This is a genomic window from Staphylococcus sp. 510 (genome assembly GCF_057219715.1).
In genome coordinates, this window is record NZ_JBXVVK010000005.1 from 115,344 (window position 1) to 173,014 (window position 57,671).

Here is a 57,671-nt window from a genome sequence, read left to right on the forward strand (position 1 = left end):
AGGTCGCGCGTAACATAAGCACGATTATAATCAATATAAGAATAAAACTAAGCGATTGCTTCGTTTTAGATAACATAAGATTTAAGAATTCTGCTATTGCTACATTCTGTACGACAACAGCTACAGCTAACGTAGCACATACTAAGAGCATTAAAATTGGATATCTTTTATATTTATATACTAGTTGCATTAATTTTTTCACAATTTAATCACCTAAATTTCGTTATAGACTCAATAATAAAGTCTAGTAGTTATATGCACAACGATAGTGCATTTGACAATATTATGACGTTTGATTTTCTCATACTTTGGTCTAGTGTTATTACTAACAGTAGCATGGGTTGAAATGAGTGTGCTATGATAATATGGTGAATTTATAGTAATCAAAAAACATTTATAAATGAAAGTAGGTACAATATGTTATTACTTGAATTGATCAAGGGTCTTATTTTAGGTATTGTAGAAGGCCTTACCGAATTTGCACCTGTTTCTTCTACAGGTCATATGATTCTTGTCGACGATATGTGGTTGAAATCCACAAAGTTCTTAGGTGAACAATCTGCATTTACTTTTAAAGTCGTGATTCAGTTAGGTTCAGTTTTCGCAGCAGCATGGGTGTTTAGAGAACGTTTCTTTGAATTATTACATATCGGGAAACATAAACCTGAACAACATGCTACAGCAGGACGCCGTTCTAAACCTCAACGTCTAAACTTATTACATGTATTAGTTGGTATGATTCCTGCAGGTATTTTAGGTTTCTTATTTGACGATGTCATAGAAAAATATTTATTCAGTGTTCCAACAGTTATGATTGGCCTTTTCCTAGGTGCTATTTATATGATTATCGCTGATAAATATTCTGAAAAAGTTACCAATCCTCAAACAGTGGATCAAATTAACTATTTCCAAGCATTTGTAATCGGTATTTCGCAAGCCATTGCAATGTGGCCAGGTTTTAGCCGTTCTGGGTCAACCATTTCCACAGGTGTTTTAATGAAAATGAATCACAAAGCAGCATCTGATTTTACATTTATTATGTCTGTTCCTATTATGCTTGCAGCAAGTGGTTTATCATTGTTAAAGCATTATGAATATATTCACTTAGCACATATACCATTCTATTTATTAGGATTCTTAGCAGCATTTATCGTAGGACTCATTGCTATCAAGACTTTCTTACACTTAATTAATAAAGTGAAATTAGTACCATTCGCCATTTATCGAATCATCTTAGTAGTTATTATTGCAATCCTATACTTTGGTTTCGGTATTGGTAAAGGAATTTAAAACAAACATTTAGTCATTAAGTGATTACACCGTCACTTAATGACTTTTTTGTGCCTATGTTGATCATAAATAATTTCATTTCATTAAAATTTAAAAATATTCTCCTATAATTTCACGCGATAATGTTAGCATCTCTAGTTTATTATCATGTATCATAGGGTATGGATAAAAATAGTAAAATTAATGGAGGCAACGAGTATGGACAAAAAGAAACTCATCAAAACAGCAATTAATGTGTTACCAATTATTATCGTTCCTTTAGTCGTAGAACGTAAAAAAATAAAAGAACATCCTGATGTAAAAAAAGCGACTGATGCAACATCAAGAGCTGCATCTAAAACAACATCTGCTATTTCTAATAAGTCATCTGACGTAAAAGCCTATGTTGGAGATAAGAAACAAGAATTTGATAATAAACGCGAATTGAAAAAAATCGCAAAAGAAAATGATCCTGCTTACATTGAGAAAAAAGGCGAAAAATTAGCTAAGCAAAACCGTAAAGAAGCTGAAAAAATGGATAAAAAGCTTCAAAAAAATATCGAAAAACGTCATAAAGAAGAAGACAAATTACGTGAAGACAACCAAAAGCAACGTATTAAAGATATGAAAAAAACTCAAAAATACGAAGAAAAAGTTGGCTTAACACCTGGTAAACTCGATGAAAAAACTGAGAAAAAAGGTGAAAAGTTAGAAAAAGAAAATCGCAAAGAAGCTAAGAAAATGGACAAAAAGCTTCAAAAAAATATTGAGAAGCGTCATAAAAAAGAAGACAAACTACGTGACGAAGCTGAAAAAGCTAGAAAAAAAGAATTCAAAAAATATAAAGATTATACAGATAAAAGTGTTGTTAAACAAAACAAAGAAGCCGACCAAGAGGCTTAATCATTAATGACACATATTATTATTGACGGAGATGCTTGTCCTGTTGTTAATTCAGTCATAGAATTAACGCAAGAGACAGGCATTTTTGTTACAATTATACGTAGTTTTAGTCACTTCTCAACACAAATCGATCCTGAACATGTTCGAACTGTGTATGTCGATGATGGACCCGAATCTGTCGATTATAAAATTGTACAACTTGCTTCTTCTGAAGATATTGTGATTACTCAAGATTATGGATTAGCAAGTTTATTACTAAATAAAGTTAGATTTGTGATGCATCATAAAGGATTCTTGTTTAATGATGATAATATCCAACAATTATTGGATCAACGTTATATCAATGCTCAAATACGAAAGCAAGGTGGAAGACATAAAGGTCCTCCCCCGTTTACTAAGCAAGATAGACAACATTTCGAACATCAATTTAAATTACTAATACAAACTTGTTAAAGGAGGATTATAATGAAGAAAATTGCAGTTTATTGTGGTGCGAGTAAAGGTAACGATGATATATACGTTAAAGAAGCCTATGAATTAGGAAAATATATGGCTGAAAAAGGCTATGAATTGGTCTTTGGTGCTGGCTCTGTAGGCATTATGGGAGCAATTCAGGATGGTGTATTAGACCATGGTGGTAAAGCTATTGGTGTTATGCCAAAAATGCTTGATGAAAGAGAAATAACAAGTCAAAAAGTCAGTGAACTCATACTTGTAGATTCGATGCATGAACGTAAAAATAAAATGACAGAACTTGCAGATGCATTTGTTATGGCGCCTGGTGGTGCCGGCTCATTAGAAGAATTCTTTGAAATGTATAGTTGGGCACAAATCGGTATTCATCAAAAACCAATTGGCGTTTATAACATTAATGGTTTCTTCGAACCGTTACAATCCCTTATCGATCATATGATTGCAGAAGGTTTTATTGATGAAAAATATCGTGAATTAGCACCGCTATTTGATACTAAAGAAGCTTTGCTAGAAGGTTTACTTAACTATCAACCTTTAGGCGTTCGTACATATGATTAATCTCTTAACTATTAAAAGCCAGTAAATGCATTAATTAAATTGTATTTACTGACTTTTTAGTTTGATAATTCTACTTAATTATATTGATAATTCATTAATTGTTACACTCGGATCATGATTAGCAAAAACACCTAGACAGTGTCTATCTTTTTCAATATTTTGTACCCATTGTAGTGAACGCTTTTCTTGTTTTTTACTACTTAAAATGCCAGGCAATCTAAGTTCCCTCCAATTTCCTGGGTAATATCCTACATCTGAAGCTAATAAAATATAATCATCATTTCGCAATGATTTAATTATGAAACTCGTTAATCCTACTGAATGCCCAGGTGTATGCACTAATGTAATAGCACCGTCATTAAATAAATCAAATGATTTATTTTGGGGACCAATATGTGTTGCCTTGAAATGGAATGGTCGCAAAGATGTCCCTTGCCATAAAGCTGTATTATATCTAATAGAATGTTTTTGATTTGCCTTTTGATACTCTTCATTACTAACTATCATTGCCTTTGCTTCTTTTAATAATTGAAGTCCTCCAGCATGATCTCCATCTAAATGGCTTAAGATGACATATTCAATATCTGACACATTAAATCCTAATTCTTTAATTTGGTCATCTATCAATTCTCCTACTTTCACATTCGGTATTGCCACTTTGTTCTTTCTAACTAAACCTGGTAATGGTGTTACTTTACCTTCAGTTTCTTTGCCCATCCCTGTATCAATCAGAACAAGTCCTTTAGGGTGTTCGATTAAATAACAGCTTACTGGAACTTCTACACGATAATTAATAGATCGAAATAAGCCTGTAAATGCAATAGGATTTCTAGAATCACCTTGACCTGTTAACGTTTCATCAACCAACACAGCCCCTGTTCTGATAAAGTGTACTTTAATTTGGTTGATATTATTGTTCTGTACGATGATTATCATTCCAATCTACAAGTTTATGTTTAAAATATTCATCTTCTAATAATTCCACTAGAGATAATTCGTCTAATTTTTCGTTAAACGCTTGAATTGCGTCATTAAGCTGTTGTTTCACTTTTATCTCACTATCTTTAATATGTTGGTCATTAAAAAATATCCTTCTTGATAAGTGAGAAATTTCAAATTCAATGACATCTCCATTACTTATAGCCTCTATAACATCTTTTAAAGTAATATCTTCAATTGATTGATTAAGTTGAAATCCACCATCTTTACTAGCATTTGAAGTGATTAAATTGGCAACAACTAATTTTCTCAAAATCTTCTTCAATGAAGAATCTGACACTTCCAATTTTTCACTTAACGTTTGACTCTTAACAGCACCTTGATTTTCTTGAGTTGCCAAAATAAGTAACACATAAATACCTTGTTCAAAATGTTTACTTATTTTCATGTAATTCCCCCTATTTCATAAGTTGTTTTAACAATGCTAGTGATACATCAGTCACATGTACAGGTTTCATATTTTTAATTATTTTACCTAAAATTTTAAATAACGGTATTAATTTACCAAGTGTATCCTGTCTTTCATCCCCATAAATTATTGTAGGATTTACAACACTAACATTCTTTTTGGTTTCTTTTAATTTTGAGATAATATCTTTTTTAATATTAATGAAAGCTTTAGGTCCTAATGATGCTCCTAAAAAACCAATGTTCTCCGCATGTAAATCATCGGCAAGTTGTATTGTTACTTCTGCTGGTACTAAGTTCAATGCTATTAGTTTTTGTGCATTTTTTTGTGGTCCACCAATCAAATCAACTACATAGTCTACTTGATTAGGTAACTGTGATTTAATTTGCTCAACATGTTGTATATCACCTTTAATATTATGCACATTTTTATGAGAAATAACATTATTTCCACTTCTTGATACAACATATATTTCTATGTCTTGATCTCTTTTTAACCATTGTCTTGTAAGTTCCCTACCAACTAATGCATTACCACCTATAATAATTGCTTTCATCACTTAATCCTTCTTTCTATTTCGTGGAATTTTAATATCTATGGATATTTTATATCTAAAGACCAGTGATTGCAATCCTTTTGCTTAACTTAATATTCATTTTACATTTTTCCAACTAAAAAACGCCAAGAAATAAATGTTTGTCATATATTTCTTGGCGTTTTGTTTTAAATTTTTATAAATCCATCTCGTATCTCACATGTCTTTTTAAAGGATGATATTTACTTAGATTAGGAAATTCAAAATGATCTAGGAACGTCATCCCAATTTTTTCCATTACTTTTCTTGAGGGTAAATTTGTTTCAGCGGTGAAACTATAAACTTTAGATATACCTTTTTCTTTAGCAAATCGGAGCACCGCTTCGGCCCCCTCTGTCGCAATACCATTTCCCCAAACTTCAGGTATCAGGCGCCAACCTATTTCATATAGTGGTAATTCTTTAAATGGATACTCACTATCCTCTGGAATGTAATTTAATCCTATAAATCCAAGCCATTCATTCGTTTCTTTAAGTTCCACGGAAAATAAACCGATACCATAATCTTTTATTATTTGGTCCATCTTCTTCATATCAAGTTCTGATCGACGATAACTTAATAAACTTGGAAAATATCTTCGTACTTGTGGATTGGCATTCATCTTTTGAAATGGTAGTAAATCACTGTCTTCCCAATCTCGTAACTTTAAACGCTCCGTCTCAATATAAACAACCATTTTTTAACACTCCATTACTCCATAAATACATCTTCACTTATATTTTAGTATAAAATTAACGCGCTATGAAACGTTTATGATTCATATCGCGCTATTGTTTAGATTGTATATTCTAATTATTAACTTTTAGTAATATAACTAATTAATTCAATATTGACAGGAATTTCTTTCAAATGATCACGTTGATTCTTAGGCGCAGTGAACGTTGCATCGATAAAATCATTCTGATGATTCAAACGATATGTTGCTACAAATGTATCTGTCTCAGATTCAAAGTTTGGTAAATGTGCAATCACACGTTTAATTTCTCCTGTTGAATCAATTAACTGTCTACCTGTAATGTTTTCTAATTCTCTACCTAATTCAGGTAATGTTAATGCTTTACCTTCTAAAATGCTAAAGTCTTGTTCATGCATGGCGTTTCTCTCCTCTTTACATCATTGTTCAAAATGATAAATTTTATATTAATAACATTGGTTTATTCTTTAGTATATACATTTATCAACTAAAATACCCTATTTTTTTATTAATCAAACCTGATAATATCGCCCAATAATATGATAGTAACTACATCATATCATACTCTATTGTGTTGAAGATGATTGCTTTTGGTTAGTTTGATTTGTATTAGCCTTATTACTGCCATTCTGTTGAGATGTTTGGTTCGATTGATTTTGGTTATTCTTTGACTGAGTTGGTGTGGATGACTGGTTTTGAGTTTGTTTACTAGCATCTTTTCCTTCAGTTGATTGTTGATCATTTTTTTGTGAGCTTGACTTAGATGCATCATTATCCTCTTGACTTTGGTTACCACTATCTTCATCACTTGAATCTGCACTACTTGCTGCACTTGAGGCACTATTATCTACTTCTTTTTGTAATTTATCCTGTTGGTCTTTTAAATCCTCTTTTTGTTTTTTTAATTTTTTCTTTTGTGCTTTCAATGATTTATTTTCTTTTTCTAGTTTGTCTACACTCTTTTCTAAAGAAGCTTTTTCCTCACTTTTACCACATGCAGACAACGTCAATGTTGCAGATAAAAACAATATAATCCACTTTTTCATGTTAAACTCCTTTAAAAACAGTTATAAATATAATTCATTTTATCATGAAATATTAAATTATTCATTTTTCTACATTAAATCTTTTCGCATCCTAATATGACTATCATCATAACCTAATTGATGATTCAAATTAAGCATCGCTTTATTTTTAATATGGATTGTACTCTGAATCGACTCTGCGCCTATGTCTTTGGCCCATTGTTCTATTGCCATTTTAAGCTGTTTGGCGAGTCCTTGACGACGAAAATGTGGGTATATATAATAATTCAATGATTACAGTTTTAGTTTGTAACTCATAGTGACCCCATACAAAGCCTTTTAACTCCTGATTATTCTCAAGAAGTAAGATAGTATCATTTGTATGACGCAATCTTGCATTAATCATTTCATATCGTAATGCGATAGATGTCTTAGTAACTTTGTAATTGTCTTCTTGATTTTCTAATAAATGTTCATGTATGATTGCTACTTCATTAATAATTGCTTGATTACTTAATGTTAACTTTCTCATATTTAACTCCTACACTTGATATGATAATTTCCCGATTTCTATGGTATGATTAAGCGTAATATAATACTGACATACCCTTGCATATCTGTGAATTAACACATATATTGGTATTAACTATCCAATAATGACGCATAATATCCGTAAAATATATTTACGCAATAGTTAGAATGTGTACATTAGTTATATTTGTGATTTAAAAAGTAGTATATTGCTCACATTATTGAGAGAAATCTCTCTTTTTTCATACTACTTAAACTATTTTAAAGGAGCGCTTAAGCACTCATGAAGTCTACTGCTCAATTAGCTAAAGAAAATAATGTAAAATCATTACGTTTAAATAATACAGATAGAGAAATATTTGAAAACTATATGACCTATATTCGGTCTGATTTAAGTGTGAATCCTCATGATTCAGAAGTTATGTTGAATCGTATATTAAAGCATTTAATTAGTGCTGAAGATAAAGGTATGCTGGCAATGGAATTCTTTAACCACAATCCTAAAATGCACGCTAAAAAACAATTGAAAGAGCTTCCAAACGAAACAGTAAAAAATATATTTAAATATATCTATCAACATTTTGTATTATTAATAGGCATCTTTTGTTTTTTAAAAGGATTTATCGGATTCTTTATTGGTGGAGATAGTAACTATCTTTACCTATACACATTTCCAATCACTGTCATTATTGGCTTATTTATTATCTTCTTGTTTATTTGGATGATATTTAAAACGATTCAGTTGCAGTGCTTTAACAACTCAAATTGGGTTTGGCTCTTAACCTATGCAGTGATTGCATTGTTAATCGTTGCGTTGTTTTATGTCTTTTTCATACCACAATCTTTTTTAGCATTCGGTCCTTATATTAATGTAAGTAATTGGTCATTTATAATAATTTCTATCATTATTACTCCGATTTCATTTTATATTGATCATCATTATTTCAATAAGGATGCAAATACAATTATGTGATAATATTGATTTTCTCATCATGAAAGTTAATTAAATATTTTTTAAGTCCAATAAAAACTTGATAAAACAGCGCATAAATAAGGCCCTAAATGACATTCAACATTCATTTAGGGCTTTATCGATTTTATATTCGTGTCTAATTAAGTAAAAAGATGTCTAGCATAAACCAAATAACCATAATAATCATAATGATAGCTTGTGCAATCGTGCTTGCTAAAAATGCAACAATAGAAGCACAACCCACTTTAAAGGCTTGTTTAAAATCATAACCTTGTATTAATTCGATTACTAGAACAAGTATGAAAGGTATAACGACAATTCCAAATGGAGGTAATACAAAACACCCTATAATCACACCTAGAATCGCACCATACTCTCCGAATTTAGAGCCACCATATTTTCCTACAAAATATTTATTCATAAGAAAATCAGCTAAAAAGATTAATAATGTTAAAACAATCATTGATATATAAAATATCCAAGATAATTTCCCATCTTGAAATCCAAATTGATAAATTAGAAATCCTATCCACATCACTAAAACGGAAGGAATCACAGGTTTAACTAATCCTATAAATGCTAATATGAACATCAATATAATTAAGCACCATAATATCACTGTCATTTTAAACTACTCCACATCTAATTTTGTAATTTTTTGATCTTTGGTTAAGAAAATTAATACAATTCCTAAGAATAGTGAGCCCGCTGAAACATAGAATACATTTTCCAAACCAACCCATCCACTCATCATACCACCTAATAAATTACCACATAGTTGACCAATCACCATTGCATTAGCAAATAATGTTGATGCATAACCTGGGAAATCAGGTAGTATATCTTGAAAATAACTAATACCTATACCTAATAGTATGGCTAAGAAAAACGCTAAAAATAATTGACCAAGTAACATCATATAAAAATTTTTAAATAAGCTAATACTAAAGTAAAATGCTCCTCCAAATATACCGCCGTATATAAGTAATGTTCGTGTTGGTAATTTCCTAGATAAGATACCTAAAATCACCATAAATGGTACTTCTAATCCAGCACATAAACTTGCCAAATAGCCCACATGCCCTTCCTTTTCATGAAGGTAATCTGTAACAAATAATGGCATATTCATTGTGTACATCCATTGTCCAATATGTAATAAAATAAACGCTAAAAACGGTATGAGTAATGTCTTATCTTTAAACATATTTGGCGCTACCTTTTCAACGTGTTGTTGTTGGGAAATGGGTTGCTTAACATTTAAATTTTTATAGAAGAAGACTTGCAATAGCAGTGTAAATAAAATAATAGAAACCGTACCACCAAATAATCCCGAATAACCATTCAGTTCAATCAATTGCGAACCGATAAATGGCCCAAATAAAAATCCTAGCGAGAACATTGATCTTAGTACTGTATTAGCAAATTTGGCGTTTTCACGTGAACTTGAAACATTAATTGATTCCCTAGCGGATGCATAAAGTTGAGGCATTGCAGGTGCAAACAAACCTTGAAAAAGTGCGTAAAGAATAATAAATAATAGAATGTCTTTCACAAAAAAGTAAATAGAAAAACTAATCGCACCCATAAACAATGCCGTTATAATTAAGAACTTTCTATTAATATTATGTGTGTCTGAGAATCTAGCAATAATAGAATTAACTGTGAATTGACTGATAGCTGCTAAAGCTAATAATAGGCCATATTGTTTCGTCGTCATGCCTAAATCTTTCGTTGCAAATAAAACAAGGTAGGGTACCGTTACTGCAATACCCATACCTAATAGCAACATATTCACAACAAATAACTTGTAGTTTTTGATATATAACAATTCTTTAAACATAAGAATAACCTCTATTCATTAAGCGAATCTGTCTACTGTATCTAACGAATAAAATTCAACATTAAATTAACAAACGAGTCTACTTGAGGTAGTTGTAACATACTTTGATCGTAACTCATATAAGTTGAACGAATCAGTGGATCATTATCGATAGTCACTTTTTCAAATTCAAACATATTCTTATCAATGTTTTTCATCATAATTTCGGGTAAAATCGTTACACCTACACCACTAATCAACATTTCTTTACACGTAGCAACTTGGTCAACAGTAATCGTCGCATGATAATCTTGTTCCAAATTATCATTATACCATTGTTTAATTTGATTAATGTAAATAGGGTCAGCTTGGAATTCAATAAATGGTAGTTTTGTAACTTCATCACGTCTATCTTTAGGATAGATAAAATAGTGGTCGTCATTAAACAAATGTGTGTTAGATAAATTCATGACCTTATTACCTCTTGTAATCATGACATGATAATCTCTATGATTTGCCTTAATCTGCTCTGTAGAACCTACTTGTACTTGAATTTCAACATTAGGAAATTGCGTATTATATAAACTTAATACTTCAGGTAGCAGTGTCTGCCCTATCAAAGAAGAACAACCAATAGAGATTGTTCCATTGACTTCCCCTATATGTGCCTGCATTTTATCAAAAAATAAACGTTCTCTTTTCAACATATCACGTGCATGTTCGATAATCATTGCGCCTTCGGTTGTTGTGATAAGTTGTTTTTTCGTTCTTATAAAAACATCTACTCCAAAAGCACTTTCAATCGCTTTTAAACGTTGCGTGACAGCTGGTTGTGAAATATATAATATTTCCGCTGCCTTTCTTAATGTTTTTGTTTCGTCTAACGTAATCAATAAACGATAATCATCTATTTTCATAGTGTCCCCCTAGAATGTAACGTTTCTTTTAAACGCTTCAATATTGTTATTTCTATTTATTATGTAAGCGTAATTAGCATTATTTTTTATCAGACGATTTTACTCGATGCACTTTCTTACTTTTAAATGGATGATTGTGTTTATTTTTCTTATATTTTTGATTAATTTTATGATAACATTTCATCACTTTACTCTGTATGTCATCAAAATTTTCTACAATTTCAATCATTAATTGATGCGCAATAATATATGCCTCGTGATATTGTTTTTGACTAATTTGCTCATTTTGTAATGCAAATAACAAATCATCTTCATCAACTAATTCGTATGATCCATCAGGCAATACCAAAACGTCTAAACATAAATCTAAAGTACGTGCATTTCCTTTTTGAGTAATATTTTTAATATTAATATCAAAATAATATTCTAGTGGATTCCCCTTATCATCAAACATAACGGTCAAACTATATCTCTTTTTTTCAGGTAATATTTGTAACCATTTATAATTATCATCTGCGACTATAATATTCTGACCAACTACCGTCACCTCTAAAGGTTCACGTACTTTCTTCATCGTGACCAAGCCTATAATACCCTTAAATCTATTATTATTAACTTTAACCTCTGTGTATTCTCTTTCAATCAGGCGACGCCAGTGACGTTTGTCTATATATTTTACTTTCACAGTCACCAACTCCTTGTTCTCATTATATATAAATGGTTCTGTAATGTCATCATATGCCGAACCTGGTTATATTCTGTCGTAAAATTGATTTATCTATATTCTACTACATATCAAGACATTTTACTTTAAAACGACTAAATTACTATGAATTTATTTAATTTTAATTCTAATCATTTTTTAAACACTGATAGACACTACGATATATTTTAAAACTCATTTAAACATTAACATAAAAAAGCATACCTACGAGTTAAGGTGCTCTCATAGGTATGCTGAAATTCAGTTATTTCTCTTTTAGGGCATATTGATCTATCAATGTTTGATGTTCTGGATATAATGCTAATAATTCATGTGCTTCAAATAATTCGAAATGCTTATATTCAAAGGCAGGTTGACACATACAACCTACTAAACAAAATCCTTCATCATGTTCAAAAGAAGAAGCGAAGATTGTACCTTTAGGCACAACATACTGCAGAACTTCTCCCGCTTCAATATTAGTACCTAATTGTACCGCTTCGTATTTACCGTCAGGCATAATCATATGAATAGTTAAGGATTCGCCTGCATGATAATACCACACTTCATCAGCATCGATGCGATGAAAATGTGAAATATCATTCGAGGTTAATAGAAAATATATACTACTGAATGCAGCTCTTGTTGAATTCGTAGAACCATGGCGTATACTTTCCTTAAAATAACCACCTTCCGGATGAGGTGTCATTTGCAGTTGATCAATCCAATATTGTGCGTTAGTCATTATTTTAAATCCACATTATGGAATACATTTTGAACATCTTCTAAATCTTCTAATGCATCTACTAATTTTTCAAAAGTCTCTTGATCTTCAGGTGATAACTCAATATCTGTTTGAGGTAACATTTCAAACTCTGCTACTTTGAAATCTTCAACACCTGCTTGTCGTAATGCATCTTGAACTTGTGCAAATTGATCTGGTTCTGCATAAACAATTGTTAAGCCGTCTGCATCAATCACATCTCTAACATCTACATCTTGTTCCATTAACTCTTCTAGTACATCATCTGCAGACTTACCTTCAATACCAAAAGTAGCTGTATGATCAAACATGTAAGCAACTGAACCTGAAACGCCCATGTTACCACCATTTTTACCGAAAGCCGCACGCACATCAGACGCTGTTCTATTCACATTATTTGTAAGTGCATCAACGATTAACATTGAGCCGCTAGGACCAAAACCTTCATATCTTAGATGGTCATAGTTTTCATCTCCAGCACCTTTAGCTTTATCGATAGCTTTATCAATAATATGGTTTGGCACAGAATATGTTTTGGCACGTTCTAATACTAATCGTAAGGCTTGGTTAGATTCAGGATTGGGTTCACCTGATTTTGCTGCTACATATATTTCTTTACCAAATTTAGCATAAATTCTACTTGTATTTTTATCTTTTTGAGCCTTTTTCTCTTTAATATTATTCCACTTACGTCCCATTATGGTCATCTCGCTTTCATTCTCTATAATTAACATTCTATATTATACATGATTTTGCATCGTTTATATACCACTAGTAACCTATCTCTTTGATAACGTTTGAACTCACTATTGTACCAACCTAGAAGATATATCATTAAACATAAAAAAATTAGCCCCTAAAACTAGGAACTAACTTATATGTAGATATTTAAATGTTTAAATATTCTTCAACATCATTGAATAAAGCATTAAATTCTTTCATGTTGTCTTGATTCATATATAGATATATCTTTCTTTCATCTTCTTTAGATCTTACTTTACTTAATTTATCTTTTTCAATCAATCTACGAATTGATACTAATAATTTAGTTCTACTCAATTCTAATTCTGAAATTGCAATTTTCAAAAATGTTTGCATTAACATTTGTTCTTCTTGGCAATTCTTTTCGGCCAAGTCTAAAACAGCTAAATCATTTAATGTTAATTTATATTTTTGATCTATATATTCAGATAATGCTTTATATTGTTTATAAAATTCTAATAACTTATCTAACTTCTCTTTGTTCAAAGACTTGCACCCCCAAATATAAAACAGACAACGTATAATAACATTATCCTAAATATCTGAAAATTTGTCTTTCCTGTTTGTTTTTAATCTATTGTCAAAATTACCGATAAATTTAAATTGAGTTGTGCCACGCCCTTTTGATTTTAGATTCATTTTTAAATATAGTAATCATATAAAAGGAATTATAACTAAGGTTAATGTCTAACGACTTTTCTGTAAAATCATGTTCAATCACTTCTACCATAGGCTTAAAGTAATAATCTATAGTATCTAGAAATTCACTCGTCCAGTCATATTTATTCCTTAAATCTTTAGATATTAAATGATTTAGGTTACCACTATAACTATTTATTTTTCCTATGAATATAAAGTAGCGCTTATTCGAAGGCGTTTGCTCAAAACTTACATACACATGACTATCTTCATAGTTCTCATTTGTAGCTTCGTTTTCGATGATTCTCCAATCAAATAAACATAAAACATATCTGTCATCGAGTTCGACTTTTTTGTAGTAACTTGCATCAATATACTCTTGGTTGAACAGCCAAGTTAACTCATTAAATATTAAGCCAAATGTTGTTTTAAAACCGTTCTTATCAAATAAGTGTAATGTATTAAAAAGGTGTGTATGGTCATATAAATTAAAACCTAATCCAGCAAATGTTTCTCTTAAAGTCGATATTGTTTCAATGATAAGTGGCGCACTATTGCTTAAATCATTATCTTTATCGTTAATTAATTGATGATTTTCTACATTTAGTAAAATCATCTTTTCTTTCACAAAGTCAATTTCATTCAGAATTGCTTTTAAGTTCTTTAATTGAATCTCATTTTTTAATAACAAATGTTCATTTTCATCTATTAAATAGGATGTTTTTAATTTGGCATTATCAATAAATAAATATTCGAATTTCAATCGCTTAATTTGTGATTCTATCGTTTTTAATAGTACAGGATCATCTAACAAACATGTCATATCTAAGCCGATAACATGATTAATATGCAAATCTTGAAACTTAATAATATCTCTATAAATTTCACGTATTTCCTTTTCATCTAAATTGAATACTGAAATCACTTCATATTCATAAGGAATGACTTTCATAGCATTTTTCAATTTTAACACTGCATCATTAAAACAAATTCCTAAATGATCAATAACTCTATAATTATCAATATTAAAAGCAACCCTTAACCCTTTTTCAATGATAACCTCCGCAATTTTTCGTTTGTCGTCATATGTCATCACATCACAAATTTCTGTGAGTGTTGGTACAATATAGAAAATGACATCAGTACGTGAAAAGTCATATTTTTCAAACTTGTCATATAAAAATAAATATCGAATTTCTTCTATTGTTTGAATTTGAATAGTGCTATAAAATGGTTTAACTTTATTAGGCGTACCAATATCTAGTTGGATATCTTCATATTTTTCAATATTATGTTGCTCTACTAAATCTTCAACATATGTTTTGAAAGCTTCAATATCTTGATCAGTTTCAATATTCACTTTAAACATCACATTCTTATCGTATTTTGAAAGTTTACGATAATCATTGGGCGTCACACCTAAATAGCCTTTGAACATTTTAGAAAATGTAGACATATTACTAAAACCTAATGCGTCACTAATATGACTAATTGTGGCACTAGTGGTTAGCATCATTTCTATTGACTTACTAATTTTTAAAGTATCTACATATCTCTTAAACCCCATACCTATTAATTGATGGAATTGGGAAGAAATATTTGATTTTGATATAAAAAGATCTGTTGATATATCTTTTAATGTCAATCTCGTTTCAATGTGATTATCGATATATTCTAATTCCTCTTTTAAATCATTATAATATGTATAGTTGTATTGATTAACTGCAATATCCTTATCTACAACTGCTTCTGTACCTATGATTTGAACAATTTCCCTTGTAAGTTGATCCAGCATCTCTTGATTATCTTGACTAATTCGTTTGAGTGCTAACTGTAAAATCAAGTCTTTAAGTAAATTAGAAGATTTAATCAGATTGGACGTATATTGAAATTCAAAAAATGAAAAACCTTGTTCTGTAAACCAATCACTTGTTAGATATAGCATGACATTCTACCTTTTGTGTTTACACTAAAAACATCAGCATTGTTGATGATATAGATGTCGTTATTAATCGTCATTTGTTTACGAAATTTTTGAACATACATGTCACTCTCTAATGGCCAAAATAAGATGATCCCGTCTTGACACCTAGTTGTCGGATATTCAACATTAGAAAGTATACGCAAATAAGAATTCGGCATATTTCTCCCTCTCTTTTCTAATAAACCCAGTATAGCTTCCAAACTTAATTAACATTCTAAATACCTAATCAAAATAATTTAACACAATTATAACACTTATTTAAAAAATATACTTGTTTATATATTTAGAAAAAATTAAGTTATAAAACAACATAAATATTACGAATAAAAAAAGATGCGGCGCTAACTTCTTAATGTTTTATCTAAAGACATTAAGAAAATATTTTACATCACATAGTTAATTTCACGCCAACATCTTTGTTTTTGAACAATCGCTATTTTGATTATCTAAATCGATTAGCCAATCGAAGTATATCTTTAATGATATTTAATAGATTGATAAATAAATTAAAGCCCATTTCTCGTGGAGAGAATTGTCCTCGTTTCATCCTATTAAAATCATACAGGGTATATAACAAGAACAATAATAAGCTTACGACTGTAATAATAGTATGGAAAATAGGATTATGAATAAACATCCCAATAATGCTTGCAATAATTAATGCTAATAAAGTAACGAATAAATATCTTCCCATACTTGATGCATCGTTGATTAAAAAGAATCCTACAATACCAAAAGCAATAAAAGCACCAATGGCTAAAATAATATTCTTATAAAAGACTTCAGGTCCTAAATTTTGCAAATAGCTTGTAAACATAGCATATGATAAAAGTCCCAATATAATTGCATATATATGCGAAATAACTAAACCATACTTACGTGCACGCTGAAACACTAAGGTAATTAATACTAAGACCATTAATGCAAGAGATAAGGGTCTTCTCCATTCCATAGGTAAAAATTGACCAAAGTAACAACCAATCCCAAAAATAATCCAATAATACATGAAGAATAGCCAAACCTTAGCATAAGCATGTGAACGATGTTTATCTTTTGTTTCATTTGTATGTTGTGCAGTCTGTGACATATATTCTGCTCCTTCATTTATGGTTTGTTTATCTAATGGTACGATTTTACAATAATATATTAATTAAAAAAAGTAATAATAATGAAAAATAGATATACTTAGTCGGTAATTCTATATATACTATACACTTTGTTACAATTTATAAAACTTTATTATTGGATTTTTAATTAAAAAGCCGCTTCATAACTGTCATATCAACATTTCCACAAATGAAATATTTCAACTCTCAATTGTTAACAATATTACAAGATAATAACAAACCACACAGAGACTAATATTTTTGTTAGTATGGATAGCGTAGTAAAAAAACGAAACGCGATGATACATCGTTAAACTTAATTTCTATAAATAAAAATATTAAAGCAAATATAAGGAGGAGTCACTTTGAAAAAGTTAGCCTTTGCAGTAACTGCCGCTTCAGTCGCAGCCGCAGCACTTTCTCATCACGATGCCGAAGCTTCTACTCAACATAAAGTACAGTCAGGAGAATCATTATGGACTATCGCTCAGAAATATAATACGTCTGTAGATAGTATTAAACAAAACAATAATCTAGATAATAATATGGTATTCCCTGGACAAGTCATCACAGTAGGTGGAAGTGCTTCTCAAAGCTCAAGTTCAAACACTTCTTCACAATCAGGATCACCTTCAACACACACTGTACAATCAGGTGAGTCATTAAATATCATTGCAAATAAATACGGTGTATCAGTTAACGAATTAATGTCAGCCAATAATTTAAATGGTTATTTAATCACACCTAACCAAACTTTAAAAATACCTAATGGCGGTTCTGGTGCAGGCGCTGGATCTGGTTCTGGTGGTGCAACTGCTACACAAGGTAATACAAGCACACAATCACCATCGTTTAACCACCAAAACTTATATACTGAAGGTCAATGTACATGGTACGTATTTGACCGACGCGCACAAGCTGGTAAACCAATTAGCACATATTGGTCAGATGCTAAATATTGGGCTACAGGCGCAGCTAATGATGGTTACCAAGTTGACCATTCACCTGAAGTAGGTGCAATTATGCAAAGCGTTCCAGGCCCATATGGTCATGTTGCATACGTTGAACGTGTGAATGGTGACGGAAGTATCTTAATTTCAGAAATGAACTATACTAACGGACCTTACAACACAAACTATAGAACAATTCCAGCTTCTGAAGTATCAAGTTATGCATTCATTCACTAAAAAGTGAGATGCTATATCATTAATTATACTTTTAATAAAAATAGCTTAACACCAACAAAGCATATCACTTTGTTGGTGATTTTTTGTCTAAATTGATCTTATATATGTCATGTCCCCCTCATTAATCATCATCATAAATCTAATACTAAGACGACTATTCTGGTATAAGTCCATTAATTAACCTGACGAAACGCTCCCCTTATTCCATAACTAACATTATCAACCTTAATAATGACACTCTCATCATAAATATTATCATCTATTATGTTTCTACTGAATTCTCTGGAGCGATAATATAGACACTACTTGACTTAGGAAAGTTGTTTTATCATCAAATACATTAGCCTCTATATTTCATAGCTAAAAATAGACTATATAAAAAGGTTGAGCGTATGTCTTAAACGCTCAACCTAAATCTTTAAATCGCTATGTTATATATATTATTTTAAGAAGAAATGCATTATAAAGTAAACAAGTGCTGCTAATACTGCAGAAATAGGTAATGTAATTACCCAAGTAATTAACATACGTTGTGCTGTACTCCATCTAACACCTTTCGCACGGTTAGAAGCACCAACACCTAAAATTGATGAAGATACAACGTGTGTTGTTGAAAGTGGGAAATGTAATGATGATGCTACGAAAATAGTTAACGCAGATGACAAGTCAGCTGCAGCACCATTTGCTGGTCTGATTTTCATAATGTTACCACCAACAGTTTTGATGATTTTCCAACCACCGACTGCAGTACCAAGACCCATAGCAGTAGCACATGCAATTTTAACCCATAATGCTGGTTCTACGTTTGAACCGTTTTGAATATTAGCAACGATTAAAGCTAAAGTAATGATCCCCATTGATTTTTGAGCATCGTTTGTACCATGTGAGAATGATTGTAACGCTGCTGTGAAGATTTGAAGGAATCTAAAGTTACGATTAGCACGTGTTAAGTTAGCATTTTTAAATACGACTTTAACAATTGAATACATAATAAAACCAACACAGAAAGCGATAATTGGAGATACAATTAACACGATAATAATTTTAGTGAAACCTTGGTAATGTAATACTCCAAATGATCCTTCTGAAGCAATAGCTGCACCTGCGATTGATCCAATTAATGCATGTGATGACGAACTTGGGATACCATATAACCAAGTAATTAAGTTCCATGCAATCGCAGCGATAATTGCTGCTAAAACAACAACCAATCCATGTTGCAATTTAAACGGATCTACAATATCTTTTGTTATTGTACCAGCAACTCCAGTAAATGCTAAAGCACCAATAAAGTTCATAACTGCAGCTAATAAAATGGCTGTTCTTGGAGTTAATGCTCTCGTAGATACGGCAGTAGCTACAGCATTGGCTGTATCATGGAAACCATTGATAAAGTCAAATATTAATGAAAATATAACTATAGCTATCGTGACGATTAAAATATATTCCATAAGTGAGGACTCCCTTTAGCTATTTTTCATGATTATAGTTTCAAAATTATTTGCGACTGTTTGGCATTTATCTGCAATTTCTTCCATGCTTTGATAAATATCTTTTATTTTAATTAATGTGATTGGATCTGTTTCACTGTTGAAGATATGTTTCATAGATTGTCTTAAAATACCGTCACAGTTCGTTTCAAACTCTTTAATATTAATTGAGTGAATACGCATGTGAGATAATTTTTTATCTACTAATAAACCTACAGCTAGTTTCATTTCTGCAACTGCTTTTTGAATATTTTCAACAAATTCAGCCATGTATTCGTCTGTATATTCGATTGAATACATTTCAAACATTGCTGACGTTTCTTCCATAGCATCTAACACATCATCAATTGCATTACATAAAGATAAGATATCTTCACGTTCAATTGGTGTGATAAAAGTCTGATTTAAATCAGTAATCACTTGATGCATTAATTCATCACCATGAGATTCATAAGTTTTGATATTATCAGAATATGCTTTCAAATCTAAATGTGTATTGAAATCCATTTTACCGAACTCAATTGCTGCACGATCAAGATTAAAAACCATTTCTTCTAACTGAACCATGAACTTATCTTTTTTCTTACTAAACATTCAAAATCCTCCATTTGAGCGATTGTTGCCAATCACATTCATAAATTTTTACTCCATAAGACCTATTATAAGGAACACATTTACAATTTTCAGAAAAAAGGAGATTCACTTTTTCATTTTGTAAATATTATGTAAATCATAGTTATAAGCAATGATGATTGCATTCAAATAAATTGCGATTTGTTCCTACTTGAAAATATCACAAAATTTACATAACTACAATTCAATTTACAAATTCTTAACAAATACGCAAACAAAATTTTACATACACTTTCCTAATGTGCACAAAAGGAGTATAATAACCAATCCACTTTATAATTTAACGTTTTAAATGATGTCTTTCAATCAATTTCCCATATACCAAATATAAACCATAATTTTTGCTATCCCTCCTATTCCACTTTATACTAGCATTACTATACTAAAGGAGATAATTATGGAATTTACATTAAAATCAATTCAAGAAGCACATGAAAAATATACTGGTCCCGATTTCCCAATGCTATTCAAAGTTTTTAAAGATATGGGAATGGTTAGTAATGAAGTGAATATTCAACATGGTACTTCTGTTTATACAAATACCGATGGTCAAACGATTACAGCAGAAGGTGTGAAAGTATCCCATCCTATCGCTGACACTTCACATGTTGAAGAAGTGAAAGACATTCTCACACGTCATCAAGCAGGACAGACTGATTTTCCTACATTTTGTGAAGAAATGGCTCAAGCTGGTATTTATAAATGGTTTATTGATATTAATGCTGGTACTTGTTCATATATTGATTTAAACCAACAAACTATTGTAAGTGAACAAATCCCGCAATAATCATTCGAATCATATATTTAAAGGATTCCATTGTACATCTTGTGATTACAATGAAATCCTTTTTTATTTAATATTAAATTGAATGTCTTATTGTCCTTTTAGAGTGATTATAAGCTGTTAAGGCAAATACAGCATAAATGGCTGTGTACACTGCCATAACAATAAATATAGGGAATTGATTGGTCGCACCTAACAATGACATAAATGCCAGTGAAGCAAAATATGCATGTAATAAAGCAATGATTAATGGTAATGAAAAGTTAAATAGAACCTTTAATTTCAAACCTTTGGCCATATCTCGATGTGTGAAACCTAATTTACGCAATATAGAATAATTTTCTATTTCATCCTCTGTTTCATCGATTTGCTTAATATATATGATACAACCTGCCGCAATTAAAAACGCGATTCCTAAAAATGATGTCACGAATAGTAATATACCCGTTAAACTTGAAATTTCACTTGCTGCTTCACTTCTCGTTTCAATATTTTTATCCACATTTTTTACCGCACTTTGCAATTCTGGCCTGTCCTTTTTGTGTTTAATATCAAATCCATATTGAGACACAATATTTTTAGCTTTAGTATGATTTCTTAAATATTGGTAATCTTTGTCATTTAATACTAAAGTAGGTCCTCCTAAATCAACATCACTCATAAAATAAACTTGGTTAATTTCTTTATTTAATTTAACTTTGATCGAGTGTTGATGTGTCCCCAATTGTGTTACACCGTGCTTCTTATATTTCATGACATCACTTACTCTACCTTCAGGTACTATAATATCTGTGTAACCCTTCGACACTTCAACATTAGGTATATACTTGTCACTCGTTACAGATACTTCATATGGTTTAGCAATGCCCTTTTCAAATAATTTGTCTTTAAACAACTTACTATAAACAACTTCTTTATAATTATAAAAATTCTCAATATTTTTATTGTTTAATTCATATGCTAATTCATTGGCCTTTTCTTTATCTTTTAACGTCACATCGTGTGGCGAATTCAATAGAACTTCATTGGTTAACGTCCCACGACTAATCGCTGCAAAACACAATACTGATACAGTAATAGCAGAAATAATTGTCATAACAGTTAAAGAAAACGCATTTTTCTTTATACGATACATAATCGGTGCTGTAAACATCACATCGTTGACGCTTACTGTATCTTGTCTCACTTTCTTAATTGCTTTAAAGATTAGTGAAACAGTGCTTCTAAAAAAGAAATACGCCCCAATCACTGTACATATCAAAATAACAAATGGCTGAAAAATACTATTAAAATGTTCAACAACTGTTGTCGATAAATAATAACCTGTCAGAATCATGAGTACGCCTAATACACCTAAAATTAATTCACCCATTGTAAAACGATTATGATTGATTTCTCTTTTGGTCATATTAGAGGCTAATTCTATAATAGAACGTCTTCTAATATAAAAATAACTTTGACCTATAGTTAAAATGTACGCCACAACAATCAATAAAATTGCTTGTAAAATAGCAGACACACTGAAAATGATTGAAACAGTAATGTTAATACCGAGTAATCTTAGAACAATCATTAACAATATTTTAGAGCCAAAAATACCAATGATAATTCCTAAAATAGAAGTGGCAATAAAAATAAGTAATTGTTCAATCATAATCATTTGTAAAATATTGAATCTTGAAAGACCAATTGTTTGCAATAAGGCAAATTCACGACCTCGCCGTTTTAAAAACAACAGATTCGCGTACAAAATAAATACGATAATAATGATAAATAGAAAATAACTTCCTATTTGAGAACCTTCTTTAATGATTGGATAATTCTGATTGCCATGTAAATGATGTGCATATTTTAAAGTAATAAAACTAAAATATAGGACTACGCTAATAACTAAAGAAAATAAATATATGGCATAATGCGAAAACTTTTGTTGAAAGTTTTTAAAAATAATTTCTTTAAAGGTCATAATTCACGCCACCAAGTACACTTTGTGTTCTAATAATTTCATTGTAAAAAGTTTGTTTATCGTCTTCACCTTGGAAAATTTCAGTAAAGATTCTTCCATCTTTTAACATAACCACTCGATTTGAATAACTAGCTGCTACGGGGTCATGGGTAACCATTATAATCGTAGTATCAAATTTCTCATTCATTTTGCATAGTCGTTTTAATAAGTCTTGCGTGCTTTTAGAGTCTAATGCTCCTGTTGGCTCATCAGCAAATATTATTGATGGGTTAGTAATAAACGCTCTAGCGGCTGACGTTCTTTGGATTTGTCCTCCTGACAATTCAGTTGGGTACTTATCACTGATATCACTAATATTTAATGCCTCAACAATTCGTTCATAGCGCTGTTTCATTTCTTGTTTATCTATTTTCTTTACAGATAACGGTAGCATAATATTTTCTTTTACCGTTAAGGTATGTAAGACATTATAATCTTGGAAAATAAATCCAATGTCTTTTTTACGTATATTGGATAACGCTTTGTTTGATAATTTGTCTAATGGCTGCCCATTTAATTTAATCGATCCTTGCGTTGCATAATCTATGGAACTCAGTACATTCAATAATGTTGTTTTTCCCGAACCAGAAGGCCCCATAATTGAGATAAATTCACCTTTTTCAACAGATAAATTAATATCATGTAGCACTTCTTGTGGTGAATATTGATTGCCATATATTTTTGTTAATTGTTTTACTTCTAATATTGCCACTTTAACACTCCTATGATTATCAACTGTTTAACGTTGATGCCACATCATTTGTAAATATAATGAAACGCATAACTATTCAATATTATTATAACGATTGAATATAACAAATGCGCTAATTCTGTGTAACAAAACGCATGTTTAAAATGACAATGTTGTCACTTCAGACATGCGTTCAATCACTTCATTTTGTTGTGGGAATATGAGGCTAAAAGTAGTTCCTTTTCCTACGCTAGACTCTACTTTAATTTCAATCCCTAATTGTGATTTAACACTATCAACCAAATACAAACCCATGCCTGATGACGTCGTTTCATTTCTATTAGCTGTAGACGTATAACCTCTTTCAAAAATCCTTGGCATATCTTTCTTACTTATACCACGTCCATAGTCCTTTATTTCTAATACGATATGTTGATTGATGCATTTACCATTCATTTCAATCATATTATCTTCACTATATTTCAATGAATTAGATAATATTTGTCTAATCATCATACGACACCATTTTAAATCTGTGTACACTTTAAAATCATCCGTAAAATTTAATTCAAATCCAATACCTTTAGCCTGACTAATATGACGCGTCAACTGAATTTCATCAATAACCATACGTTTTAAAGAGACATAGTCAAAGTACATATCTTTATTTTGAGTTTCTAACCTTGTTAAATACAATTGTTTGTCTAACATTTCATTGATCCGTGACCATTCGTATAATAATGCTTGTTTACGTTTAGAATCTTGCTCTTGATCAATTAATAACTTCATCGCTGTTACTGGGGTTTTAATATCATGAACAAATTCTGTAATGCTTTGTTCATGATTTTTAATTTGTACTTGTTGCGCTAATACCTTATCTTTCTGGGAAGTTATATTTCGATATAAATAGTCTACGATTTGTTGTTGAAATGGCGTTTCAGCTAAATCTTTATGTTTAATTTCTTCTATTTCTTTATTTTTATAAAAATGTTTAGATAACCTAGATTCCTTAAAAAATGTAAAAATGATGAATAATACACTCATACCTAAATTCAGAACAACGATATACCATACGCTATCTGCTGCAATATCATAATCAATATACGCAATTCCGATCATGACTAGATTGATAAATACAATCCATAATATCCAATTTAATCGCGATTTAACGAATAACCAAAACCACTTTAAATTATTCATGCGCCATATACCCTTTACCAACTTTCGTTTCTATCGCACTATCCATACCAATTTCAGATAGTTTCTTTCTTAATCGATTGACATTGACAGTCAATGTGTTATCGCTTACAAACGCTTCATCGTCCCACAATGCGGTGATCAATGTATCACGTGAGACAATTTGATTTCTTTTATTGACTAACATCTCTAAAATGATCATTTCTGTTTTAGATAAAAAGATAGCTTGATCACCTTTTTGTATACTATCCTTTGATAAATCTACTACAGCATCTTGCCAGTTCAATGTACGTTTCTCTTCAACACCAAATTCGTATACTCTACGATAAACCGCCTGGAGTTTAGCTATTAAAACATTGGTATAAAATGGTTTTTGAATATAATCATCAGCACCCAACTCCATACTCATGACTTGATCCATCGGATTATCCCTTGAGGATAAGAATAAAATAGGTACATTAGACACTTGTCTCATTTTTCTACACCAATAAAAGCCATCATACTTTGGCAATTGCACGTCTAAAATAACAATTTCTGGATTAAATGCTTCGAATGTATCCATAACATTTCCAAAATCATCTATACCTACTACATTAAAATCCCATTGTTCTAATTCTTTTTTGAGTTCTTGGAACAATGTATTGTCATCTTCTACTAATAATATTTGCATTCATATCACCTTATTATTTTGTGTACTTAATTTTTTCTCCAGATTGAACACGTCCTTGAAAATGTTTGATGCGACAATCCACTTCAAATCCACGCATCATGATGCCTTGTAGAGGTGCTTGAACAAAATAATATACAGGCCAAAACATTTTAGGAATGTAATCATATAGATGAACTAAAACAATTGCGTTATTTTTTAGCAATCGAAACTCTAATTTCCCTTGCTTTTTCGCATTGGATTTGACTAACTTACCACCAACTAAATATAAAGTGATGAGGTTGTCCTCTGTTAACACTTTCTTAAAAATAGCCAATGGTTTGTTTTTACTTTTTAAATATATATAATAATGGTCATCACTATGATACGTCTTAACAATCGTTCCTTTGGTTTTATTTAACCAATTAAAAAAGTATTCAACAACTTGGTCAAGTGTCCACTTTTTAGGCAAAACCATTTTCATAGCCGTTCTAACATCATCGTACTTAGACACCTGCAATTCTACATTGATATGAGGACGTTTGATTTCCAATTTCGTACGCTCTACTGGCACACCATAAGCGCCTAAACGTTCCATCGTTTGATGATCATTTCGACTTCCTGGAATATATACTAACTTTTTAACATGATTCACTGACGCTGCCCTACCAAAGTTGTCAGCAGCAATTAAATTAAGATCTCGCGCTGTCGCTTGCGTTAATTTCGCTGAATTTTTCGTTGGATCTAAATAAAAAATAGCTATATCAATCTCTTTCATCGCTTCAACGACATCTTGATAATTAAAAATATCACTCTGTAACCATGTCATATCAGTTGCATTAACATGTTCCGGTTTTGGATACTTTGACAATACATATAAATCAGCATCATTTTCAATTACCGAACTTAAATGTTTCCCAATATAGCCTGTGCCGCCTGCTAAAAGTACTTTTGGTTTCATATTTTAAACTCCCTTGTGTATAATGAACACTCCATCGTGTGCAATTACACGATTCAAAGCAAACTTAACTTATTTATATTATAATATAGAAGTAGCAGAAACTTAAATGAATATAGGAGTGTTTTCATGCCTCACGCTATTCGTGAAATCAGTATAAAAGACGTAGACAATTTTATAGACTTACTTACCAAAATTTATGATGAATCAGAATTCACATTTTACAATCCTGGTGAGTATGCACCCAGTACTACCGAAGTGATTAAGCACTTAGAAGATTATATTACCTCTTCTTCTAAAGCTATTTTTGTTGTCGAAAGTAGCGATCAACTTGTAGGATACGGTTTTGTAGGTACTGAAACATATGAACGTACACGCCATGAAGCGATTGTATATCTAGGTGTTAAAAAACTGTACCAAAAAGATGGTGTCGGACAAACTTTGATTAATGCAATAGAAGCATGGTCCCTCAATCATAATATCCGTCGTATTGAAGCGACAGTGGTACCCGAAAATGATGGTGCTGTTAACTTATTTAAGAGCGCTGGATTCCAAATTGAAGGCGAATTAAAAGATAAGCTGTATATTAACAACAAATATTATAATGAATACGTGATGGCTAAAATTTTAAATTAATTGTTTATGGTAATTACATATTGAATTTTATCATATAATTAGATGAAATAAGTTGATAACGATATATCATGTATAAAAAACCACCGTAAAACGACTATAATTGTCGTTTTACGGTGGTTTGTTTTATTCACTGAATGGATCTAATTGCACATCTTGATTCATATTATTGTTTTCATTGTTATTAGATTGATTATTACGTTCAACACCTGAAGAAGATGTATTTCTACTTAAGAATAAGAGTACCCGTTTAATATTTTCTTTAGATTCTGGTTTATTTAAATGGAATTGATATTGATGGTGTAAGTGATGTGAGCCATCATAAAATAATGTCTCAGCTGGCACATCTTTTTCTTTTAATTTTTTATAAAAATCTATATTCTGACTATAAAACGGATCCGCATCTCCTACAGATAAAAATGTAGGCGGATAATCTTTGGTTACTTGATTTATTGTAGACATTTGAGATAGGTTTTTAAAATTACTCTCCCAATTTGTCGTACCTGTATAACTTCTCATAAATAATTGAATCCTAGGAAATTCTGTTGATTTAACTGTCTTCATATCATAGAATCCGCCAAAGAATATCGCCGCTTTAATTTGAGAAGGTTTAAATTCCGGTTCAAATTTCATTTCATCACGTAATGACTGATTTGTCTGCATAGCAACATATTGACTGGTTAATTGTGCGCCAGCAGAATCGCCACCTATAATCACTTGATCAAAATCAATTGGCAAATCATGTTCATTCGTTTTAATAAATTTGACCGCTTTGTTCATTTGTTCAATAGGTGTAGGATACTTGTATTGAGGTGCTAACGCATAATTGACGTTTACCACAATGTAACCTTGTTCAGCTATTTTAGATAGTAATGGATTTTTATACTGTTTATCGCCAGCAATAAAACCTCCACCATGCATCCAAAAGATGACTGGTAACTTACTATCTTTATTCATATCAGATGGCATAATAATATCCAGTTTACTATTAGGTATACCTTGACCATAAGAAATATTCTGTAAAACTTTCACGTTTTTATTATTGATTTGGACTTTTTCTTTATTTTGTTGTTGTCGATGTTCATGATCATAATGTGTTTTCAATAGTAAACCAATACTAGTACCTACTATTAAAATGACAACAATTGTTATCAACAACCATTTATGTTTTGCCTTCATGACGGATAATCCTCTCATCAATGCTCAATTATATCGTTTAATTAATTACGCTAAAAAAGCAATTCATCTTCTATTTAAAAAGATGAATTGCTTTTAAGATTAAATCAATCACATTTAATTGTAAAGTACATCAAATTACATATCATTATGCAATATGCTTTTTGTCATCACTCTTACGTTTATAATATTTGATAAGTACGGCAACAACTATAAATAAACCGACTACACCCATAATATTATATAAATAGTTAATTAAATCAGCGAATCCTACGAAACTTAAAATGTAGGCAGCAATCATCATAATAATGATGAAGACATGATACTTTTTGCTATATGGTTCAGTAAAACGTGCTGCAAATGAGTAGCATAATCCTAAAATAGTATTATACATTACTGCTAACATAATAATTGTTAATACTAATCCAATCCACGGATTGATTTCATTTGCTAAATTAATTGTAGGAATAGCAGCATCTTTAATTTGTGGGTATTCTGCTTGTAAAGCAAAGTTAATTAATGCTAATAGAATAGTATAAACAATACCACCAAATAACGCACCTGCACCTGAAACTCTTCGTTTAGATGCATCCCCACCAATGGCTACGACTGTACTAAAACCTACCGCAAATGCAAGGCCGCCATATTGAATACCTTTGAGAATACCTAAAATGACGCTTGACTTATCGACAGTATCATTAACTTTATTCAATGGTATAGATCCATTAAACAAATAGTACACCGCAATTAATACAACCATCACAATTAAAAATGGTGTCACAATACCTAAAGCTCTTACTATTTTATTGAAGTCTAATAGTAAGGTGCCATAAATAACTACAGTCATAATTAATGCACCTAACCAAATGGGTACTTTAAAACTTTCTTGGAATGCTGATCCAGCACCCGCAATCATCGTAACGGCGATACCAAATAAAAAGAATACAAGAATATAATCGAAAACTTTACTAAATTTATCGCCAAAGACATATTGCAATGTAGATTCGTGATTAGTTGCTTCAAATGCTGTCCCTATTTTTGCTACTTGTCTACCAATAAAACCTAAAATCAAACCTGATAAGAGTACACCTATGTATGACCATAAGCCATAAGGTGTAAAGAATTGCATCACTTCTTGTCCGGTTGAAAAACCTGCACCGACAACGATGCCGACATAGGCGAAACCAATTTTTATAGCTTCTTTATTGAGCCCCATGAAAAGTTTACCTCCTTCGTTTCGCATATTTTGAATTATAACGTACTATTATTTAATTTCAACCCAACTCAAAGTATGTCAAAAAAGCCTAAATCCACGATTTAGACTTATATATCAACTGTTTTCACTAATCTACAAAATATAAAATTCATACTTTTCTAACAATTCTATAATAATTTATTTATTAAAAACACATTTATTTTAATACAATATCATTTATAATTTCACAATAAAAAAGTCATTGAAACGGTATGACTCATCTCAATGACTTTTATTCATAAAATTAATATTCACATTTTAACGTGCGTTACGATGTTGATTTAGTTCATTAATATCAACAACTACATTATCCATACGTTTCGCTGTATCTTTCAATACATTACGAGCCACATTGTTGGTAGGATCTAATTTAAGAATACGTTTTGCAATATCGAAGGCCTTCTTATCAGAGATAACAGGCTCTGGAATTGCATGTAGTAATAACATTTGTAATAAGCTTTTAACTTCATTTCCGTCAGTAAGTTTTATGGATGAATCTGCATGGTAATACGCAGAATGTAAAGCACCTTCATAGTCACTGAGTGGATAAACAAGCAATAAGAATGCTAAGTCATGCATTTCTGCTGTTTCTTCCACTTTCATCATGTCTAAAATACAAGTATAAAACATCATACTTTCTACTTCATGAGCACTTGAAATATATGCTTCTTCAAATTCCATAAAATCTGTTTCGGACATCAATTGTCTTACTAAATCAAACTCGCCATTCAATACATGTTTCTTTATAAGATGTTGCATGGCAATGTCCTCCTATTAGCCAGATTTTATCGTACATTTAATATTAATCATATCACAGATATCCTTAACTTTCATTTCAAAAAATCAATTTAAGCTTAATATATCATTTATTTTAAAAAGTTGTTTGATTTACTTCGTCTATAGCGTCCGCCAAATTTCCACCGATTGATAATTTAACTGCAGCTGTAAAACTACCTTCTACAATAGGTGCATCCACTTTAACAATTTTATAATTCCCATCATACATATCAATAGCCATATCAATGTTCATTTCAGATGAGCCTATATCATAAAAGCACAAGGCATCATCTTCTAAACCATTGATTAGCTGTTGAACTGTCTCAAACGACGTCCCAATATCACCATTCATACCACCGTTAGCAATGACTTTTACATCTGGTGCCATTTGTTGCAACAATGCTTTTGTACCATTCGTTATTTGTTCACTATGACTAATAATTACAAGCGTTGCCATTATGCTTCATCTCCTATTATTGCATGTAATATATAAACCATACTTTGTGCACCTGGGTCCATATAACCCTTTGACGCTTCTTTAAAGTATGATGCACGCCCTTTCGTAGCTACCATATCCACAGTTGCTTCTGCAAAGCTTTGTAGGCGATTCAAATCAACTTGTTCACCTTTTTTGACCGCTTCATTTGCACGTGCAACAACATCATACATGGTCTTTTCATTAAGTTCTACCTTATCACGTTTGGCAATTGCCTCTGTAAATGTTTCTAGAAGTTCTACTAAATTATTATGGTCAATGTCGTCTTTAACAACTTCAGCCATTTTCACAAAGCTAAAACCATATAACGGACCTGAAGCACCGCCAATATTTGACATGAGACACATACCTGTCGATTTAAAAACACTTTGCATTGTACTGTCATCTAATTTATCTTTTAAACTTTCAAAACCTCTTAACATATTAACACCATGATCGCCATCGCCAATAGCTCTATCAAGTTCAGTTAATGCATCTTCTTGCTCTTTAAATGTTGTTTCTAAATCCAATAACTGTTGTTTCATCTTTTGGATATCCATTACGATTCTCCTTATCCTGTATATTTATTCATTAAATATTAAAATATCTACTCGTTGTTGGCGCTAGTAATGCTTTTAAAAGTGTTTCTGAATAGGGTACGACTGTAATTGAAAATCCTTGCATGTCTAATGACGTCATGTAATCACCTACATACCAATGTTTGACAGTGATATCATGCACATCAAAATATTGGTTGATATAAGACGTCGCAATTGTAAGCTCAGATAAAGGTGTACCGCCCATACCATTTACCATTACAAGTATTTCTTTACTATCAACTTCTTGTAATAATGCGTCACCTAATCGTGTCACTATCTGATCTATAGGTTCCATTTGTTGACGATGTAATCCTTTTTCACCATGAATACCGATACCAATTTCAATATCATTCTCATCAATATCAAAACCATACTTTCCTGTTGTTGGTACCATAGGTGGTGTTAATGCCATACCAATACTTTTAACTGTAGGTAATAGTTCTTCTACTTTTGCTTGAATTTCTGTTAAAGATAGACCTTTATCGGCTAAAAATCCGGCAAACTTATGAATGAAAACTGTTCCGGCAACACCACGTCTTTGTTCAACATCAGAAACGGCAATATCATCTTTCACTACTACCATAGCAGCATTAATACCTTCCATTTCTGCCATTTCTTGTGCCATTTCAAAATTCATGACGTCTCCCGCATAATTTTTAACGATGAGAAGCACGCCTTCACCTGTGTCTACAGCTTTTATAGCATCTAAAATTTTATCTGGTGTTGGAGAGGTGAATACTTCACCACAAACTGCAGCATCTAACATACCCCGAGCAACATAGCCTGCATGAGCTGGTTCATGACCACTCCCACCACCTGACACTAAAGTTACACCAGTTGTTTTTTTATCTTTTTTTACAACGACATTGTCATTGATAACTTCTAATTCTGGATGAGCAATTTTTATACCTTCGAGCATATCACTTAAAAATTGTTGTTTATCTTTAATTAATTTTTTCATAGTTAGCCCTCCTTATTTATCCACTTTCATTATAATGCATCGACTTAAGAAAGCGTTAACAATTATATATAAAAATAAAGTGACATGTATCGTACATGCCACTTTATTTACATATTTTATACATTTTTGGTTTTGTACATGAGATATAGGAAGTAAGGTGCACCAATAATTGCAACGATGATACCTGCTGGTACACCTGTAGGTTCTAATATAACCTTGCCCAATGTATCTGAGAACACTAATAAAAAGGCACCAACAAGCACTGCTATTGGTAAAAACAACTGATGGCGTGGTCCTACAATACGTTTAGCAATATGTGGCCCCATCAATCCTATAAAGGAAATAAACCCTGCTACTGCAACTGCTACTGACGATAGTACTACTGCTACAAAGAATAATACCATGCGTTCTTTACCGACCTTAACACCTAAACCTTTAGCTACATGCTCATGCGTATTGATAATATTCAATTCATTAGATTTATAAAATAGATATGGCAGTATGATGATGATCCATGGTAAAAATGCCATCACAAATATCCATTCATCTCCCCAGATATTGCCTGCAAACCATGTTGCTATAAATTCTGATTGATCTTTGTCGAATTTAGACATGAGTGTTATTGAACCACCATATAAAGCTGTCTGCATACCTACACCTATTAAAACCATACTGGAAGGTGTAACGCCATGTCTTTGATTGACACTAAACATAAAAATAATTAAAGCTGTCGCTACACCGCCTATGACGCTAATAATAGGTAAAACATAAACAAAATTATCTGGTTTAATCTGACCAATTGTGATGAATAATGCGATTGCAAAACCACCACCAGCATTAATACCTAGAATGCCTGGCTCAGCAATTGGATTTTTAGTAACACTTTGTACAATTGCGCCACTCATACTTAATGCCGCCCCAGCAAGAATAGTGATGAGCATACGTGGTAATCTAAAATCGACTAGAATTAATGTGTCTGTATAATCACCTTGCCCGGTCAATATTTGGAAAAATCGACTTACAGGGATATTGTACTCACCAGAAGCGATACTCCATGTACACGCTAAGAAAACAAGTACAGTAAATATCACGAATGTAATGATTTGTTTACGTCGTAATTGGCTATCTATCATATTGAGCGTCCTCCTTTTTTAACTAAGTATAAAAAGTAAGGAACGCCAATAAATGAAATAATCGCACCCACTGGCGCATCTCCTAAATATCTAGCAAGCATATCAGCTACTAACATCAATATGCCACCTAAAATGGCAGTTAAAGGTAATACTTTAGAATAATCAGTTCCTATTATAAATCGAACAATATGTGGGACGATTAATCCAACAAATGCAATTTGCCCTACCATCGATACTGCTACGCCAGCTAGAACCATTGCTAAAATTAATATGAAAACACGAATCATAGTCACATTTTGTCCTAGACCTTTGGCTAAAGATTCCCCTAAATTCAATATAGTTAATTGTCTACTCATTGTGAGAATAATTACCAATGCCACTATAATGATGGGACCTGTCCAAATAATTTGAGACCATGTTGTTCCTGAAACCCCACCAGCACTCCAAAACGTTAAAGATTGATTTAATCTAAAGATAAGCGCAACACCTTGGCTTAATGCCGTTAACATAGCACTAACGGCTGCTCCGGCTAAAATAATACGCATAGGATTGAAACCATCTTTTCTTGAACGGCCAATCATTAACACAATCGAACCACCTAACAATGCACCGAGAAACCCGGCAATCATTAGTAATGTAAACGGTGCTTCTGGATAAAAAGCATACGTTATGGCTAAGCCAAATGACGCACCTGAATTGAGACCAATTAAACTCGGATCCGCCAAACTATTTTTAGTCACACCTTGAATAACCGCACCGGCAACCGATAATGCCATGCCTACTAAAATGGCACCTAAATCTCTTGGAATTCTGATCTCACTAATCACATTATGTTGTTGATTTTTAGGATTATAATTGAAAATTGCATCCATAATGGTGGGTATATCTATTTTCGCATCTCCAAATAAAATAGATAAAAATAGTGCTATTGCTAGCACTATCATTCCACCTATCAAATAAGATACAAATCTCATATAACCACTTTGCCTTGGTTTGGACATGATATCTTTACCTTTTCTATATATTTTAAATCATCTCACAGTTTATGAAGAATATGCCTTTTGACATAAATCATATGTCACTAATAAAGGTTTACCAGTTCTAGGATCTTCACTTAATACAACATCTATATTAAATACACGTTCTAAAATATCTTGTGTCAACACTTCATTTGTTTCACCATTTGCTACAATGTCACCGTCTTTCATAGCAATAAGATGATCTGAGAATCGAATGGCTTGATTGATATCATGTAATACCATAATGATCGTACAACCTTGTTCTTGATTTAATTTTTGAACTAATTCTAAAATTTCTAATTGATGACATATATCTAAATATGTTGTTGGTTCATCTAAAAAGATAATATCTGTACGTTGAGCCAATGCCATAGCAATCCAGACACGTTGTCTTTGACCACCACTTAAATCGTTGATTGAACGGTGTCTAAATTCAGATGTACCTGTCACTTCTAGCGCCCAATTGATTTCTTTTTTATCTTCATCAGATAAACGCCCAAATCCTTTTTGATGAGGAAATCGGCCATAAGATACTAATTCACCAACAGTTAAACCATCAGCCACTTCAGGAGATTGTGGTAAAATCGCAATTTTCTTAGCAATTTCTTTCGTAGATTGCGTGTGGATACTCTCTCCGTCTAAATTAATCGTGCCATCTTTTACAGATAATAAACGAGACAATGCTTTAAGTAAGGTAGACTTGCCACAACCATTAGGTCCAATGATTGAAGTTACTTTACCATCTGGAATTTCCACATCTAAATGATTAATAATCGTCGTATCTCCATAACCTATTGTTACTTGTTCACCGTTTAAACGACTCATAATTCCCCTACTTTCTAAATTACTATATCTATATCGAAAACATAACTGTAATTAATTATTAAATTCATGGTTGTAATTGATAATCATTATCACAGGAGCCATTATAACATTTTTCACTTATATTGACTAATAAATTTCATTAATTTCCTTTTTTTATCGCATTAAAAAGCCGTTCTAAGCTAACAAATTTGCTACTTAAAACAGCTTTGGAATAATATCTTTTATTCATCTATAAGGAAACCATTTCCGTATACATCTCTCACATCATGAATGACTAGAAATGCTTGATTATCAATACTTCTAATTATCTTTTTAGCACGTGACACTTGTGTTTTTGTAATCACGACATAAAGGACGTCTTTTTCTTCTCTAGTATAATAGCCGTGACCATTCAATATAGTTAATCCACGACCTACTTGTTCATCTATGGCTTTAGCCACTTCATCTGGTTTACTTGAAATAATTGTCATCGCTTTCTTCGTATTTAAACCTTCGATTACAAATTCCATCACTTTCGTACCAATATACAATGAAATGACGGTAACTAATGCACGATCGAGTGAAATCACAGTTAAAGATATGACTACAACAATTAAATCGAAGAAGAGTAATGCATAAGGCGTACTCACATCTAAATACTTATGTGCAATTCTAGCTAATATAGTAGTTCCAGCAGTAGTCCCACCTGCTAAGACAATAACACCAATACCTAATCCGACACTTGTTCCGCCAAACACTGCATTGACAATCACATTGCCTGTTTCAACATGCCAAGATTCTGTTAAACTTAAAAATACTGAAATAAGTACAGTTGCTACAATGGTTAAATACATACTACGTTTGCTTAAAAATTTATATCCTACTGCAATTAAAACAGCATTGACTACAAAGTTAGTAATAGCTGGCGATAAGTGAAAAGCGTAGTACAATACTATGGCTAAACCTGTGACCCCACCTTCACCTAAATTACCTGAAATAATGAATGCATTAACACCAGCTGAAAAAATAAACGATCCAACAATGACTAATATTAAATCTCTTATTAATCTATTCAAGCAACCACATCCCTTTATTTATTTTTTATATGATTAACAAAATGGTAGCACACGCATTTAGCCCCTACAACACTGCTTGTGTAAATAATTCATATTTTTGAAATAATTTCATTTCCACTCATACAACTTATCAATGAATCATCTCTAACGAAATAATACGGTTTAACATAAAAAAGGATAAAATATTTTTAAATTTTCAGAATTTTTAATTTACTTATAGCTTTCGCTTTGCTATAATAATGTTAACTTCTTAACAAAAGAAGTTATCTCCTTTGTGTTGTTTATAGTAACAAAACAAATTTTGCTCGAAGTACTGTAACTGTACCTAGTCCTTACCGTTACAAGTACATTAATATTCATTTCCCATAAAAGCCAAGTATAACAAGTGTCTCCTCACTTACTATACTTGGTTTTTATTATGTGTCATTTTTTTCATTAAAAAACACCTCCCATCGCTAGAAAAAGTTCTAGCAATAGAAGGTATAACCTTAATTTTTAATTTACCATGCGAATAATCCTACAAATGCAGCTGTTAATAATGAAACTAAAATCCCTGCTAACAGCATCATTGGCACGTATTTAGAAACAAAGTCTGCTGTTTTCTTATCTACGATACCTTTTAATGTACCGATAATCATACCAATAGTTGAGAAGTTAGCAAATGACACTAAGAATGTTGAAATCACTGCTTTATGGTGAGGTGAAAGTGTATTAATAGACTTAGATACTTCACCCATTACGACAAATTCGTTAGTAACGATTTTTTTCGCCATTTGTTGTGCAACTAACCAAGCTTCATCCCAAGGAAGACCAAGTAATAATGCAAATGGATACATAAATACGCCTAAAATTTGGTCTAATCCAAAGCTACCTTTAAGACCCATCAAGTGACCAATGCCACCTGTAATCAAGTTAATCAAACGATCCGCTAAATCTGCTAACGCTACGAAACTAATCACAAATGCTATGATAATGAGTACTAATTTACCTGCAGCTAATACAGAATCACCTAAGAATGAGAAGAATGGCTGACGCTCTATATCTTGATCCTTAATACTATAAATAATATCTTCTTTATCTTCTACTCTTACTGGATTCAAAATTGACGCGACAATAATAGCATTCACGATATTTAAAGGAATAGCAGTCAACACTAATTCCCCTGGAATCATTTGAACATAAGCACCTACAATAGCACCTGACACAGAACTCATAGACATCATTGCTACAGTTAACACTCGCATTTCATTCATGCGCTTCAATTGTTCGTTAGAAACAGCGAGTGCTTCTGTGTTACCTAAGAACATCATTTCAATGCCAAAGAACGACTCGAATTTAGGTTGGCGCGTAATTTTTGCTAAAACCCAACCAATTGCACCAATTAATTTCGGTAGAATATTAAAGTACATTAAAATATCAAATAACGGTACTACTAATAGAATTGGAAATAGTGCGCTCACAGCCATATCCATCTGCTTATTCGAAACAAAACTATTAAACGCAAATCCTGTACCTGCATTTGCTGATTCAATTACCCAGGAAATACCAGTTGCAGCTGCTTTAATTCCTGATTTTCCCCATGGGAAGTATATGAAGAACCATGCTAAAAATAAGTTTAAAACGACTAAAATAATAATTGATTTCCATTGTATATCTTTTCGTGCTCTCGAGAATAACACTGCAATACCTAGGAAAACAATTAACCCAATGATATTAATCAATAAAAACATTTGGCACCCACCTATTTATTTAATTTTCCAACAACGTGTTGTACAAAAGGAACATATGTATAGATATATGACTCTATATCATGGCTAAAATCCACCCCCAAAACCAGAGCCCATCTAATTGGCTTAATTATACCATTTGTAAAAATGACTTAAAATAACGTTTTTCATTAAATCTTTAATTTATACAAAAAAGCACACACACTCTTTAAAGCGTATGTGCTTATCATTAAATTTTAGTCTGCAAGCTTTTGAGACGTTACAAAGTGTTTATATTTCTCATGTGTTGTCATTAACTCACTATGTGTGCCTTTACCAGTCACTTGTCCTTTATCTATAAAGATAATTTGACCTGCCTTTTTAATTGTAGAAAGTCTATGTGCGATGACAATTGTAGTTCGACCTTCCATCAATGTTTCTAAAGCTTCTTGAATTTTCAATTCACTTTCACTGTCTAAGTTAGCAGTGGCTTCATCTAATAACAAAATATCTGGATTTTTAACAAAGCTACGTGCAATATCAATTCTTTGTCTTTGACCACCGGATAGCTTAAGACCACGTTCACCCACTAATGTATCGTAACCCTCATCAAATTGCATAATAAAATCATGACAATTAGCCAATTTAGCATATTTAATAAGTTCTTCATCTGATACAGAACGATTGACACCGTACAAGATATTATCTCTAATCGTACCACTCATCATAGAGTTTGATTGCATAACATAACCGATTTTAGTACGCCACTTAGATAATGGAATATCAAAAATACTTGTACCATTATACGTAATGTCGCCACTTTCAATATCATACATACGTTCAATTAAGTTAAATATCGTACTTTTACCAGAACCTGAAGGACCGACAAATGCACTAACCTGACCTTGAGGAATGTTAAATGACACATCATTTAATATAGACTTAACGTCATATTTGAAGTTCACATGATCAAATACAAGTTCACCATCTTGTACCTCAACATCTTTTGAATCTTCAAGTGATTCTGTAGGTTCTATAGGTTCTTGCATGATTTCATAAATACGATGACTTGCCCCAACAGCTTTTTTATAATCTGTTATCAATGTTGACAAATTAATCAACGGCATAGACATTTGAATCACATAGAAAATCATTGCGATTAATGTACCTGCAGTGATAGCACCTGTTGCAATTTCTAAAGCGCCGAAACCTAGGATGATAGCTATAGTTAATAACATTACTACACCCGAAATAGGTTGTACTACTGCTGAAATTTTAGCTTGTTTTAAACCTAAGCGATAAATTTCTTTTAAATTAGTGTGCGCATTATCAAGTTCTAATCTTTCTGTATTGGATACTTTAACCAATCTCATTTCTGTCAGTACACGTCCAAGTAATCCACTAAAATTAGCAATTTCAGTTTGTGTACTTGTTGAAATCTTCTGCATCACACGACCTAATGGAATCATGATAAGTACAAAAATAGGAATAGTAATAAACGTTAACAACGTCATTTTCCAATCCATGATAAATAGCATAACGAGTGAACCAACTAACGTTAATGCTGAAGGTAATAAATTAGGTAATTTTTGAGAAATAAATTCGTTAATTACCTTTGTATCGTCTGTTAAACGACTCATCAATTGACCACTTTCGTTTTTATCAAAGAACGGCATTTTTAATTGAATGATATGTTCCCACAATAATGAACGGATATCATAAATCATTTTTTCACCAATTTTACTTAGTAAATATAATCCAATACCACTTAAAATAGCATTAAGTAAGAATATACCTCCAAATATGGCTACAAGATTCCAGTTCATAGTACTTACTGAGAATTTATCTACTAATCTCCCAGTAAATAGAGGTACTAATAATCCACTCAAGCTTCCTAAAGAAGTAATAATAACCGCAGCAATGATTAACCCAATTGGCCAAGAGAGCCTTTTAAATAAAAAGAATAAAGGGTTAGTTTGTTTCATAATAATACCTCTTCTATTAATATTCATATTTTAAATTTTGCTCAATCTTACTATAAAAGTCCGTGCATCCCAAATATTTAAGTCTTTCCCAACTATAATAAAATATCAAAAATTCAACATCTTACATATATGTATCAAATAATGTATATGATAAAATATATTAGTTGAAAATAATAGTTAAAGGAAAAAAATAATGAAAAGAATCTTTAAACTCATCATAACGATGTTCTTCGTATTAAATATTATAACACCTTTTGCTAATGCAGAGAATGGTGATGTTACACCAGTTCAAGTTGCAATCGATAATGGTTATAGTAAAGTAACTGAAGCATATCAACCTGAAAGTGCTATTAACGTGAGTCAAGACGGCCAAATACTCTATGAATACAATAAAGATAAGGTATGGTATCCGGCATCAATGACTAAACTTATGACAATGTATCTTACATTAGAAGCCGTTAAAGATAAAAAGCTATCATTAAATGATGAAGTCAAAATAACTGATCGCGAATATCAAATGTCTACGCTTCCCGAATTAAGTAATACTAAGCTTTACCCGGGCCAGAAGTGGACCATTTCAGATTTGCTTCAAATTACCGTATCTAATTCTAGCAATGCCGCTGCATTGATACTTGGCGAGCAAGTATCGGGTAACGTCAATGACTTCACAGATTTAATGAATAAAAAAGCCAAAGAACTCGGTATGAAAGATACACATTATGTGAATCCAACAGGTGCTGAAAATGCTCGTCTCAAAAGCTTTGCCCCTTCTAAATATAAAAAAACTGAAAACACAACAACTACAGCACGTGACTATGCCATTTTAGACCAACATGTGATTAATGAAACGCCTAAAATATTACATTTTACCAAACAACTCGCACCAACGACGCATGGCGTCACGTATTATACATTCAACCATTCGTTGGATGGTGCCGACATGAGCTTACCAGGAACAGATGGATTAAAAACTGGTTCTAGTGACACTGCAGATTATAATCATACGATTACTACAAAGCGAAACGGTTTTAGAATCAACCAAGTCATATTAGGCGCTGGGGATTATAAACATATCGGTGGAGAAAAACAACGTAACATGATGGGCAATGCGCTAATGGAACGTTCATTTAGTCAATATAAATACGAAAAAATCCTTTCAAAAGGTAAACATCAAATAAATGGTAAAACCTATTATGTTGAACAAGATTTATACGACGTACTACCTAAAGATTTCACTAAAAAGGACTATCAATTAGTCATTGATGACGGCAAAGTACATGTAGATTACAATCGTCAATTCATCACTAAACAAGATGGTCCACCTTCGGTTACTGTACATAAACCCATATTCCATCATGCGACAACCGTTGCTAAAAGCATGTGGCAAACTCATCCTACGATAGCTATTATCTTTGCTATAGGTTTAGTCATCGTATTATCTATTATGATCCATCTATTTATTCAAGCTTTTCGTCGAAAATAGATATTATATTACCATAACAATAAAAGGACAAAGCGTAGACATCTCGTCTTGGCTTTGTCCTTTATTATAAACACGCTATTATTTAGCGTCTTTTCCGTATAATTCTTGTTTGATTTTCGTTGTTGAAATACCTTCAGTTCGGTTAAGATAAATCACTTCACATTTATCTTTTAAGAAATCAAATTCGCCTTCCCAGTCATGTCCCATAACGAAAACATCGACATCGAAACGTTCAACATCAATTTCTTTTTGACCCCAACCATCTTCAGGGATTACTAAGTCTACATAACGAATCGATTCTAACATCATTTTACGTTGATTATAGTCATAATATGATTTTTTATTTTTCACTTGGTTGAATTCATCAGTAGATAACGCAACGATGAGATAGTCTCCCATTTCACGTGCTCTTCTTAATAATTCAATATGTCCATAATGTAATAAATCATATGTACCATAAGTAATTACTCGTTTCATGATACGTGATTCTCCTTAACTAAATATTTAATAAAAATTTATATTCTTAATGTAGCATAAATTGTATAGGCTTACCATTAATTCACCAAAACATCATGTTATTCTTTCAAATTTATATGGTGAAGCGTCATCATTTCTTTAATACTTTTTTTAATTTTTGCTTTCCAGAAAATGCAGATTTTTTAGGAAAAGTCTGTGCTAAGAATCGAATATAGCCTGGTCTTCCAATACCAACATTTGCCAATACACGTCTCCATGATTGATAGAGGTCTTTAGTCCATTGCGTTCCACCTTGCTCAACCGCTTCTACAATTCTAAACATTGCCTCACCAGAATAATGTGTTTCTTGCATCAAATTAATATACTGCGTCACACTTTCTATAAATGAAGGTGTAATCACACTATTTTTTAATAAATGTGCTTGAATTAAATAACTTACAATAAGGTTATCCATACGATAGCTATAGTAGGTTTTTTCATTCATTAATAGCAATAATTCCATCACGCGTTGTCGCACTTTCATAGCATCTTCCATATATGGTAAGAACGTATCTGCACGTCTATCTGTCACAGATCCTTCTCGCTCATTATAGCCATATGCGATGATTGACATAAGATTAATATCTCGCGCTTTAGAAAAAGCACGTACCATGAATGTATGCTCTTCACAAAATACAACATCTTCATCAAACCTTAAAGAAGCAAATTTTGCACTAAACAATTTACCACCAGGACCTATAGATTGAAGTATTTCTGGGTTTCTTTCGAGCGTTACAACTTCATCTCTCTTAATTTCTTCGTGCGTTGGAAATACTTTCCATTCCCCATGAACATCGCGACCTATTTGACCTATTACTATGTCAGTTTCCTCGTGATTCTCATATGTTTGTATCATCGCATCTATGCGACTTGGTAAATATTGGTCGTCCGCATCTAAAAACATAAATGCATCCGTATCGTCATCCATAGCTGCTAATCCTACATTACGACTTCTAGCAGCACCTTGATTCTCTTGATGAATGACTTTAATATTAGGAAATTCTTTTTGTAATTCGGTTAATTCATGCTTAGTATGATCTGTCGAACCATCATTCACACAAATAATTTCAAATTCAGCTTTAGTATCAATCGACGTTACCGCTCTTCGTACTGTATCTTGCCCATTATATACAGGCATTATAATCGCTAATTTCATGATTTCACCAACTTATCTATATAGTTTGTTACTTGATTCAGTGTTTCTTGCGTAGTGTATTGATGCCAATGGTTAAATAAAGACTTAAATTGCTTATCGTCTTGTTTAATTTTTTCAATAAGTGCGTCTTCCGTCGTCACTTTATACGTATTAGGAATATCATAATAATATTGATTAAGTCCTCTTACCTTTTCATATTCCTTTTCGTCATACACATAAAAGAGTGTTGGTTTATTAATTAAACTTGCTTCTATTGGTATCGAACTATAATCACTAATAATTAAATCAGCCATGATAACTAATGATGTCGAATCTAAGTCATGTTCTTCTTTATCATTTTTGATAGACGGATGTAAGTGACTTAGCAATGTGTATTCAGGCAAAGCCTTTTCAAAGCGTGCCGTATTAATTTGTCTGTTAGCTTGATGATTTTCCCTATAGGTCGGCATATAGACCGCTAATTTTCCTTGGATACCATATTGATTTTTTAATCGCTGTTGTTCTTCTTTGATATCAATATTTAAATATTCAACTAATCTAGGAAGTCCAGAACATAACATTTGTGAAGGTTGCGCATCAAATGATTCATTAAAACAATGCCCCATTTCATCTCCACCTACTAAATATAGATCTGTAGCCGAATATACTCGTTGATATTGATTCACCATTGCTTGGTTATTCAAATCCACTTGATGGTCTGTTAACCCAAAGTCTTTTAATGCCCCAGCAGCATGCCATGTCTGAATAACAGTTTGCTGCGCTTTTTTATGGTATGCCCCCATGATTAAATAATACGTATCTATTAGAATTATTTTGGCCGTACTTAATGATTTAATGTGCTTAATAACATTTTTATTTCCTGCTTTAACATAAGTTACATTTGATAAATGTTGAATATACTGTGCATGTTTGTCTGTCGTGATAACAGTTAATTTGTATCCTTTAGTACTTAATTGTTCAATAATCGGAAGTACATCTTTAGGAAAAGTCATCATAACAACAATATTTTTATTTTTAACTTTTAATCCTCTAAAAAGGACATTCAATATTGCAATGACGATCATATATATTTTTTTGATTAAAACTCTCATTTCATTCACCGGCTTTATTTCGATTTATCTTTATTCATAAATTATAAACGATTCCAAGATTGATAGAAAATAATTCTCTCATAACCCATTGTCCTTAAAATAAAAAGTAGACCAACAATACATCGTCGGTCTACTGTTATACGTCTTTTGACGCACTATATTCTTATAAGAAATCAGCAAAGTGATCTCTATATTTTTTATGAAGTATAGAACCTAAAACAAAGAATATGAGAACAATCATGACATTATATAATGCTAATTTCCAGTGATCAATGAAGTACCACTGATGGAATAATATTGCTGCACGGTATGATTCAGCAATAAAGTATACTGGATTGAATAACATAATATGGTGCACAATGCCACTTACACCGTGGTTTTTAGGAATCCATAAAATAGGCGACATATAGAATAATATTCTCATTAATGCCTGCATCGCCATCTGAGTATCTCTCACTAATATACCTAACGTTGATGTAAATAAAGCAACAGACGCCGTTAATAAAAAGGCAAACGGCACATAAATCAATAATTGAATGATATGAATAGATGGGTAAATCCCTCTAAACATACATGCTACGATAATGATGGCAAGTAAACCAATATGTCCATAAAATCTGCTTGTTACAATGTATGTTGGAATAATGGACAATGGGAAATTCATCTTTGCGACTTGATTAAATTTTTGGGATATAGATTTTGTACCCTCGAGTACACCTTGGTTAATAAAGAACCACATGCTAATACCAACGAGTAACCAAAATACAAATGGAATGCCATGTACCGGATTGTTACTTCTGATTCCCAGACCAAACACTAACCAATAAACCATAATTTGTAGCGCTGGGTTCAATAGTTCCCAAGCCATCCCTAAATAGTTACTATGGTTTGAAATTTTAATTTGAAATTGTGCCAGTCGTTGGATTAAATAAAAGTTTTTGATGTGTTCTTTAAATACAGTAACTACTGCTGACATTGAATTAAACCACACTTTCAAACATTTAATGTATATACAATTGATGTTGAGATGGAATCTATCATTTTGAAAACTATTTGTCTTTCAATCCACACTATTCATGTTATGAGTAGAAATTAAGTTAAACAAATACTTTTGAAATGATGATATTCATATCTCAAACTCATTGTTTTTTAATATGTAAATTTATTTTAATTGAATAAAATATACCAAACTATATAACTAAGTAAAAGATATTAGTTTATTAAATTCTCATCTTATTATACAATCATTTAAGTTATTAAACATAATAAAGCACCTTAAAATGACAATAATATCATTGATTGTCTATAATTAGACAAAGTCTATCGTGTTAGATTAACTTTCACTCAATTTTAAACAAAATCTTCTACTCACTTTACACTAGGTTAATAAATTTAACAACTGATGAGTAGTATATTATAATCTATATAAATGTAATTAAGGAAGGACTAATTATGAGCGTATCGGTAAATATAGAACATGTAACTAAAGAATATCGTATATATAGAACGAATAAAGACCGTATTAAAGATGCCTTAATACCTAAAAATAAAAACAAAACATTCTTCGCATTAGATGATGTTTCTCTTCAAGCACACGAAGGAGATGTGATTGGTCTTGTTGGTATTAACGGTTCAGGGAAATCTACATTAAGCAATATGATTGGCGGATCACTGTCCCCTACATCAGGTAAAATCGACCGCAAAGGTGACGTTAGTGTAATTGCAATCAATGCTGGATTAAATGGCCAATTAACAGGTGCTGAAAATATTGAATTCAAAATGTTATGTATGGGATTCAAACGTAAAGAAATCAAAGAATTAATGCCTCAAGTCATTGAATTTAGTGAATTAGGTGAATTCATATATCAACCTGTAAAAAAATACTCTAGTGGTATGCGTGCAAAACTTGGTTTCTCTATTAACATTACAGTTAACCCTGATATTTTAGTTATTGACGAAGCATTGTCCGTTGGTGACCAAACTTTCACTCAAAAATGTTTAGATAAAATTTATGAATTTAAAGAAGCGAATAAAACCATCTTTTTCGTCAGTCATAATATCCGTCAAGTTAAAGAATTTTGTACGAAAATCGCATGGATTGAAGGCGGTAAACTTAAAGAGTTTGGCGAATTAGATGATGTTTTACCAAATTATGAAAAGTTCTTGAAAGAATTCAAGAAAAAATCGAAAAATGAACAAAAAGCATTTAGAAGAGACTTAGATGCATCTCGATTTATCGTTAAATAATCAACTTAAAACACCAATAAAAAGGCAATCCTGGGTTAATCACTCAACCCAAGATTGCCTTTTTATAAACTTATATTATTAACGTTGTCTTTTTTGTTTAGCAATTTTAAACATAAATTTAGGGATACTCTTTAATCTTCCTAAACGTTTCCAATCAATTAATAAACGATAAATCCATTCTATATTTAACTTCCTAAAGAATTTGGGTGCTCTTTTTTTGGCGCCACTAAACACTTCAAATGAACCACCAACACCCATCATTACGGTATGTTGAAATGCTTTACTATGGTGAGCAATCCACTTTTCTTGTTTAGGATAACCCATACCAACAAATATATAATCCGGATTAAATGTCTCTATACGCTTAATGACCGTTTCATCTTCTAAATTAATGTAACCATGATGATGTGCAAATGTCACGCGTGGATATTTAGCTTTTAATTGTTGCTCTGCCTTTTCAATAATTTCATTCTTTGATCCTAAAATAAAAACCTTTTGTTGGTTTACATGTGCCATTTTCAGACATTCTTCTAATAATTCTATACCTGGAATCCTTTGTGGTAACGGTTGTTTTAATCGTTTTGATGCTTTCACGACACCTGTACCATCAGCGATGACGTAATCAGCACTATTGATGAGTTGTTGATAGTCATGATTTTCTGATGCATAGTCAACAATTTCAGGGTTAGCCGTAACTATAAATAAATTATCTGTCGTCTGTGCCATAAAAAATGTTTTAATATTTTCAACCATTTGCAACATCGTAGTATGGTCAAAATTCACGCCTAATATATCAACCTTTTTATTATTGTGCTGACCTTTTAATGTCATAAAATAAATCTCCTATCCTACTTGATCAGTCATCTCAACTGATATATCAAGTTATATCAAATCTAGTCATTGTTTTAATTTTCACCAAAATGTACGCTTATTTTAACACATCAACATTCATCAAGATATGATTATCCAAAAAACCTTCATCACTCGTACAATTTACGCCTTAAGTCTAAAGGATAATTTTTAGATATTAACGTATAATAGATAATAACTTACAAAATCAGTGTGACTTTGAGTCGATTGATTAATTTTAATTACGGAGCCTTAATATGACACAATTCGAATCATTCTTAACCACTCATATTCATTTAAATATGTATATCATATTAGTCATAAGTATCATCTACATTATCGTCCATCAAAACCGCTATAAATCTTACTATCGATACTTTGCAATTATACTTAACTATATCCCAGTATTAACTCATGAATTCGGACATGTACTTTTTAATAAATTATCCGGTGGTCATGCTAAAGATTTAGTTATTGTGACACGGCCGTCTGAAAGAGAAGCTACCTTACAACAGGGCTATGCAATTACTCAATCTAAGAGTTATCTTGGACAATGGTTCACTACATTAGGTGGCTATATCATGCCTCCAATGATGTTATGGATAGGTATTATCACAATATTTTATAATCATCCAAGCTTTTTCATACTCCTGTACTTAGGAATTTTTATTTATTTTCTGATTTTAACATCCCGTAAATTATCACCTATAATAATTATTATTGCTATGACAATGCTCTTGTATTTCCTATTCCAAAGCGATGACTTACTTGTTATTCATCAAATTGTTAGTTCTAGTTATCATTTTATTTTAGGCGTATTACTTGGTGAAGTGCTTCAATCGTCTTGGACAATTTTCAGACTGACATTCCAAAGACCTAAACAAAGTTGGGACGGCAGTACCTTAACTGATATTAGTAAAGTGCCTACAGTCATCTATAGCACAATTTGGATTACAATCAATTTATATACCGTGTACATATTAATCAAATTACTATTGTTCAAATCTTAAATGATCAACCTACTTTCAAAAAAAGATAATAAAACAGTAAAAAACTTGAGCCCTTCTGAAAAATATGGTGTTAAGGTATTTAATCTCAATCACCATATGATACAGTTTAGGGCTCAAGTTTGTGTTGTATTATTTTTCCGCAAAAATATTCATAGCATTTTCATAACTTAAAATTGTAATCACATCATTGCGCTTAATAATGACAACTTTATTCGTGTCATCTTTGGATACAATTTCAACATCATTACCTATAGAAATATCCTTACTTGAAAGATAAACTAACAACTCTGTCTTATCTCTAACGCGTTTAATTGTGACAACATCAGCAGGTTCAAATTCTAGTATTGTCTTTGTATATTTTTCCTTGTAATGATGATCTCTAGGAATCACACCACCATGCGGACACGTTTCTGGATAATTTAAAATATTATCTAAACGTTCAACAAATAAATCTGAAATTCTATGCTCCAAAATTTCAGCCTCTTGATGCACTTCTTCCCAATTATATTTCAAAATTTCTATTAAAAATAATTCAAGTAACCGATGTCTTTTAATGATATCTAAAGTGTGATTTAAACCTTCTTCTGTTAATTTAACACCTTTATATGGCTTTGTTTCTACATAGCCTGACTTTTCTAATCTCCCGACCATTTCACTAACTGATGGTGGTTTTATATTTAAAAATTGAGATAATTTTTTATTTGATACGAAGGATACATCGCCGTCATTCGTTAATATTGCCTTGAGATAATCCTCTTTTTCTTCAGTTAACATCATTTCACCTCACACATATTCACTTTATTGTATCACGAATCTACTTGACATGTTAAAACTTCTCGGTTTATTATAAAATAAATTAGGTTAACCTAAACTTTTAATTAGGAGGTATTAATATTTGCTCGAAGTTAGTAATTTAAATCTTTTTTTAGGTAATAAGCATATTTTAAAAGATATTGGTTTTAAAATTCCTATTACTGGTGAAATGATAGGTATTATGGGGCCTAATGGTGCTGGAAAGTCTTCTTTACTGAAGTCATTAATAGGAGATTTCCAAGCAACTGGCACACAATTACTTTATCAACGTCCGATACATACTCAATTGAAATACATGACATACATACCTCAAAAATCAAATATTGATTTGGATTTTCCGATCAATGTGGAAAAAGTGATTCTCTCAGGATGTTATGGCGACATCGGTTGGTTTAATCAACCTAGACATGAGACCAAAATTCAATTGAATCAATTATTAGATGATTTAGACTTAAAATCTTTAAAACGAAAACAGATTTCTGCATTAAGTGGTGGTCAACTTCAGCGTGTACTTGTTGCACGCGCACTCATGTCTAAAAGTCAACTTTATTTATTCGACGAACCTTTTGTCGGCATTGACTTTAAAAGCGAGCAACTCATAATGAATAAAATTAGGCAATTAAAATCACAAGGCAAGTTGATTCTCATTGTTCATCATGACTTATCTAAGGCTTCTCAATACTTCGATCGTATTATGTTGCTCAATCAAACGCTTCGTTATTTTGGTGATGCTGAAGATGCAATGAATAATGACACACTATTAAATGACACATTTATTTCTCAGACTAGTCACATTGATGCATCTTCGAAAGGAAGTGCCTAAATATGCATGACTTTTTCACACATCTTTTAAATTATCAATTTTTAAATAGAGCACTAATCATTTCAATGATCGTTGGTGTTGTCTGTGGCACTGTAGGTAGCCTAATTGTATTAAGAGGATTATCACTGATGGGCGATGCGATGAGTCATGCTGTATTACCAGGAGTAGCATTATCATTCTTATTTGGAATACCAATGTTTATTGGCGCGTTAATAACTGGAATGATTGCAAGTATGTTAATCGGATTTATTACTTCTAAGAGTAAAACAAAGCCAGATGCAGCTATAGGCATTAGCTTTACGGCATTCCTTGCACTAGGTGTCATTTTAATCAGTGTCATCAATAGTACGACTGACTTATACCATATTTTATTCGGTAATTTACTCGCCATCACGCATACAACGTTTTGGACTACCGTGATCATCGGACTATTTGTACTAAGTCTCATCATTATATTCTATCGACCTTTAATGATTTCTACGTTTGATAACACATTTAGTAGAATGAATGGTTTAAATACTAAGCTAATACATTATTTTGTCATGCTACTCCTTGCATTAGTAACGGTTGCAAGTATCCAAACCGTAGGCATTATTTTAGTCGTTGCACTCCTAGTCACACCCGCTTCAACTGCCTTTCTTATTTGCAAGAATTTATATGGCATGATGGCAGTCGCAAGCTTCATTGGTGTAATCAGTTCAATTATCGGACTTTATTTCAGTTACATATATAACGTACCAAGTGGTGCAGCTATTGTACTTTGCACATTTGCGATTTACGTTATCACATTAGGTATCACAACATTTAAAAATAAACAGAGAAGAGGCGTAATTTAAATGAAGAAAATCATTCCCTTATTGCTAGCCATTTTTATCGTCTTGGTTGGTTGCAGTCAATCTAATGGAGATAAACAACAAGCTGACGGTCATAAATTAAAAGTTGTCACAACTAATTCTATCCTTTATGACATGGTAAAAAATGTCGGTGGCGATCATGTTGACGTCCATAGCATTGTTCCTGTTGGACAAGATCCACATGAATATGAAGTCAAACCTAAGGATATTAAAAAGTTAACAGATGCAGATGTTATATTTTATAACGGATTAAATTTAGAAACTGGTAATGGCTGGTTCAAGAAAGCATTAGAACAAGCCGGCAAATCGATGGATGATAAAAAAGTCATCGCCGTTTCTAAAGATGTTAAACCTATATATCTAAACGGAGAAGAAGGCAACAAAGATAAATTAGATCCTCACGCATGGTTAAGTATTGAAAATGGTATTAAGTATGTCAAAACGATTCAAGATAGTTTAAACAAATATGATTCATCAAATCAAAAAGATTATAAACATCAAGGAAATCAATACTTATCTAAATTAGAAAAACTTAATAAAGAAAGTAAAGACAAATTTAATGATATTCCAAAAGAACGACGTGCCATGATTACTAGTGAAGGTGCATTTAAATACTTTGCAAAGCAATATGATGTGAAGCCTGGATATATTTGGGAAATCAACACAGAAAAACAAGGTACGCCTTCACAAATGAGACACGCTATTCAATTTGTAAAAGAGCATCACATTAAACATCTATTAGTCGAAACAAGTGTAGATAAAAAAGCGATGGAAAGCTTATCCGAAGAAACACATAAAGATATATACGGAGAAGTATTTACTGATTCAATTGGTAAAAAAGGCTCAAAAGGTGATTCTTATTATAAAATGATGAAATCTAATATCGATACAATACATGGTAGCATGAAATAATGCTACTTGCGTAACTACCGCAACAACTTAATAGAACCGATGGCTGAGTGAATAAGATATAACTTGAATCACACTCAGCCACCCTATTAAGTCTTTATGTTATAACTAATAGTCTCATATCGTGCGTGAAATTTTATATTATCCTCCTAAAATATAAAATCGTTCTCTCACGCACGGTATGGTGGTGTTAGTCTATCTCATCTCATTTATGTAGTGGGCTTATACATTATCTTAACTCCCCAATGGTAAAGGTATCATTTCATCCCCCTTTACCAAATCGTTTTAAACTGACAAGATATCATAAAGTGGCTTGAAATACGTTTCCTTTTCAAACCATATATCTGTCAAAGTTATAAAATCATCCCTATAACGTTGAGATTGAATTGGGTTTCACTATAGGACGCTGTTGAACAGGTTGTATAGAACCCATGCACTGATGGTTCAATCTCAAATGATTCAACATTTATGGCCTATTCTCTCCATAAATGTCGGTCGTAGAACTTATATTTCACCCGATGAGTTTTACGAGTGTCTGCTTTATATACAGGAAAAAGCTCGTGAGGTCTTACCTCACGAGCTTTCCTATTTATAATATGATTATGTCATACTATCCACAATAACCATCTCATCATAATTAATTGATTCTCTAAGTTTTAAAGCTGTACCTTCTGTAATTTCTTCATCTTCAATTAACTCTCTTAAAATACGACGTTGTTCACGTAATGCATTAAGTTTAATACGAGTCAATGTATCCTCACTAGGAGAATTAAAGAAATTGTTTGGTGTTAAGTTATCTATACGCATGAGGTAACCATCACAAATCATACCTACCTCTAACTTGTTATCATTGTTGGCTTCTTGTCCTAATCGTCTTACTACATTATAGTGAACGATTTTGTTGATTTTAACTAATTCTAACAAGTTATCTGTCACGCTTAAAGATGAAGCAGAGTTAATAGTTGTCTTCACGCGTCGTTTTAATAGTGCACCTCTAAATAATACAATTAAACGACGGATTAATGATGCTTGTTTATATACCTGTGTACGTTCAGCATATCGCATGTAGTTCTCAAGAATACTATTTGTGATACTACCGTCATCTACTAACTGTTCAAGCGTTTTTGTTTCCACATTAAACGCAATCTTTTGGAGTCTTTCAAGTTCTTTAGAGTTTTCATCGTCTTTCTCTACCGTTTTCAAGAATGTTAATTTGTCATGATATTCTTTAATGACATTGCCATAACGGTAACTGGTTTCAAAAGTTGATTTTTGATTTAAATAATCAATGACATGTTCCAAAATGTATATTCTTGCTTCTTTGAAGTTCATGCTACCCACTTTCACTTCAGGCGCATTAGCAGTAACAAATGGTAGTAATAATTGTGCCGCAACTAAACTGATGATCACCATACCTGATGCAATAAATAACAAATCATTACGATAATCAAATGCATGATGATCAGCTAAATAATAGGGTAACGTTAATGCGATAGCTAACGAAATCGTTCCATGGACACCACATAACGTCATAATAAGTGCATACAAACTGCGTTTGGGTGGTTTCTCCGTTGTATTATTACCGTCGTCATCTTGGCTAATCATTTTCTGGAATGGACTGACAGCTAAATAGAAATAAGGATATAATACGTAAACCCATAAGAATCTAAATAGATAAACAGCTAATGCTACTAGTACAGTAATAACAATTAAAAACAGTAAATTGTGTGGTTCAGTTTTAATGATGTTAATTACCACTTCTGGTACTAAAAATCCTAATATAGAAAAAACAAAACCATTTAACACATATCCTAAAATATTCCATGTATGGTTATAACTCATTTGCAATCTCGTTCGTGTCTGTGCGATTCTATCTCGTTCAAATCCATGAACGAGTCCTGCCACTACAGCAGCGATAATACCTGATGCATGAAATAACTCTGCAACTAAGTATGTAACAAATGGCGTCAATAATTGTATAAATGTAAACATATTAATGTTTTCAATGCCTCGACGCATTAACGTTAATCTAAATCGAACTAACGCCATACCAATGAGCAAACCTACGATGGCCCCACCTAATGAAGCAACTAAAAACTGTTCCACGGATTCCATAATAGAAAATGTACCTGTTACTAATGCACCAACTGCAATTTTAAATGAAATGATACCTGCCGCATCATTTAACAATGACTCGCCCTCTAAAATAGTCATTGCTCCTTTTGGTAATACTTTACCATTCGTAATTGCTTGTACCGCTACTGCATCAGTTGGACATAGAATAGCAGCAATCGCGAAAGCTGCACCCGTAGGTAGTTCAGGCCAAATCCAATGAATGAAAAAACCTACACCAATGACAGTTGTAATGACTAGACCTAACGCCATCATCATCACAGGTTTAATATATTTTCTTAAGTGCACCCGTGAGACATTAACGCCTTCTACAAATAGAAGCGGTGCGATTAATGCAACCATAAATAATTCGGAATCAAAATTAAACTCAACAGGGATAGGAGTAATAAATAACAACATACCTAAAGCGATTTGAATAAACGCTAGTGGTACTTTCGGCATAAACGTATGAACGAAAGAACTAATAATAACGACGCCGATAAATATAAGTAATGTTTCAAATATTTCCAAACTTTCACCTCTTTAATGAATTGTTTTGGAATGAAAATTAAGTAACACGTATAGGAATTGATGTACTCTAGAGGTTAATTAATATAGAAGCAATCCTTAAATAATAAGATTTATCAGATTGTTATATCACAATTGACTTTATTAATATAGATGTTATGAGGAGGGCTCAACTCAGTTATCACAATGTTAGGTTATCCATACATCAATCATTTGAACATGAATTGAAAAGTTAACTAGTATCATCAAATTTTATGATTTTGGAATGTTAAAGTAATGCAATACATTTTTAACTACGTAGTACTCGTTATCCCAAAGTTATACTTTAAAGTTCCAAACACATAAAATATCTTTTTATCCCTTTTCAATAAATTTACTACTTAAATTCATAATTTTCCTTGTACAATATTTTATCACTATTTTGAGTATTACTTAAATAAATCGCACCTTAAACTATCATCTTTTTCTAATACAAATTAAAAACTACCGCACATCCTTCTATACGGATACACGATAGCTTTATTTTATTCATAGCATTTATTTATTAAGCTTTTGATTCTCTTTATAATATAATTTTTCTCTTCGTTGTTCACGCAATTTAGCACGCGTTTTCAATTCTTCAGGTGAGTTGAATTCATTTTGACTTAACAATATGGAAGACTGTCTTGGTACATCATCTTTTCTATACATGTATGCACCATTTCGATACGCCGCACGTGCGACTAAATGCATGCCTACTGGTGATGTCAAATTAATAAAGATCAGTGATAATAATAACCTAACACTGAAAAATCCTGTATTCACTACAAAATAGATTAACACGCCAACAATCGTTAATAATACTGATAGCGTCGCACTTTTCGTGGAAGCGTGACTTCTCAAAAATACATCTTGGAATTTCACGATGCCGATCGCACTGATTAATGCAATCACACTACCTAGAAAGATGAATATTGAAGAGATGAGACTAACGATTTCTTTTACTGTTTCCATTGAAAACGCGCCCCCCTCCAATAAATCTAGAAATAGACACCGAACTTACAAATGAGATGATGGCTATTAACATGATTGAATCTAGGAATGAAACGGTACCCATAATCACACTCATGACACCAACAATACACATGACAACGGCACTCGTCGCATCGAATGACACGACTCTATCAGCAGTAGTCGGCCCTTTAATTAATCTCAAAAGACAAACCAATAATGCAATACCAAAAATAACCAAAGCTGCAATAATAAAAAATTGCGTCATAGCTTGTATCATCGTGTCACCTCCAAGATTAAATCTTCATATTGTTTAATATTTCGTAGTAAATTTTTCTTGTCCTTATCCGTTACATCAATACTATGAATTAAAAATTTATTTGTTCCTTTTGATATTCGAATCACCGTTGAACCTGGCGTTATGATAATTAAAATCGTTAAAAAGGTAATTGCCCAATCGTTAGTTAAATTGGTCTCATACGTTAACAATCCAGGATTCATATCTTTCGTTTTAAACAAAATATAATTGATTGTACTAATACTAGATGTAATTAATTGATATAAGTAAACGACTAAAAACTTAACGGCAACCCATATTTTTCTCAAATAAAACTCTTGTCCAAAGAAACGATGTAAAATATAGATGACGATCACACCAATTAAATACCCAGAGAAGAAGGTTGTGAATTTAAATTCGTCCTCATCTTGAAATAAAACCCATAAAAACGCGATAACAATATTCAGAACGACTTGATTCATCTAATTATCTCCCTCCTTCAAATGCGTATTCACTATTTGATGGAACTGATGCTCGTCTATATTCATCTTAGTCGCATTTTCAGTGACATTTAATACTAGTGGCGCTCCAATTCCCATTAATAAAATGACTACTACAAGAATACCTAGAATCCCTTTACGATGTTTTGGTATTTTCTTAAATTCAACTTCTTCGCCATCTTGGTCACCAAAGTACATTAAAAATAGGATTCTAAATAAGCTATACATTGCAATAAGACTGGTTACAATCATTAATCCCAGACCAATATAGTTACCATTTTCGATGGCACCTTTAAAAATCAAAACTTTAACGGGGAAACCACTAAATGGTGGCACCCCACCAATCGCAAAAATCATAATAACAAATGCTATACCAAAGAATGGTTCGCGTTTAGCAAGTCCACTTAAATAATGGTACTGACGATAACCCGAAATATAAACTAAGCTACCTACAATAAAGAATAATAACGTCTTAACAACAATATCGTTAGCTAGATAGAAAATCGCACCATTAACACCTGAAAATGTATGTGTACCTAAACCAAGAATGACAAAACCAATCGACAATATGACTTGATAAGCAGCAATCTTCTTAATATCTTTGTATGCTAAAACGCCAAAAGCACCAATAATCATTGTTAGACATGACATGAAGATAAGTAACGGATGCGTGACACCTGCATGAGAGTCAAATAATAATGTGAAGAAGCGGATTAATGCATATGCACCGACTTTCGTCATTAATGCTGCAAAAAGTGCGGCTAATTCTGTGTTTAATACTGCATATGCTTTAGGTAGCCACATAAAGATAACTAGTGCCGCTTTCGAACTGAATGCTACCAAGAATATAAGTGAAATCATCGTCACGGTTTGATTATCTTCCATGTTATTTAATCTTAAAGCAATATGAGAAAAATTAAGTGTTCCTACTGTTTTATACAATAAACCAATCGCGAAAAGTAAAAACCAAGATCCGATAATGTTTAATACGACATAAATAATTGCTGCACGTAATTGTTCAACAGATTGTCCTAATGTGACAAGCACAAAAGAAGCAAGCAACATAATTTCAAACATAACGTATAGATTAAACAAATCTGAAGTTAGAAATGAGCCAATAACTCCTACAGCTAAAAATAGTATGAACGATGGAAGATGGAAACGATTCACACGTTGCTCTCCACGACCAAATCCATAAGC

60 protein-coding genes and 1 pseudogene (2 of these 61 cut by a window edge) are annotated in these 57,671 nt (G+C 32.0%); 14 read left to right on the top strand and 47 right to left on the bottom strand.

Annotated elements, in window-relative coordinates; all coding sequences use genetic code 11:
- Positions 1-202, bottom strand: partial view of an ABC transporter ATP-binding protein/permease gene (locus AC2D8K_RS05255; protein WP_002450984.1) — the 5' portion only. The gene continues 1,436 nt to the left of window position 1, outside the view; the window shows 202 of its 1,638 coding nt (coding positions 1-202); the start codon lies at positions 200-202; the stop codon falls past the left edge of the window.
- Between the two features lie 215 nt (positions 203-417).
- Between AC2D8K_RS05255 and AC2D8K_RS05260 the strand changes: the two genes are divergently transcribed.
- The 4 genes from AC2D8K_RS05260 (at position 418) to AC2D8K_RS05275 (ending at position 3,204) form a co-directional block, all read left to right on the top strand.
- Positions 418-1,290 carry an undecaprenyl-diphosphate phosphatase gene (locus AC2D8K_RS05260; RefSeq protein WP_002450985.1) on the top strand — a complete coding sequence of 291 codons (873 nt, stop codon included), beginning with the start codon at positions 418-420 and terminating at the stop codon, positions 1,288-1,290.
- A 198-nt stretch (positions 1,291-1,488) separates the two neighbouring features.
- Positions 1,489-2,172, top strand: a complete 684-nt coding sequence (locus AC2D8K_RS05265) for a hypothetical protein (protein ID WP_484698155.1) — start codon at positions 1,489-1,491, stop codon at positions 2,170-2,172.
- Between the two features lie 6 nt (positions 2,173-2,178).
- Positions 2,179-2,625: a YaiI/YqxD family protein gene (locus AC2D8K_RS05270; protein WP_002450987.1), complete on the top strand. Its 447-nt coding sequence runs from the start codon at positions 2,179-2,181 to the stop codon at positions 2,623-2,625.
- A gap of 12 nt (positions 2,626-2,637) precedes the next feature.
- On the top strand, positions 2,638-3,204 hold the full coding sequence (locus AC2D8K_RS05275; protein ID WP_002450988.1) for an LOG family protein: 567 nt from the start codon (positions 2,638-2,640) through the stop codon (positions 3,202-3,204).
- Positions 3,205-3,282: 78 nt separating this feature from the next.
- Here the strand turns inward: AC2D8K_RS05275 and AC2D8K_RS05280 are convergent, their stop codons facing one another.
- From AC2D8K_RS05280 to AC2D8K_RS05310, 7 genes and pseudogenes are all read right to left on the bottom strand, one after another.
- Positions 3,283-4,140 carry an N-acyl homoserine lactonase family protein gene (locus tag AC2D8K_RS05280; protein WP_080548090.1) on the bottom strand — a complete coding sequence of 286 codons (858 nt, stop codon included), beginning with the start codon at positions 4,138-4,140 and terminating at the stop codon, positions 3,283-3,285.
- A complete protein-coding gene (locus tag AC2D8K_RS05285; protein WP_002450990.1) occupies positions 4,115-4,591 on the bottom strand; it encodes an RrF2 family transcriptional regulator in 477 nt (158 codons plus the stop codon). The genes AC2D8K_RS05280 and AC2D8K_RS05285 overlap by 26 nt, the downstream gene beginning before the upstream one ends.
- Before the next feature lie 10 nt (positions 4,592-4,601).
- Positions 4,602-5,168, bottom strand: coding sequence for an NAD-dependent epimerase/dehydratase family protein (locus AC2D8K_RS05290; RefSeq protein WP_484698158.1), 567 nt, complete (start codon positions 5,166-5,168; stop codon positions 4,602-4,604).
- 175 nt (positions 5,169-5,343) lie between these two features.
- A complete protein-coding gene (locus AC2D8K_RS05295; protein WP_002450993.1) occupies positions 5,344-5,883 on the bottom strand; it encodes a GNAT family N-acetyltransferase in 540 nt (179 codons plus the stop codon).
- Between the two features lie 119 nt (positions 5,884-6,002).
- A complete protein-coding gene (locus AC2D8K_RS05300; protein ID WP_002450994.1) occupies positions 6,003-6,299 on the bottom strand; it encodes a hypothetical protein in 297 nt (98 codons plus the stop codon).
- Between the two features lie 168 nt (positions 6,300-6,467).
- Positions 6,468-6,947, bottom strand: coding sequence for an SA0632 family lipoprotein (locus AC2D8K_RS05305; RefSeq protein ID WP_002450995.1), 480 nt, complete (start codon positions 6,945-6,947; stop codon positions 6,468-6,470).
- 69 nt (positions 6,948-7,016) lie between these two features.
- Positions 7,017-7,458: pseudogene (locus AC2D8K_RS05310) on the bottom strand (GNAT family N-acetyltransferase).
- Between the two features lie 282 nt (positions 7,459-7,740).
- Between AC2D8K_RS05310 and AC2D8K_RS05315 the strand changes: the two are divergent.
- Entirely contained in the window at positions 7,741-8,430 is a 690-nt protein-coding gene (locus AC2D8K_RS05315; RefSeq protein WP_002450998.1) for a DUF1129 family protein, read from the top strand.
- Between the two features lie 136 nt (positions 8,431-8,566).
- Here AC2D8K_RS05315 and AC2D8K_RS05320 read toward each other — a convergent pair whose 3' ends face one another.
- The 9 genes from AC2D8K_RS05320 to AC2D8K_RS05360 all read right to left on the bottom strand — a co-directional run bounded on the left by AC2D8K_RS05320 (position 8,567) and on the right by AC2D8K_RS05360 (position 17,104).
- Entirely contained in the window at positions 8,567-9,055 is a 489-nt protein-coding gene (locus AC2D8K_RS05320) for a DUF456 domain-containing protein (RefSeq protein ID WP_002450999.1), read from the bottom strand.
- A 6-nt stretch (positions 9,056-9,061) separates the two neighbouring features.
- Entirely contained in the window at positions 9,062-10,276 is a 1,215-nt protein-coding gene (locus tag AC2D8K_RS05325) for a sugar efflux transporter (protein WP_185285749.1), read from the bottom strand.
- A gap of 35 nt (positions 10,277-10,311) precedes the next feature.
- The gene (locus AC2D8K_RS05330) at positions 10,312-11,166 is read right to left on the bottom strand and encodes a LysR family transcriptional regulator (RefSeq protein ID WP_002451001.1); all 855 of its coding nucleotides are present in this window, start codon (positions 11,164-11,166) and stop codon (positions 10,312-10,314) included.
- A gap of 79 nt (positions 11,167-11,245) precedes the next feature.
- Positions 11,246-11,851, bottom strand: a complete 606-nt coding sequence (locus AC2D8K_RS05335) for a ribonuclease FAU-1 family protein (protein WP_002451002.1) — start codon at positions 11,849-11,851, stop codon at positions 11,246-11,248.
- Between the two features lie 283 nt (positions 11,852-12,134).
- Entirely contained in the window at positions 12,135-12,614 is a 480-nt protein-coding gene (locus AC2D8K_RS05340; RefSeq protein ID WP_002451003.1) for a cupin domain-containing protein, read from the bottom strand.
- Complete coding sequence (locus tag AC2D8K_RS05345) at positions 12,614-13,330, bottom strand: YebC/PmpR family DNA-binding transcriptional regulator (protein ID WP_002451004.1); 717 nt, start codon at positions 13,328-13,330, stop codon at positions 12,614-12,616. Before AC2D8K_RS05345 ends, AC2D8K_RS05340 begins: the two co-directional genes overlap by 1 nt.
- A gap of 190 nt (positions 13,331-13,520) precedes the next feature.
- Positions 13,521-13,880: a transcriptional regulator, SarA/Rot family gene (locus AC2D8K_RS05350; RefSeq protein WP_002451005.1), complete on the bottom strand. Its 360-nt coding sequence runs from the start codon at positions 13,878-13,880 to the stop codon at positions 13,521-13,523.
- A gap of 112 nt (positions 13,881-13,992) precedes the next feature.
- Positions 13,993-15,978, bottom strand: a complete 1,986-nt coding sequence (locus AC2D8K_RS05355) for a helix-turn-helix domain-containing protein (protein WP_484698162.1) — start codon at positions 15,976-15,978, stop codon at positions 13,993-13,995.
- 481 nt (positions 15,979-16,459) lie between these two features.
- Positions 16,460-17,104: a Bax inhibitor-1/YccA family protein gene (locus AC2D8K_RS05360; protein ID WP_002451007.1), complete on the bottom strand. Its 645-nt coding sequence runs from the start codon at positions 17,102-17,104 to the stop codon at positions 16,460-16,462.
- A gap of 384 nt (positions 17,105-17,488) precedes the next feature.
- Between AC2D8K_RS05360 and AC2D8K_RS05365 the strand changes: the two genes are divergently transcribed.
- On the top strand, positions 17,489-18,310 hold the full coding sequence (locus tag AC2D8K_RS05365) for a LysM peptidoglycan-binding domain-containing protein (RefSeq protein WP_002451008.1): 822 nt from the start codon (positions 17,489-17,491) through the stop codon (positions 18,308-18,310).
- Positions 18,311-18,750: 440 nt separating this feature from the next.
- Here the strand turns inward: AC2D8K_RS05365 and AC2D8K_RS05370 are convergent, their stop codons facing one another.
- Together AC2D8K_RS05370 and AC2D8K_RS05375 are read right to left on the bottom strand one after the other, a co-directional pair.
- Complete coding sequence (locus AC2D8K_RS05370) at positions 18,751-19,761, bottom strand: inorganic phosphate transporter (RefSeq protein ID WP_002451009.1); 1,011 nt, start codon at positions 19,759-19,761, stop codon at positions 18,751-18,753.
- A gap of 15 nt (positions 19,762-19,776) precedes the next feature.
- The gene (locus AC2D8K_RS05375) at positions 19,777-20,394 is read right to left on the bottom strand and encodes a DUF47 domain-containing protein (RefSeq protein ID WP_002433514.1); all 618 of its coding nucleotides are present in this window, start codon (positions 20,392-20,394) and stop codon (positions 19,777-19,779) included.
- A gap of 436 nt (positions 20,395-20,830) precedes the next feature.
- Here AC2D8K_RS05375 and AC2D8K_RS05380 point away from each other — a divergent pair, with 436 nt between their 5' ends.
- Positions 20,831-21,220 (top strand): DUF1398 domain-containing protein, encoded by a 390-nt coding sequence (locus AC2D8K_RS05380; protein WP_484698164.1) that lies wholly within the window; start codon positions 20,831-20,833, stop codon positions 21,218-21,220.
- A 73-nt stretch (positions 21,221-21,293) separates the two neighbouring features.
- Here AC2D8K_RS05380 and AC2D8K_RS05385 read toward each other — a convergent pair whose 3' ends face one another.
- From AC2D8K_RS05385 to AC2D8K_RS05405, 5 genes are all read right to left on the bottom strand, one after another.
- Positions 21,294-23,183, bottom strand: coding sequence for an FtsX-like permease family protein (locus AC2D8K_RS05385; RefSeq protein WP_484698166.1), 1,890 nt, complete (start codon positions 23,181-23,183; stop codon positions 21,294-21,296).
- Complete coding sequence (locus AC2D8K_RS05390) at positions 23,173-23,934, bottom strand: ABC transporter ATP-binding protein (RefSeq protein ID WP_002451012.1); 762 nt, start codon at positions 23,932-23,934, stop codon at positions 23,173-23,175. The genes AC2D8K_RS05385 and AC2D8K_RS05390 overlap by 11 nt, the downstream gene beginning before the upstream one ends.
- 138 nt (positions 23,935-24,072) lie before the next feature.
- Positions 24,073-25,113 carry a sensor histidine kinase gene (locus tag AC2D8K_RS05395; RefSeq protein ID WP_037552000.1) on the bottom strand — a complete coding sequence of 347 codons (1,041 nt, stop codon included), beginning with the start codon at positions 25,111-25,113 and terminating at the stop codon, positions 24,073-24,075.
- Positions 25,106-25,780: a response regulator transcription factor GraR/ApsR gene (gene graR / locus AC2D8K_RS05400; RefSeq protein WP_002451014.1), complete on the bottom strand. Its 675-nt coding sequence runs from the start codon at positions 25,778-25,780 to the stop codon at positions 25,106-25,108. The genes AC2D8K_RS05395 and graR overlap by 8 nt, the downstream gene beginning before the upstream one ends.
- A 13-nt stretch (positions 25,781-25,793) precedes the next feature.
- Positions 25,794-26,717: an NAD-dependent epimerase/dehydratase family protein gene (locus AC2D8K_RS05405; protein WP_002451015.1), complete on the bottom strand. Its 924-nt coding sequence runs from the start codon at positions 26,715-26,717 to the stop codon at positions 25,794-25,796.
- A gap of 126 nt (positions 26,718-26,843) precedes the next feature.
- Here AC2D8K_RS05405 and AC2D8K_RS05410 point away from each other — a divergent pair, with 126 nt between their 5' ends.
- Positions 26,844-27,350: a GNAT family N-acetyltransferase gene (locus tag AC2D8K_RS05410; RefSeq protein ID WP_002451016.1), complete on the top strand. Its 507-nt coding sequence runs from the start codon at positions 26,844-26,846 to the stop codon at positions 27,348-27,350.
- A 123-nt stretch (positions 27,351-27,473) separates the two neighbouring features.
- Here the strand turns inward: AC2D8K_RS05410 and AC2D8K_RS05415 are convergent, their stop codons facing one another.
- The 12 genes from AC2D8K_RS05415 to AC2D8K_RS05470 all read right to left on the bottom strand — a co-directional run bounded on the left by AC2D8K_RS05415 (position 27,474) and on the right by AC2D8K_RS05470 (position 40,313).
- Entirely contained in the window at positions 27,474-28,526 is a 1,053-nt protein-coding gene (locus AC2D8K_RS05415; protein WP_002451017.1) for an alpha/beta hydrolase, read from the bottom strand.
- 145 nt (positions 28,527-28,671) lie between these two features.
- Entirely contained in the window at positions 28,672-29,739 is a 1,068-nt protein-coding gene (locus AC2D8K_RS05420) for a YkvI family membrane protein (RefSeq protein WP_002451018.1), read from the bottom strand.
- A 297-nt stretch (positions 29,740-30,036) separates the two neighbouring features.
- Positions 30,037-30,537, bottom strand: coding sequence for a hypothetical protein (locus AC2D8K_RS05425; protein WP_002451019.1), 501 nt, complete (start codon positions 30,535-30,537; stop codon positions 30,037-30,039).
- Between the two features lie 112 nt (positions 30,538-30,649).
- The gene (gene dhaM / locus AC2D8K_RS05430; protein ID WP_002451020.1) at positions 30,650-31,012 is read right to left on the bottom strand and encodes a dihydroxyacetone kinase phosphoryl donor subunit DhaM; all 363 of its coding nucleotides are present in this window, start codon (positions 31,010-31,012) and stop codon (positions 30,650-30,652) included.
- Positions 31,012-31,590 carry a dihydroxyacetone kinase subunit DhaL gene (gene dhaL, locus AC2D8K_RS05435; RefSeq protein WP_484698169.1) on the bottom strand — a complete coding sequence of 193 codons (579 nt, stop codon included), beginning with the start codon at positions 31,588-31,590 and terminating at the stop codon, positions 31,012-31,014. Before dhaL ends, dhaM begins: the two co-directional genes overlap by 1 nt.
- A 31-nt stretch (positions 31,591-31,621) precedes the next feature.
- A complete protein-coding gene (dhaK, locus tag AC2D8K_RS05440; protein ID WP_002451022.1) occupies positions 31,622-32,590 on the bottom strand; it encodes a dihydroxyacetone kinase subunit DhaK in 969 nt (322 codons plus the stop codon).
- Between the two features lie 116 nt (positions 32,591-32,706).
- Positions 32,707-33,723 carry a FecCD family ABC transporter permease gene (locus tag AC2D8K_RS05445; RefSeq protein WP_484698171.1) on the bottom strand — a complete coding sequence of 339 codons (1,017 nt, stop codon included), beginning with the start codon at positions 33,721-33,723 and terminating at the stop codon, positions 32,707-32,709.
- Complete coding sequence (locus AC2D8K_RS05450) at positions 33,720-34,697, bottom strand: FecCD family ABC transporter permease (RefSeq protein WP_432215595.1); 978 nt, start codon at positions 34,695-34,697, stop codon at positions 33,720-33,722. Before AC2D8K_RS05450 ends, AC2D8K_RS05445 begins: the two co-directional genes overlap by 4 nt.
- A 69-nt stretch (positions 34,698-34,766) precedes the next feature.
- Positions 34,767-35,567, bottom strand: coding sequence for an ABC transporter ATP-binding protein (locus tag AC2D8K_RS05455; protein WP_023374733.1), 801 nt, complete (start codon positions 35,565-35,567; stop codon positions 34,767-34,769).
- A gap of 221 nt (positions 35,568-35,788) precedes the next feature.
- Positions 35,789-36,622 (bottom strand): YitT family protein, encoded by an 834-nt coding sequence (locus tag AC2D8K_RS05460; protein WP_002451026.1) that lies wholly within the window; start codon positions 36,620-36,622, stop codon positions 35,789-35,791.
- 500 nt (positions 36,623-37,122) lie between these two features.
- Complete coding sequence (locus AC2D8K_RS05465; RefSeq protein WP_002451027.1) at positions 37,123-38,352, bottom strand: NupC/NupG family nucleoside CNT transporter; 1,230 nt, start codon at positions 38,350-38,352, stop codon at positions 37,123-37,125.
- A 233-nt stretch (positions 38,353-38,585) separates the two neighbouring features.
- A complete protein-coding gene (locus AC2D8K_RS05470; RefSeq protein WP_002451028.1) occupies positions 38,586-40,313 on the bottom strand; it encodes an ABC transporter ATP-binding protein in 1,728 nt (575 codons plus the stop codon).
- Between the two features lie 193 nt (positions 40,314-40,506).
- Between AC2D8K_RS05470 and pbp4 the strand changes: the two genes are divergently transcribed.
- Positions 40,507-41,796 carry a penicillin-binding protein PBP4 gene (pbp4, locus tag AC2D8K_RS05475; RefSeq protein ID WP_002451029.1) on the top strand — a complete coding sequence of 430 codons (1,290 nt, stop codon included), beginning with the start codon at positions 40,507-40,509 and terminating at the stop codon, positions 41,794-41,796.
- A gap of 78 nt (positions 41,797-41,874) precedes the next feature.
- Here pbp4 and tagD read toward each other — a convergent pair whose 3' ends face one another.
- The 4 genes from tagD to tagG form a co-directional block, all read right to left on the bottom strand.
- Positions 41,875-42,273 carry a glycerol-3-phosphate cytidylyltransferase gene (gene tagD, locus AC2D8K_RS05480; protein ID WP_002451030.1) on the bottom strand — a complete coding sequence of 133 codons (399 nt, stop codon included), beginning with the start codon at positions 42,271-42,273 and terminating at the stop codon, positions 41,875-41,877.
- Positions 42,274-42,403: 130 nt separating this feature from the next.
- Positions 42,404-43,468 (bottom strand): glycosyltransferase family 2 protein, encoded by a 1,065-nt coding sequence (locus AC2D8K_RS05485; protein WP_002451031.1) that lies wholly within the window; start codon positions 43,466-43,468, stop codon positions 42,404-42,406.
- Positions 43,465-44,559: a teichoic acid glycerol-phosphate primase TarB gene (gene tarB / locus AC2D8K_RS05490; protein WP_037552003.1), complete on the bottom strand. Its 1,095-nt coding sequence runs from the start codon at positions 44,557-44,559 to the stop codon at positions 43,465-43,467. Before tarB ends, AC2D8K_RS05485 begins: the two co-directional genes overlap by 4 nt.
- A gap of 163 nt (positions 44,560-44,722) precedes the next feature.
- On the bottom strand, positions 44,723-45,535 hold the full coding sequence (tagG, locus tag AC2D8K_RS05495) for a teichoic acids export ABC transporter permease subunit TagG (RefSeq protein WP_002451033.1): 813 nt from the start codon (positions 45,533-45,535) through the stop codon (positions 44,723-44,725).
- A 476-nt stretch (positions 45,536-46,011) separates the two neighbouring features.
- Here tagG and tagH point away from each other — a divergent pair, with 476 nt between their 5' ends.
- Positions 46,012-46,806, top strand: a complete 795-nt coding sequence (tagH, locus tag AC2D8K_RS05500) for a teichoic acids export ABC transporter ATP-binding subunit TagH (protein ID WP_002451034.1) — start codon at positions 46,012-46,014, stop codon at positions 46,804-46,806.
- A gap of 78 nt (positions 46,807-46,884) precedes the next feature.
- Here tagH and tarA read toward each other — a convergent pair whose 3' ends face one another.
- Positions 46,885-47,637, bottom strand: coding sequence for an N-acetylglucosaminyldiphosphoundecaprenol N-acetyl-beta-D-mannosaminyltransferase TarA (gene tarA / locus AC2D8K_RS05505; protein WP_002451035.1), 753 nt, complete (start codon positions 47,635-47,637; stop codon positions 46,885-46,887).
- Positions 47,638-47,912: 275 nt separating this feature from the next.
- Between tarA and AC2D8K_RS05510 the strand changes: the two genes are divergently transcribed.
- Entirely contained in the window at positions 47,913-48,665 is a 753-nt protein-coding gene (locus AC2D8K_RS05510; protein WP_002451036.1) for a M50 family metallopeptidase, read from the top strand.
- Between the two features lie 129 nt (positions 48,666-48,794).
- Here the strand turns inward: AC2D8K_RS05510 and AC2D8K_RS05515 are convergent, their stop codons facing one another.
- The gene (locus tag AC2D8K_RS05515) at positions 48,795-49,439 is read right to left on the bottom strand and encodes a metal-dependent transcriptional regulator (RefSeq protein ID WP_002451037.1); all 645 of its coding nucleotides are present in this window, start codon (positions 49,437-49,439) and stop codon (positions 48,795-48,797) included.
- A gap of 121 nt (positions 49,440-49,560) precedes the next feature.
- Here AC2D8K_RS05515 and AC2D8K_RS05520 point away from each other — a divergent pair, with 121 nt between their 5' ends.
- Genes AC2D8K_RS05520 through mntC form a run of 3 tightly spaced genes read left to right on the top strand, consistent with a single transcriptional unit; the run spans position 49,561 to position 52,067 of the window.
- A complete protein-coding gene (locus AC2D8K_RS05520) occupies positions 49,561-50,301 on the top strand; it encodes a metal ABC transporter ATP-binding protein (RefSeq protein ID WP_002451038.1) in 741 nt (246 codons plus the stop codon).
- Positions 50,302-50,303: 2 nt separating this feature from the next.
- On the top strand, positions 50,304-51,137 hold the full coding sequence (locus AC2D8K_RS05525) for a metal ABC transporter permease (RefSeq protein WP_002451039.1): 834 nt from the start codon (positions 50,304-50,306) through the stop codon (positions 51,135-51,137).
- Positions 51,138-52,067 carry a manganese ABC transporter substrate-binding lipoprotein MntC gene (gene mntC, locus AC2D8K_RS05530; protein WP_002451040.1) on the top strand — a complete coding sequence of 310 codons (930 nt, stop codon included), beginning with the start codon at positions 51,138-51,140 and terminating at the stop codon, positions 52,065-52,067.
- Positions 52,068-52,664: 597 nt separating this feature from the next.
- On the opposite strand, the gene AC2D8K_RS05535 is transcribed toward mntC, so the two are convergent.
- From AC2D8K_RS05535 to mnhD2, 5 genes are all read right to left on the bottom strand, one after another.
- The gene (locus tag AC2D8K_RS05535) at positions 52,665-54,707 is read right to left on the bottom strand and encodes a cation:proton antiporter (protein WP_002451041.1); all 2,043 of its coding nucleotides are present in this window, start codon (positions 54,705-54,707) and stop codon (positions 52,665-52,667) included.
- A gap of 534 nt (positions 54,708-55,241) precedes the next feature.
- The gene (mnhG2, locus tag AC2D8K_RS05540; protein ID WP_002451042.1) at positions 55,242-55,697 is read right to left on the bottom strand and encodes a Na+/H+ antiporter Mnh2 subunit G; all 456 of its coding nucleotides are present in this window, start codon (positions 55,695-55,697) and stop codon (positions 55,242-55,244) included.
- Entirely contained in the window at positions 55,672-55,974 is a 303-nt protein-coding gene (gene mnhF2, locus AC2D8K_RS05545; protein WP_002451043.1) for a Na+/H+ antiporter Mnh2 subunit F, read from the bottom strand. Before mnhF2 ends, mnhG2 begins: the two co-directional genes overlap by 26 nt.
- Positions 55,971-56,453 (bottom strand): Na+/H+ antiporter Mnh2 subunit E, encoded by a 483-nt coding sequence (gene mnhE2 / locus AC2D8K_RS05550; protein WP_002451044.1) that lies wholly within the window; start codon positions 56,451-56,453, stop codon positions 55,971-55,973. The genes mnhF2 and mnhE2 overlap by 4 nt, the downstream gene beginning before the upstream one ends.
- Positions 56,454-57,671, bottom strand: the 3' portion of a protein-coding gene (gene mnhD2 / locus AC2D8K_RS05555; protein ID WP_484698176.1) for a Na+/H+ antiporter Mnh2 subunit D. 282 nt of this gene lie beyond the right edge of the window; the window shows 1,218 of its 1,500 coding nt (coding positions 283-1,500); its start codon lies off the right edge, out of view — the gene reads right to left on this strand; it ends in the stop codon at positions 56,454-56,456.

Coding starts and splice junctions, on each gene's coding strand:
- AC2D8K_RS05265 (WP_484698155.1), top strand. CDS start 1,489: ATGGACAAAAAGAAACTCATCAAAACAGCAATTAATGTGTTACCAATT.
- AC2D8K_RS05330 (WP_002451001.1), bottom strand. CDS start 11,166: ATGAAAATAGATGATTATCGTTTATTGATTACGTTAGACGAAACAAAA.
- AC2D8K_RS05280 (WP_080548090.1), bottom strand. CDS start 4,140: ATGATAATCATCGTACAGAACAATAATATCAACCAAATTAAAGTACAC.
- AC2D8K_RS05415 (WP_002451017.1), bottom strand. CDS start 28,526: ATGAAGGCAAAACATAAATGGTTGTTGATAACAATTGTTGTCATTTTA.
- AC2D8K_RS05385 (WP_484698166.1), bottom strand. CDS start 23,183: ATGACCTTTAAAGAAATTATTTTTAAAAACTTTCAACAAAAGTTTTCG.
- AC2D8K_RS05300 (WP_002450994.1), bottom strand. CDS start 6,299: ATGCATGAACAAGACTTTAGCATTTTAGAAGGTAAAGCATTAACATTA.
- tarB (WP_037552003.1), bottom strand. CDS start 44,559: ATGAGAGTTTTAATCAAAAAAATATATATGATCGTCATTGCAATATTG.
- AC2D8K_RS05465 (WP_002451027.1), bottom strand. CDS start 38,352: ATGTTTTTATTGATTAATATCATTGGGTTAATTGTTTTCCTAGGTATT.
- AC2D8K_RS05290 (WP_484698158.1), bottom strand. CDS start 5,168: ATGAAAGCAATTATTATAGGTGGTAATGCATTAGTTGGTAGGGAACTT.
- AC2D8K_RS05405 (WP_002451015.1), bottom strand. CDS start 26,717: ATGAAACCAAAAGTACTTTTAGCAGGCGGCACAGGCTATATTGGGAAA.
- graR (WP_002451014.1), bottom strand. CDS start 25,780: ATGCAAATATTATTAGTAGAAGATGACAATACATTGTTCCAAGAACTC.
- AC2D8K_RS05515 (WP_002451037.1), bottom strand. CDS start 49,439: ATGTTAACTGAAGAAAAAGAGGATTATCTCAAGGCAATATTAACGAAT.
- AC2D8K_RS05420 (WP_002451018.1), bottom strand. CDS start 29,739: ATGGGGCTCAATAAAGAAGCTATAAAAATTGGTTTCGCCTATGTCGGC.
- AC2D8K_RS05355 (WP_484698162.1), bottom strand. CDS start 15,978: ATGCTATATCTAACAAGTGATTGGTTTACAGAACAAGGTTTTTCATTT.
- AC2D8K_RS05510 (WP_002451036.1), top strand. CDS start 47,913: ATGACACAATTCGAATCATTCTTAACCACTCATATTCATTTAAATATG.
- mnhE2 (WP_002451044.1), bottom strand. CDS start 56,453: ATGAATCAAGTCGTTCTGAATATTGTTATCGCGTTTTTATGGGTTTTA.
- AC2D8K_RS05425 (WP_002451019.1), bottom strand. CDS start 30,537: ATGCAACATCTTATAAAGAAACATGTATTGAATGGCGAGTTTGATTTA.
- AC2D8K_RS05445 (WP_484698171.1), bottom strand. CDS start 33,723: ATGATAGATAGCCAATTACGACGTAAACAAATCATTACATTCGTGATA.
- AC2D8K_RS05275 (WP_002450988.1), top strand. CDS start 2,638: ATGAAGAAAATTGCAGTTTATTGTGGTGCGAGTAAAGGTAACGATGAT.
- pbp4 (WP_002451029.1), top strand. CDS start 40,507: ATGAAAAGAATCTTTAAACTCATCATAACGATGTTCTTCGTATTAAAT.
- AC2D8K_RS05370 (WP_002451009.1), bottom strand. CDS start 19,761: ATGGAATATATTTTAATCGTCACGATAGCTATAGTTATATTTTCATTA.
- AC2D8K_RS05285 (WP_002450990.1), bottom strand. CDS start 4,591: ATGAAAATAAGTAAACATTTTGAACAAGGTATTTATGTGTTACTTATT.
- AC2D8K_RS05375 (WP_002433514.1), bottom strand. CDS start 20,394: ATGTTTAGTAAGAAAAAAGATAAGTTCATGGTTCAGTTAGAAGAAATG.
- AC2D8K_RS05455 (WP_023374733.1), bottom strand. CDS start 35,567: ATGAGTCGTTTAAACGGTGAACAAGTAACAATAGGTTATGGAGATACG.
- AC2D8K_RS05525 (WP_002451039.1), top strand. CDS start 50,304: ATGCATGACTTTTTCACACATCTTTTAAATTATCAATTTTTAAATAGA.
- AC2D8K_RS05485 (WP_002451031.1), bottom strand. CDS start 43,468: ATGAAATTAGCGATTATAATGCCTGTATATAATGGGCAAGATACAGTA.
- AC2D8K_RS05260 (WP_002450985.1), top strand. CDS start 418: ATGTTATTACTTGAATTGATCAAGGGTCTTATTTTAGGTATTGTAGAA.
- AC2D8K_RS05345 (WP_002451004.1), bottom strand. CDS start 13,330: ATGGGACGTAAGTGGAATAATATTAAAGAGAAAAAGGCTCAAAAAGAT.
- dhaL (WP_484698169.1), bottom strand. CDS start 31,590: ATGGATATCCAAAAGATGAAACAACAGTTATTGGATTTAGAAACAACA.
- AC2D8K_RS05295 (WP_002450993.1), bottom strand. CDS start 5,883: ATGGTTGTTTATATTGAGACGGAGCGTTTAAAGTTACGAGATTGGGAA.
- AC2D8K_RS05315 (WP_002450998.1), top strand. CDS start 7,741: ATGAAGTCTACTGCTCAATTAGCTAAAGAAAATAATGTAAAATCATTA.
- mntC (WP_002451040.1), top strand. CDS start 51,138: ATGAAGAAAATCATTCCCTTATTGCTAGCCATTTTTATCGTCTTGGTT.
- AC2D8K_RS05305 (WP_002450995.1), bottom strand. CDS start 6,947: ATGAAAAAGTGGATTATATTGTTTTTATCTGCAACATTGACGTTGTCT.
- AC2D8K_RS05340 (WP_002451003.1), bottom strand. CDS start 12,614: ATGACTAACGCACAATATTGGATTGATCAACTGCAAATGACACCTCAT.
- tagG (WP_002451033.1), bottom strand. CDS start 45,535: ATGTCAGCAGTAGTTACTGTATTTAAAGAACACATCAAAAACTTTTAT.
- AC2D8K_RS05270 (WP_002450987.1), top strand. CDS start 2,179: ATGACACATATTATTATTGACGGAGATGCTTGTCCTGTTGTTAATTCA.
- AC2D8K_RS05395 (WP_037552000.1), bottom strand. CDS start 25,113: ATGAATAATTTAAAGTGGTTTTGGTTATTCGTTAAATCGCGATTAAAT.
- mnhG2 (WP_002451042.1), bottom strand. CDS start 55,697: ATGGAAACAGTAAAAGAAATCGTTAGTCTCATCTCTTCAATATTCATC.
- tagH (WP_002451034.1), top strand. CDS start 46,012: ATGAGCGTATCGGTAAATATAGAACATGTAACTAAAGAATATCGTATA.
- tarA (WP_002451035.1), bottom strand. CDS start 47,637: ATGACATTAAAAGGTCAGCACAATAATAAAAAGGTTGATATATTAGGC.
- AC2D8K_RS05360 (WP_002451007.1), bottom strand. CDS start 17,104: ATGTCACAGACTGCACAACATACAAATGAAACAAAAGATAAACATCGT.
- tagD (WP_002451030.1), bottom strand. CDS start 42,273: ATGAAACGAGTAATTACTTATGGTACATATGATTTATTACATTATGGA.
- dhaM (WP_002451020.1), bottom strand. CDS start 31,012: ATGGCAACGCTTGTAATTATTAGTCATAGTGAACAAATAACGAATGGT.
- AC2D8K_RS05410 (WP_002451016.1), top strand. CDS start 26,844: ATGCCTCACGCTATTCGTGAAATCAGTATAAAAGACGTAGACAATTTT.
- mnhF2 (WP_002451043.1), bottom strand. CDS start 55,974: ATGATACAAGCTATGACGCAATTTTTTATTATTGCAGCTTTGGTTATT.
- AC2D8K_RS05320 (WP_002450999.1), bottom strand. CDS start 9,055: ATGACAGTGATATTATGGTGCTTAATTATATTGATGTTCATATTAGCA.
- AC2D8K_RS05450 (WP_432215595.1), bottom strand. CDS start 34,697: ATGAGATTTGTATCTTATTTGATAGGTGGAATGATAGTGCTAGCAATA.
- dhaK (WP_002451022.1), bottom strand. CDS start 32,590: ATGAAAAAATTAATTAAAGATAAACAACAATTTTTAAGTGATATGCTC.
- AC2D8K_RS05380 (WP_484698164.1), top strand. CDS start 20,831: ATGGAATTTACATTAAAATCAATTCAAGAAGCACATGAAAAATATACT.
- AC2D8K_RS05470 (WP_002451028.1), bottom strand. CDS start 40,313: ATGAAACAAACTAACCCTTTATTCTTTTTATTTAAAAGGCTCTCTTGG.